At 63.6% G+C, this 56266-nt stretch carries 54 protein-coding genes (2 of these 54 running past the window's edge); 33 read left to right on the top strand and 21 right to left on the bottom strand.

Annotated features, from left to right (window positions below; translation table 11 throughout):
- The 9 genes from dxs to yghX form a co-directional block, all read left to right on the top strand.
- Positions 1-177: the 3' portion of a 1-deoxy-D-xylulose-5-phosphate synthase gene (gene dxs, locus ASC48_RS07890; RefSeq protein WP_072242556.1), read on the top strand. It extends 1743 nt beyond the left edge of the window; only the last 177 of its 1920 coding nucleotides appear in the window; its start codon lies off the left edge, out of view; the stop codon is at positions 175-177.
- A 77-nt stretch (positions 178-254) separates the two neighbouring features.
- A complete protein-coding gene (locus tag ASC48_RS07885; RefSeq protein WP_055455181.1) occupies positions 255-1616 on the top strand; it encodes an MFS transporter in 1362 nt (453 codons plus the stop codon).
- 60 nt (positions 1617-1676) lie between these two features.
- Positions 1677-2096 carry a hypothetical protein gene (locus tag ASC48_RS07880; RefSeq protein WP_055455180.1) on the top strand — a complete coding sequence of 140 codons (420 nt, stop codon included), beginning with the start codon at positions 1677-1679 and terminating at the stop codon, positions 2094-2096.
- A gap of 72 nt (positions 2097-2168) precedes the next feature.
- On the top strand, positions 2169-2669 hold the full coding sequence (locus tag ASC48_RS07875; protein WP_055455179.1) for a copper chaperone PCu(A)C: 501 nt from the start codon (positions 2169-2171) through the stop codon (positions 2667-2669).
- Between the two features lie 8 nt (positions 2670-2677).
- Positions 2678-3295 (top strand): SCO family protein, encoded by a 618-nt coding sequence (locus ASC48_RS07870; RefSeq protein WP_055455178.1) that lies wholly within the window; start codon positions 2678-2680, stop codon positions 3293-3295.
- A 49-nt stretch (positions 3296-3344) separates the two neighbouring features.
- On the top strand, positions 3345-3488 hold the full coding sequence (locus ASC48_RS19500) for a hypothetical protein (RefSeq protein ID WP_156367084.1): 144 nt from the start codon (positions 3345-3347) through the stop codon (positions 3486-3488).
- 33 nt (positions 3489-3521) lie between these two features.
- Positions 3522-4265, top strand: a complete 744-nt coding sequence (locus ASC48_RS07865) for a TlyA family RNA methyltransferase (RefSeq protein ID WP_055455177.1) — start codon at positions 3522-3524, stop codon at positions 4263-4265.
- A gap of 120 nt (positions 4266-4385) precedes the next feature.
- Positions 4386-5624, top strand: coding sequence for a class I SAM-dependent RNA methyltransferase (locus ASC48_RS07860; RefSeq protein ID WP_055455176.1), 1239 nt, complete (start codon positions 4386-4388; stop codon positions 5622-5624).
- A gap of 189 nt (positions 5625-5813) precedes the next feature.
- Positions 5814-6701: a YghX family hydrolase gene (yghX, locus tag ASC48_RS07855; RefSeq protein ID WP_055455315.1), complete on the top strand. Its 888-nt coding sequence runs from the start codon at positions 5814-5816 to the stop codon at positions 6699-6701.
- Positions 6702-6755: 54 nt separating this feature from the next.
- Here the strand turns inward: yghX and ASC48_RS07850 are convergent, their stop codons facing one another.
- From ASC48_RS07850 to ASC48_RS07840, 3 genes are all read right to left on the bottom strand, one after another.
- Positions 6756-7601, bottom strand: coding sequence for a methyltransferase (locus tag ASC48_RS07850; protein WP_055455175.1), 846 nt, complete (start codon positions 7599-7601; stop codon positions 6756-6758).
- A gap of 92 nt (positions 7602-7693) precedes the next feature.
- Positions 7694-8827, bottom strand: a complete 1134-nt coding sequence (locus ASC48_RS07845) for a hypothetical protein (RefSeq protein WP_055455174.1) — start codon at positions 8825-8827, stop codon at positions 7694-7696.
- Positions 8828-8914: 87 nt separating this feature from the next.
- Positions 8915-9682, bottom strand: coding sequence for an SOS response-associated peptidase (locus tag ASC48_RS07840; RefSeq protein ID WP_055455173.1), 768 nt, complete (start codon positions 9680-9682; stop codon positions 8915-8917).
- 86 nt (positions 9683-9768) lie between these two features.
- Between ASC48_RS07840 and ASC48_RS07835 the strand changes: the two genes are divergently transcribed.
- The 4 genes from ASC48_RS07835 (at position 9769) to ASC48_RS07820 (ending at position 11661) form a co-directional block, all read left to right on the top strand.
- Positions 9769-10284, top strand: coding sequence for a hypothetical protein (locus ASC48_RS07835; protein ID WP_055455172.1), 516 nt, complete (start codon positions 9769-9771; stop codon positions 10282-10284).
- A gap of 18 nt (positions 10285-10302) precedes the next feature.
- Entirely contained in the window at positions 10303-10728 is a 426-nt protein-coding gene (locus tag ASC48_RS07830; protein ID WP_055455171.1) for an NUDIX hydrolase, read from the top strand.
- A 68-nt stretch (positions 10729-10796) separates the two neighbouring features.
- Entirely contained in the window at positions 10797-11219 is a 423-nt protein-coding gene (locus tag ASC48_RS07825; protein ID WP_055455170.1) for a TIGR02301 family protein, read from the top strand.
- Between the two features lie 169 nt (positions 11220-11388).
- Entirely contained in the window at positions 11389-11661 is a 273-nt protein-coding gene (locus tag ASC48_RS07820) for a hypothetical protein (RefSeq protein WP_050471916.1), read from the top strand.
- 91 nt (positions 11662-11752) lie between these two features.
- Here the strand turns inward: ASC48_RS07820 and ASC48_RS07815 are convergent, their stop codons facing one another.
- Positions 11753-12340, bottom strand: coding sequence for a LysE family translocator (locus ASC48_RS07815; RefSeq protein WP_208975593.1), 588 nt, complete (start codon positions 12338-12340; stop codon positions 11753-11755).
- 260 nt (positions 12341-12600) lie between these two features.
- On the opposite strand from ASC48_RS07815, the gene ASC48_RS07810 reads away from it, so the two are divergent.
- Positions 12601-13275 carry a hypothetical protein gene (locus tag ASC48_RS07810; protein WP_244270019.1) on the top strand — a complete coding sequence of 225 codons (675 nt, stop codon included), beginning with the start codon at positions 12601-12603 and terminating at the stop codon, positions 13273-13275.
- A gap of 55 nt (positions 13276-13330) precedes the next feature.
- Here ASC48_RS07810 and ASC48_RS07805 read toward each other — a convergent pair whose 3' ends face one another.
- The 4 genes from ASC48_RS07805 to ASC48_RS07790 form a co-directional block, all read right to left on the bottom strand.
- A complete protein-coding gene (locus tag ASC48_RS07805; RefSeq protein ID WP_082440031.1) occupies positions 13331-13996 on the bottom strand; it encodes a class I SAM-dependent methyltransferase in 666 nt (221 codons plus the stop codon).
- Positions 13989-15254 carry a BtaA family protein gene (locus ASC48_RS07800; RefSeq protein ID WP_055455166.1) on the bottom strand — a complete coding sequence of 422 codons (1266 nt, stop codon included), beginning with the start codon at positions 15252-15254 and terminating at the stop codon, positions 13989-13991. The genes ASC48_RS07805 and ASC48_RS07800 overlap by 8 nt, the downstream gene beginning before the upstream one ends.
- A gap of 164 nt (positions 15255-15418) precedes the next feature.
- On the bottom strand, positions 15419-16681 hold the full coding sequence (locus tag ASC48_RS07795) for a L,D-transpeptidase (RefSeq protein WP_244270025.1): 1263 nt from the start codon (positions 16679-16681) through the stop codon (positions 15419-15421).
- Positions 16682-16979: 298 nt separating this feature from the next.
- Positions 16980-18320 (bottom strand): dihydroorotase, encoded by a 1341-nt coding sequence (locus ASC48_RS07790; RefSeq protein WP_055455164.1) that lies wholly within the window; start codon positions 18318-18320, stop codon positions 16980-16982.
- 193 nt (positions 18321-18513) lie between these two features.
- Here ASC48_RS07790 and ygfZ point away from each other — a divergent pair, with 193 nt between their 5' ends.
- The 4 genes from ygfZ to ASC48_RS07770 all read left to right on the top strand — a co-directional run bounded on the left by ygfZ (position 18514) and on the right by ASC48_RS07770 (position 21700).
- Positions 18514-19422 (top strand): CAF17-like 4Fe-4S cluster assembly/insertion protein YgfZ, encoded by a 909-nt coding sequence (gene ygfZ / locus ASC48_RS07785; RefSeq protein ID WP_055455163.1) that lies wholly within the window; start codon positions 18514-18516, stop codon positions 19420-19422.
- A gap of 64 nt (positions 19423-19486) precedes the next feature.
- Positions 19487-20143: a YfbR-like 5'-deoxynucleotidase gene (locus ASC48_RS07780; RefSeq protein ID WP_055455162.1), complete on the top strand. Its 657-nt coding sequence runs from the start codon at positions 19487-19489 to the stop codon at positions 20141-20143.
- Between the two features lie 55 nt (positions 20144-20198).
- The gene (locus ASC48_RS07775; protein WP_055455161.1) at positions 20199-20705 is read left to right on the top strand and encodes a tyrosine phosphatase family protein; all 507 of its coding nucleotides are present in this window, start codon (positions 20199-20201) and stop codon (positions 20703-20705) included.
- 14 nt (positions 20706-20719) lie between these two features.
- Positions 20720-21700: an NUDIX hydrolase gene (locus ASC48_RS07770; RefSeq protein ID WP_055455160.1), complete on the top strand. Its 981-nt coding sequence runs from the start codon at positions 20720-20722 to the stop codon at positions 21698-21700.
- A 92-nt stretch (positions 21701-21792) separates the two neighbouring features.
- Here ASC48_RS07770 and ASC48_RS07765 read toward each other — a convergent pair whose 3' ends face one another.
- Positions 21793-23016, bottom strand: coding sequence for an MFS transporter (locus ASC48_RS07765; RefSeq protein ID WP_055455159.1), 1224 nt, complete (start codon positions 23014-23016; stop codon positions 21793-21795).
- A gap of 394 nt (positions 23017-23410) precedes the next feature.
- On the opposite strand from ASC48_RS07765, the gene nadA reads away from it, so the two are divergent.
- The 3 genes from nadA (at position 23411) to nadC (ending at position 27148) form a co-directional block, all read left to right on the top strand.
- Positions 23411-24496 carry a quinolinate synthase NadA gene (gene nadA, locus ASC48_RS07760; protein ID WP_141658900.1) on the top strand — a complete coding sequence of 362 codons (1086 nt, stop codon included), beginning with the start codon at positions 23411-23413 and terminating at the stop codon, positions 24494-24496.
- 142 nt (positions 24497-24638) lie between these two features.
- On the top strand, positions 24639-26291 hold the full coding sequence (locus ASC48_RS07755) for an L-aspartate oxidase (RefSeq protein ID WP_055455158.1): 1653 nt from the start codon (positions 24639-24641) through the stop codon (positions 26289-26291).
- On the top strand, positions 26288-27148 hold the full coding sequence (gene nadC / locus ASC48_RS07750; RefSeq protein WP_055455157.1) for a carboxylating nicotinate-nucleotide diphosphorylase: 861 nt from the start codon (positions 26288-26290) through the stop codon (positions 27146-27148). Before ASC48_RS07755 ends, nadC begins: the two co-directional genes overlap by 4 nt.
- A gap of 114 nt (positions 27149-27262) precedes the next feature.
- Here nadC and ASC48_RS07745 read toward each other — a convergent pair whose 3' ends face one another.
- Positions 27263-28495, bottom strand: a complete 1233-nt coding sequence (locus tag ASC48_RS07745) for a cell wall hydrolase (RefSeq protein ID WP_055455156.1) — start codon at positions 28493-28495, stop codon at positions 27263-27265.
- A 343-nt stretch (positions 28496-28838) separates the two neighbouring features.
- Positions 28839-30515, bottom strand: a complete 1677-nt coding sequence (locus ASC48_RS07740) for an electron transfer flavoprotein-ubiquinone oxidoreductase (RefSeq protein WP_055455155.1) — start codon at positions 30513-30515, stop codon at positions 28839-28841.
- Between the two features lie 269 nt (positions 30516-30784).
- On the opposite strand from ASC48_RS07740, the gene ASC48_RS07735 reads away from it, so the two are divergent.
- The 5 genes from ASC48_RS07735 (at position 30785) to ASC48_RS07715 (ending at position 35162) form a co-directional block, all read left to right on the top strand.
- Entirely contained in the window at positions 30785-31741 is a 957-nt protein-coding gene (locus ASC48_RS07735) for a uracil-DNA glycosylase (RefSeq protein ID WP_055455154.1), read from the top strand.
- Between the two features lie 78 nt (positions 31742-31819).
- A complete protein-coding gene (locus tag ASC48_RS07730) occupies positions 31820-32530 on the top strand; it encodes a PilZ domain-containing protein (protein WP_167345120.1) in 711 nt (236 codons plus the stop codon).
- Positions 32531-32581: 51 nt separating this feature from the next.
- Positions 32582-33445: a S49 family peptidase gene (locus ASC48_RS07725; RefSeq protein ID WP_055455152.1), complete on the top strand. Its 864-nt coding sequence runs from the start codon at positions 32582-32584 to the stop codon at positions 33443-33445.
- 96 nt (positions 33446-33541) lie between these two features.
- Positions 33542-33724: a hypothetical protein gene (locus tag ASC48_RS07720; RefSeq protein WP_141658899.1), complete on the top strand. Its 183-nt coding sequence runs from the start codon at positions 33542-33544 to the stop codon at positions 33722-33724.
- Between the two features lie 481 nt (positions 33725-34205).
- Positions 34206-35162 (top strand): glycine--tRNA ligase subunit alpha, encoded by a 957-nt coding sequence (locus ASC48_RS07715; protein WP_055455150.1) that lies wholly within the window; start codon positions 34206-34208, stop codon positions 35160-35162.
- Between the two features lie 140 nt (positions 35163-35302).
- On the opposite strand, the gene ASC48_RS07710 is transcribed toward ASC48_RS07715, so the two are convergent.
- Positions 35303-36760 (bottom strand): putative bifunctional diguanylate cyclase/phosphodiesterase, encoded by a 1458-nt coding sequence (locus ASC48_RS07710; protein ID WP_208975591.1) that lies wholly within the window; start codon positions 36758-36760, stop codon positions 35303-35305.
- Positions 36761-37193: 433 nt separating this feature from the next.
- Between ASC48_RS07710 and glyS the strand changes: the two genes are divergently transcribed.
- Positions 37194-39272 carry a glycine--tRNA ligase subunit beta gene (gene glyS / locus ASC48_RS07705; protein ID WP_055455149.1) on the top strand — a complete coding sequence of 693 codons (2079 nt, stop codon included), beginning with the start codon at positions 37194-37196 and terminating at the stop codon, positions 39270-39272.
- A 467-nt stretch (positions 39273-39739) separates the two neighbouring features.
- Here the strand turns inward: glyS and ASC48_RS07700 are convergent, their stop codons facing one another.
- From ASC48_RS07700 to ASC48_RS07680, 5 genes are all read right to left on the bottom strand, one after another.
- A complete protein-coding gene (locus ASC48_RS07700; RefSeq protein ID WP_055455313.1) occupies positions 39740-41167 on the bottom strand; it encodes a DEAD/DEAH box helicase in 1428 nt (475 codons plus the stop codon).
- A 370-nt stretch (positions 41168-41537) separates the two neighbouring features.
- Entirely contained in the window at positions 41538-41864 is a 327-nt protein-coding gene (locus tag ASC48_RS07695; RefSeq protein ID WP_055455148.1) for a chorismate mutase, read from the bottom strand.
- A 94-nt stretch (positions 41865-41958) separates the two neighbouring features.
- Positions 41959-44253: an NADP-dependent malic enzyme gene (locus ASC48_RS07690; protein WP_055455147.1), complete on the bottom strand. Its 2295-nt coding sequence runs from the start codon at positions 44251-44253 to the stop codon at positions 41959-41961.
- A gap of 78 nt (positions 44254-44331) precedes the next feature.
- Positions 44332-44988, bottom strand: coding sequence for a ceramidase domain-containing protein (locus tag ASC48_RS07685; protein ID WP_055455146.1), 657 nt, complete (start codon positions 44986-44988; stop codon positions 44332-44334).
- A 122-nt stretch (positions 44989-45110) separates the two neighbouring features.
- Positions 45111-46571: an AMP nucleosidase gene (locus tag ASC48_RS07680; protein ID WP_055455312.1), complete on the bottom strand. Its 1461-nt coding sequence runs from the start codon at positions 46569-46571 to the stop codon at positions 45111-45113.
- Positions 46572-47053: 482 nt separating this feature from the next.
- Here ASC48_RS07680 and ASC48_RS07675 point away from each other — a divergent pair, with 482 nt between their 5' ends.
- From ASC48_RS07675 to ASC48_RS07650, 6 genes are all read left to right on the top strand, one after another.
- Positions 47054-48193: a site-specific DNA-methyltransferase gene (locus tag ASC48_RS07675; protein ID WP_055455145.1), complete on the top strand. Its 1140-nt coding sequence runs from the start codon at positions 47054-47056 to the stop codon at positions 48191-48193.
- 141 nt (positions 48194-48334) lie between these two features.
- Positions 48335-48718: an ArsR/SmtB family transcription factor gene (locus ASC48_RS07670; RefSeq protein ID WP_055455144.1), complete on the top strand. Its 384-nt coding sequence runs from the start codon at positions 48335-48337 to the stop codon at positions 48716-48718.
- Positions 48719-48728: 10 nt separating this feature from the next.
- Positions 48729-49256 (top strand): arsenate reductase ArsC, encoded by a 528-nt coding sequence (locus ASC48_RS07665; protein ID WP_055455143.1) that lies wholly within the window; start codon positions 48729-48731, stop codon positions 49254-49256.
- 3 nt (positions 49257-49259) lie between these two features.
- Positions 49260-50318 (top strand): ACR3 family arsenite efflux transporter, encoded by a 1059-nt coding sequence (gene arsB / locus ASC48_RS07660; protein WP_055455142.1) that lies wholly within the window; start codon positions 49260-49262, stop codon positions 50316-50318.
- A 3-nt stretch (positions 50319-50321) separates the two neighbouring features.
- A complete protein-coding gene (arsC, locus tag ASC48_RS07655) occupies positions 50322-50744 on the top strand; it encodes an arsenate reductase (glutaredoxin) (protein ID WP_055455141.1) in 423 nt (140 codons plus the stop codon).
- A 118-nt stretch (positions 50745-50862) separates the two neighbouring features.
- Complete coding sequence (locus tag ASC48_RS07650; RefSeq protein WP_141658898.1) at positions 50863-51834, top strand: hypothetical protein; 972 nt, start codon at positions 50863-50865, stop codon at positions 51832-51834.
- 151 nt (positions 51835-51985) lie between these two features.
- Here ASC48_RS07650 and tyrS read toward each other — a convergent pair whose 3' ends face one another.
- The 4 genes from tyrS to gcvPA all read right to left on the bottom strand — a co-directional run.
- Positions 51986-53251 carry a tyrosine--tRNA ligase gene (gene tyrS, locus ASC48_RS07645; RefSeq protein ID WP_050471948.1) on the bottom strand — a complete coding sequence of 422 codons (1266 nt, stop codon included), beginning with the start codon at positions 53249-53251 and terminating at the stop codon, positions 51986-51988.
- Positions 53252-53546: 295 nt separating this feature from the next.
- The gene (locus ASC48_RS07640; protein ID WP_082440029.1) at positions 53547-54002 is read right to left on the bottom strand and encodes a cupin domain-containing protein; all 456 of its coding nucleotides are present in this window, start codon (positions 54000-54002) and stop codon (positions 53547-53549) included.
- 144 nt (positions 54003-54146) lie between these two features.
- Complete coding sequence (gcvPB, locus tag ASC48_RS07635; RefSeq protein WP_055455138.1) at positions 54147-55739, bottom strand: aminomethyl-transferring glycine dehydrogenase subunit GcvPB; 1593 nt, start codon at positions 55737-55739, stop codon at positions 54147-54149.
- Positions 55736-56266 carry the final stretch of an aminomethyl-transferring glycine dehydrogenase subunit GcvPA gene (gcvPA, locus tag ASC48_RS07630; RefSeq protein WP_055455137.1) on the bottom strand. 816 nt of this gene lie beyond the right edge of the window, so the window shows 531 of its 1347 coding nt (coding positions 817-1347); its start codon lies beyond the right edge, outside the window — the gene reads right to left on this strand; it ends in the stop codon at positions 55736-55738. Before gcvPA ends, gcvPB begins: the two co-directional genes overlap by 4 nt.

The raw sequence follows: 56266 nt of genomic DNA, 5'->3' as shown, positions 1-56266 counted from the left end.
CTTGGCGCGCTGGACAAAGGCCTCAAGGTGCGCACCATGACCCTGCCCGACCGCTATCAGGACCACGACAAGCCGGACGTGATGTACCGCGACGCAGGCCTCAACGCCGAAGGCATCATGCGCAAGGTCTTCGAGGTGCTGGGCAAGGACGCCGCCGGTTTTGCCCTGCGCGCCTGAGTGCACCGGCACAGCAGAACGAAAATTTTCACAACCACCGGGTAGACTGCTGCCGCGCGTGCGTTGAGGATGACATCATGATCAAGGCTCTGGCCTCCATCTCCGCCCTGCTTGCCTCGGTGGCGCTGCTGCTTGTCGGCCACGGCCTGCAGGGCACGCTGCTGCCGCTCGCCGCCCAGCAGGCGTCCTTTTCCGATCTCGAAATCGGCTTCATGTCGTCCTTCTACTTTGTCGGCATGGTGCTCGGCTGCCTTGGCTCGCCCTACGTGATCATGCGCGCCGGTCATATCCGGGCCTTCGCGGCGCTGGTTTCGCTGATGTCGGCTGCCGTCATCCTGCACCCGGTGCTGATGGACCCGATCTCGTGGAGCCTCATCCGCGCCGTCTCGGGCTTCTGTCTCGCCGGCTTCTACATGATCGTCGAAAGCTGGCTGAACGAGGCCGCCGACAACCGCAATCGCGGCACCATCATGTCGGTCTACATCGTCGTGCTCTATGCAGCGATGATGGTTGGCCAGGTGTCAATTTCCGCAACCGGCATCACCAGCTTTCTGCCCTTTGCCGTGGCCTCCGTCATGGTCAGCCTCGCAGTCATCCCCGTGTCGCTGACCAACGCCAACCAGCCCGCGCCGATCACGCTGGTGCGCTTCCGCCCGGTGAAACTCTACATCACCTCGCCCGCCGCCCTTGTCGGCTGTTTCCTTGTCGGTGTCGCCAGCAGCGCCATGTGGACGCTGACGCCGCTCTATGGCTCGCAGATCGGCCTCAGCAACGAACAGGCGGCGTTCTATGCCGCAGCCTTCATCGGCGGCGGCGTGCTTGCCCAGTGGCCCTTTGGCCGCCTTTCGGACCGCATCGACCGGCGTATCGTGCTCGTCGGCCTCGCCCTCGCCACCCTGACGATGGCCTGCCTCATCGTCGTGTTCGAACCATCAAGCCCCCTCATCGCCACCTTGATGACCATGAGCGTCGGTGCCTTCCTGCAGCCTGCCTATTCCGTCGCCGTCGCCCATGCCTATGACCATGCGGATCCGGCGGAATATGTGGAGACCTCTTCCGGCCTGCTGCTCGCCTATGGCATCGGCTCGATCCTCGGCCCCATGTCAGCCTCGCTGATGATGTATGTCATGGGTTCGGAAGGGCTTTATGCGCAGGTTGCCCTGGTGCAGGTGGTGACGATCCTCTTCGTCTCCGGCCGTCTGCTGGCCCGCAAAACCCCCTCGCGCGCCGACAAGACCGGCTTCGAATATGCCGCGACCGCGCAGGTCGGCTCGGTCATCGCCCCTGATCCGCTGGACACGGCTGACCCGCTCGTCATTCCGCCGGAAGAATTCCCGGCCTATGACACACAGGCCTTCGATCCGGCCGAGCCCGGTGTCACGGAGGAAAATGTCCCCGGCGCCGGACAGGACACGGAAAAGACGGATGGCACCGCGTGAGGGGCAAGGTGCGGCAAATTTGCGCTCGCACACTGCACAGGAAATAGTCATAGTGCGCCCATGAAGACGCCTTCGAGCCTGTTTGCAATCCTGCGCACGGAACGCACGCCATTCGCACTGATGGCGGTGATTGCCCTTGTCTTCAGGCTCTTCCTGCTGGCTTCGCCTGCCCATGCGGCGGCGCTGGCCGGGGAGGTGGACTTCGGCAGCATCTGTCTCGGCATGAGCCAGAGTGTCGAAGCCACCCTGCCCGGCGATACACCTGCTGAAGCACCCAGGGCACCGCACGATCCGGCAGCCTGCGTTTGTGCCACGGGCTGTCACATTGCCATCACCGGCCCGCTGTTTGCCGCGCCCTTGAGCGATTCAAGCCTGCGCATTCCGGAAGCGGCGGTCCTGCCGCTGCTGCAAAACCAGTCTCTTCCCGTCACAGAAGCCTTGCTGACCGGCAAGGCCATCAGGGCACCGCCTGCGATCTGACATCCCGCACGCATTCACCCCTGATGATCTGCGGCATGCCTGATGCTGCCGCCCTACATGACTGGAAGACACATGAGCATTCTGAAGACCCTTGCCGGCGCTGCCGCTGCCCTTGCCCTGTTTGCCTCCTCCGCCATGGCGCATGAGTACAAGCTCGGCGATCTCGTCATCAACCACCCCTGGACCCGTGCCACACCGCCGAATGCTCCGGCAGCCGGCGGCTTCCTCACGGTGCACAATGGCGGTGGAGCCGATGACAAGCTGATTTCCGCAACGTCCCCGGCTGCAGGCCGCGTCGAGCTGCATGAAATGGCGGTTGTCGACGGCATCATGAAGATGCGGGAAGTCGAAGGCGGCATCGCGCTGCCGGCCGGTCAGGACACCGAGCTGAAGCCGGGCGGCCTGCACATCATGCTCATGGAGCTGAAGCAGCCCTTCACCGAAGGCGAAAGCATCCCGCTGACCCTGACCTTTGAAAAGGCAGGCCCCATCGACGTGACGCTGAAAGTCGAAAAGATGGGCGCCAAGGGCAATGACCACGGCAGCCACAACGGGGCAGCCCACAGCCACTGAGAGGGAACATGTCTTCTCTGAAATTCATCCGCTACGGCGCTTGGGCGGCAGTTGCCGCCCTCGCCATTGGTGCAGGATATGTCACCGTCTCGCAGATGCAGACCGGCGGCGGCGGGGCGCAGGTTGCCTCCGTTGCCAGCATCGGCGGCCCCTTCACGCTCGTGCGCGGCGACGGCACCACGGTGACCGACAAGGATTTTGCCGGCAAGCCGCTGGCCATCTTCTTCGGCTTCACCTTCTGTCCGGATGTCTGCCCCACCACCCTGTCGGACCTGCAGGGCTGGATAGAGCAGCTCGGGCCGGATGCGGACAAGATGAACTATGCCTTCGTGTCGGTTGATCCGGAGCGCGACACCCCGCAGGTGATCGGCGACTATGTGGCGGCCTTCGACCCGCGCATCACGCCGCTGACCGGCTCGCGCGAGCAGATCGACGAGGTGATCAAGGCGTACCGCGTCTATGCCAAGAAAGTTCCGCTGGACGGCGGCGGCTATACGATGGATCATTCGGCGATGATCTACCTCATGGATGGCAGCAACCGCTTCGTCGGCACCATCGCCTATGAGGAAGATCAGGCAACTGCCCTGCAGAAGCTGAAGAACCTGATCGCCCGCAACGGCGCCTGACGGCAGGACACCGCCAAGGCAGGCCAAGAGGGCCAGGACAACGGGAGACTTGGACGTGGTACCGGTGCGCTGGATTGCGGCAGGCGGGCTGACGGGCGGAGCGTTGATTGCGCTGGCCGGTTTCGGCTGGCTGCGCTATGGCGAACAGCTCTATTTCGATGTTCTGGTTGCTGGCCTCGCCGGCTGCCTCTGAACACCGGCATCACCTCTCCGGAACCCCGCCCGCATGTCCAGCCGCCAGCGCCTTGACCAGTGCCTTGCCGACCTCGGCCTTGCCCCCAGCCGCGCCCGTGCCCGCGATGCCATTCTGCGCGGCACGGTCAGTGTCGATGACGTGGTCATCACCAAGCCAGGACAGCTGGTTTCCCCTGCCCAGAAGATCACGCTGACCGATCCGGCACAGAACTACGTCTCCCGCGCCGCGCTGAAGCTGCTGGCAGCGCTGGAGGCATTTCCCGTTGACCCAGCCGGCAAGACCTGTCTGGATGTCGGCGCCTCCACCGGCGGCTTCACGCAGGTGCTGCTGGAGCGCGGTGCGGCCCGTGTCCATGCCATCGATGTGGGCCACGGCCAGTTGCACGAGCGCATCGCCTCCAATGCGAAGGTCAACCGCCGCGACGGGCTCAACGCCCGCGACCTGACGCTGGCAGACCTTGAGGGCGAGGCGCCGCAGCTGATCGTCTCTGACGTCAGCTTCATTTCCCTGAAACTCGCCCTGCCTCCGGCGCTGGAGCTTGCAGCCCCCGGCGCCGAAGCCATTCTTCTGGTCAAACCGCAGTTCGAGGTAGGCCGTCAGGGCATCAGCAAGGGCGGTCTGGTGCAGCCGGATCTGGTGGAGCCTTGCGCCGAAGACCTGCGCCTCTGGCTCAATGCCCTGCCCGGCTGGAAGTCTCACGGCCTCATCCCCTCCCCCGTCACCGGCGGCGACGGCAACCGCGAGTTCCTGCTCTACGGCCGCAAGAACGGCTGAGCAATTTCAAGGCGTGATGCGGCAGCATCTCGAAGCATTGGCATAAGGAAGGCGAGCCTATTGCATAAACCCCGCAATTCCGCGCTTGCGGTTGAGGGCGGGGCGGGGTATCGCACGGCGATGACGGACGCGACAATCGACATCACCATCACCGCCCTCGGCCACCTGGGCGACGGGCTGGCTTATGGCCCGAGAGGCCCTCTTTTCGTTCCCGGCGGACTGCCGGGCGACGTGCTGCGCGTGAAGGCGCAAGGGGACCGGGCCACCATCCTCGAAATCCTCACCCGCAGCCCAGCTCGCGTGGAGCCCACCTGCCGCCATTTCGAGGCCTGCGGCGGCTGCTCGCTGCAGCACATGACCGAACCCGAATACCTCGCCTTCAAGCGGGATCAGGTGGTGCGCGCGCTAGCAGACCGGGGCATCGAGGTGCCGGTGGATGACGTCATCCCCAGTGCGCCGGGCTCCCGCCGCCGCGCGGTGCTGACAGCCGTGCGCGCCGGGCACAAGCTGCTGCTCGGCTATCACGAGCGCGCCAGCAACCGGCTGGTGGACATCACCGAATGCCCCGTTCTTGATCCGAAGATCGTGGCTGCCGTGCCAGGCCTCAAACGCCTTGCCGAACTGCTGATGCCGCGCAAGGGCGAGCTGCGGCTTACCGTTCTGGCAACACAGGCGGGACTTGATGTGGCGCTGGCCAATGTGGCGCCCGGCTTCGAGAAGAAGCTCGTGCAGCTCTCCGGCTTGACGGCGGATCTCGGTCTTGCGCGCCTTTCCGTCGATGGCGAGATCATTCTGGAAGCACGTGCCCCGGCCCTGCCGATGGGCAAGGTGGCAGCCATTCCGGCGCCGGGCGGGTTCACGCAGGCGACTGCCGAGGCCGAAGCTCATCTGGTGACTCTGGTTCTGGCTGCCCTTGGCAAGTCGAAGAAGGCGGCTGACCTTTTCGCGGGCATCGGCACCTTCACCTTCCGCATGGCCGAAACCATGTCCGTGCATGCGGTGGAGGGAGAAGCGGCAGCCGTTGCCGCACTGGACCGGGCGTCGCGCCAGCCCGCCGGCCTCAGGCAGATCACCTTCGAGCGGCGCGACCTCTTCCGCCGCCCGCTGATGGCAGCAGAGCTTGCAGGCTTTGATGCCGTCACCTTTGATCCGCCGCGCACGGGCGCGCAGGCACAGGCCGGGCAGCTGGCCCTTTCCAAGGTGAAGCGCATTGCTGCCGTCTCCTGCAATCCGGCCACACTCGCCCGCGATCTGCGCATCCTGACCGACGGCGGCTTCAAGGTCACCCGCGTGACGCCGGTGGATCAGTTCCTCTACTCTCCGCATGTGGAAGTGGTGGCGGCGCTGGAGCGGGCGTAACTGAAAAACAGCGCCGCAGCGGCTTGCATCCAGCCGCGGCGTTTGATCACGGGCGTTCACGTTTCCGTGCAGGGCTGCAACAGTCCTCGAACTTGCACCGGCGTGCATTAGTGTACCAGCTGGCGAATGACACTGCCCGGGAGCGGGCCATCATCCGGCAAGGAGCACACGATGAATGACATGACGCCCATGCAGCGCAAGACGGCGCGGGATTTCCCTCAGGAACTGCTCGACCTTTACGACTTCTATGCCCACGGCAAGATCACCAAGCGTGACTTCCTCGAAAAGGCGGCCAAGTTTACGGTCGCGGGCGTTACGGCCGCCATGCTGCTGGATCAGCTGGCCCCCAACTACGCCCTCGCCCAGCAGGTGGCGCCTGATGATGCCGGGATCGTGGTGGAACGCACCAGCTATGCCTCCCCCAACGGCAATGGCGAGGTGAATGGCTATCTGGTGAAGCCCGCCGGAGCCGCCGCAAAGCTGCCGGCCGTGCTGGTGATCCACGAGAACCGGGGTCTCAACCCCTATATCGAGGATGTGGCGCGGCGGCTTGCCAAGGCCGGTTTCATGGCACTGGCGCCGGATGGTCTCACCTCCGTTGGCGGCTATCCAGGCAATGACGACAAGGGCCGCGAGCTGCAGCAGACGGTTGATCCGGAAAAGCTGATGAATGACTTCTTCGCCGGTTTCGAGCATCTGCTGGCCCGCGAGGACGGCACCGGCAAGGTGGGCGCGGTCGGCTTCTGCTATGGCGGCGGCGTGGTCAATGCCATTGCCGTTGCCTATCCGGAGCTTGCGGCGGGCGTGCCCTTCTACGGCCGTCAGGCGCCGCTGGACGGCGTTCCGGCCATTCAGGCACCGCTGCTGCTGCAATATGCGGAGCTGGATGAGCGCATCAACGCGGGCTGGCCCGCTTACGAGGAAGCGCTGAAGGCCAATGGCAAGACCTACACGGCCTATATCTATCCCGGCGTGAACCACGGCTTCCACAACGACACCACGCCGCGCTACGACGAGGCCGCCGCAAAGCTTGCCGAAGAGCGCACCATCGCCTTCTTCAAAGAGCATCTTGGCTGACGGGTCGATGCCCGAGGCGTGGTGCCTGCCTTCAAGGCTGGCACCACGCCGGTCTTATCCCCGGCGGGCAAGCACCAGATGACCAGGCACCGGCTCGCCTTCCTCCAGGCGCACGGTGATCGGGTCCATGGCCAGAATGGTGAAGCCGTGCGCTTCGAGCACACGGGTCAGATATCCCTGGGAATGGGCATAGCGCCGCTTCGGACCGACGAGATAGTCCTTCCCGCCCAGCGCTTCGTCCGGCAGGGTCTCGGTCGAGAAGCCGAAAACGCCGCCCGGGTTCAGCCGGTCTGCGGCCGCTGCCACGATCCGCTCGATCTTGCCGAGATAGGGAAAGACGTCCGTTGCCGCGATCAGGTCATAGACCGGGCGCTGGCCGCCGTCATCCTCGAACTCCTCCAGAAAGGCGACCGCCTCGCCGACGTAAAGGTCGGTATAGACCTCCCGGTCGAAGGCGATCTCGACAATCTTTTCGGACAGATCGACTCCGGTCATCGCCTTGCAGATATCGCCCAGCGCCTCACCGGTGAGCCCCGTGCCGCAACCCAGATCCAGCCCGGTGTTGTAGGGCCCCGGCGCGTGGATGCGCAGCTGCTCGCGCAGCAGGAGCGGCACGCAGTAGCCGAGCTGATCGACGAGAATGGCCTCGAACACATCTGCATGCTGATCGAACAGCGTCGCCACATAGGCTTCCGGCATGGCATCGGGCGCCGTGTCCCGGCCCATGGCGGCCAGGCGCACGCTGGCGCCGCAATGGTCCGCCGGATCGATGGTCAGGGCTTCCCGGTAGGCGGCTTCCGCACCATCCAGATCCCCGGCCTTTTCGAGCTCGAGGCCCCGGTTATAGACCCCGGCCAGCGCTTCCTCGTCGAAGGATGCAGTCTCTTCTTCTTCGGCCATGGTCAGCCCTTTCCTGCGTTCGGTATTTCCGATCGCGTCTTACCGCTCTCCGCCCGAAAAGGACAGGCGCAATCACCGCGCTGGGGAGCGGATCAAAGATCCGTCAACAGCCGGCTCCAGCTTTCAGAGGCAAAGCCGCCCGCATAAAGATCCCCGCGGCGCGCGGCGTCATCGACACTCGAAAAGCGGCTGCCGATGCAAAAAAAGCCGCGTGGAGAAAAGGTGAGCCAGCGCTGCGAGAGAAGAGCCCGCATCAGAAATGGCTGGGCCATGCCTTCGGCCATCACAAGGCCTTCAGCATCGAACGCAGCCAGCATGGCCGTAACCGCGTCAAGCTCCCTGCCCTCGTCTGTCAGCAGATGCAAGACTGTTGCCTTGCGCCCGTCAGAATACCAGGCCAGAGCCGCAAAGCTGCCCTTGCCATCTTTGGCCAGGGCAAAGCGCAAGGTGCCGAGCGCAAGGTTCCGGGCGGCAAGGCTTGTCAGCCAGGCAAACTCTTCATCCGGCCACAGGGGATGAACCGCGAAGCGGGCAAGCAGCGGTCTTGCGGCCTGCAGGAAAGCGGCAGCATCCGTTTCTTCCACACCGAGCCCGGTCCGCTCTTCCGGGATAAGTGCAGGTTTCAGCCGCCGGGCAAGAGCATCAACCGCACCACAAGGCAGCACCCCCAGCAGGGGACGCAGACGCGGCAGGCTCTGACCCGCAATCAACCGGGCTGCAGAGGCGGGCCGCATCACCCGCCGCCATGCCAGGCTCTGCGTCGTCAGCACCTGACCGCCACCGGCGATCCAGTGGCTGGCGCTGAGCGGCGAGGCACTGTCGGACAGAAGGAGATCCTGTGTGCTGGCCCTCAAGCAGCGCGCAATCCGCGCCGCGCCCGACTGCCCCTCCCGCCCTTCCGACATGAAGGAGCACAAAAGCCGCGCCGTGACAGGCCGCCCCTCAACACTGAAAGCCATGGGAATGGCAAGCACCGCCGCCTTGATGCCGGAACAGGGATGGTCATGCACGAGGCTGCCGGATGCCTCGCTGTAGGAGGGGCTGCCGAACAGCAATTCGCCGAGATAGGCTTCGAGCGCGGCCGCATCCCTGACCCCGGAAGGCCGGAACACGCGGCCAAAGAGCCCTGCGACCACCGGCAGATCATCCCGGCGCATCGGGCGCACCAGGCGGGCAGCCATGGGCTCCGGCACTTCAGCGAGGTGATCATTCAACGCGGCCCGCATCTGACTCCCTTCCATATCTGGTAGAGCAAAGCTAACGCAAAGGCATTTACATTTCCGTTCAGACAGCCGCAGAAAACGGCAATCCTCCTAGAGAAGATCAAGCTGACCGGAATTGCCACCGTCTTCTTGCGCCTTTCTGCGGGCGGAAAGGGTTATCGGGACTTTCGCAGAGACGGCATCGGGCGCCGCCCCGGCGGCCCGCTCGATCAGCCCCGGATCATCCTGCGCGGCACTGTTGACGCGGGACGATACGGGGATGAACTCCAGATAGTCATCCGCCACCGGCCGCAGCAGGCGGCGCGCTTCCTCCGCCCTCACCTGCCCCGTATCCAGCCAGGCATTGAAATCCTGTTCGAAAAGGATGGCCGGCATGCGGTCGTGCACGGCCTGCATGGCACGGTTGGCAGGCACGGTCAGCAGGGCGCCGGTGTCGATCTCACCGCCCGACGGATCGGACCATGTGTCCCACAGCCCGGCCACCGCCATCAACCCGCCGCCCGCAGGCCGGATGAAGAAGGGCTGCTTCTGCCCGCCTGTCCGCCGCCATTCGTAAAAGCCGTCCATCGGCACGAGGCAGCGGTGATGGCGCATGGCCGCACGGAACGAAGGCTTTTCCGCTGCCGTCTCCGCCCTTGCATTGACCAGGAGGGTAAAACTGGCCGGATCTTTCACCCAGCCGGGAATCAATCCCCAGCGCACCAGCGCGAACCGCCGCTGGCCATGCTCATGCCGGACGGTGGCAACCGGCTGGGTGGGGGCGATATTGTAGCGCGGCGGAAAGTCCGGCCGGTCCCGGTAACCGAAGAGTTGCGCAGCCGCCTCGGGAGGCGACGTCAGGGTGAACCGTCCGCACATGAAAATCCTTGCAGTGATCTGATTAGTTCTTTGGCAACAAAGGCAGGTTAGGTTCGGAAGAAGTAGAGTTCAACCGGGGGGATGGCATGACGCAGGAGGATCCAGTGCTGGGCACCGGCGATCTGTCCGCCGAGCGGCTTGTCAAAGCCAATATCAACCCGGCGACTGGCCTTGCAACCGACTATCTGAACCACTTCAACGAAGTGGTGATGCTGCTCGAAATGCTCCCGGCCATGCCGGAATGCGCCGAGGACGTGCTCGCCTGGAGCCCGGCGGACTACGAGACCCATTTCGAGAACTCCAGTTTCTCCGAACGCCAGCTGGCCATTGAGGCCTATCATGCCGCCCCCGTGCGTCTGCGCGCGCATCTGGAAACGCTCGTTTCCGGAATCAATTCGGCGGTGCTGAAATCGCAGGACATGATTCGCAGCGCTGTGTCACCGTCGGAGGTCGCCTTTGAGCTGGCGGAGAAGGCGACAAACGAGATCAAGCCGCTGATCGCCATGGCCAGCGGCGTCATCCACGGCCATATCAGCGCGCAGGATGTCCCCGCCCACGAAGGCTCGGAAGCTCAGGCGGAAATCGACGCCCTGTTTGCCTGAAGCCGGTTTGCCTGAAACATGTCCGGGACGCTCCCTCCTCCTTCACTTGTTCCTGGCGTCAGCATCCTCTGCCACAGGAATGGGGACGTTCTGATCATCCGGCGGGGCAAGGCGCCCTATGCAGGCTACTGGAGCCTGCCGGGCGGCAAGCTGGAAGCTGGTGAGACTCCTCTGCAGGCGGCACAGCGCGAACTTCTGGAGGAAACCGGCGTCACCGCAGAGCTGGGAGAGCCGGCCGGAACGTTCACCATCGAAAGCCGGGACGAAAGCGGGGCGATTCGGGCCCGGTTTCATCTGACCATCTTCATGGGCGCACATGTCTCAGGCGAACCCATCGCGGGCGATGATGCGGCAGAGGCCTGCTTCAAGCCGCTCTCCGCGCTCGGCAGCCTTGAAATGACGCCAGGCACTGCCGAACGCATCCGGAAACTGATGGCCTGTTGACGGGGCAACCGCAGCCTTGCACCGCCGGTCCTTGCAGCCCATTATCCTGCCGGACAGGCAGGGACCCAATGGACTCCAGCACAAACACCAGCGCCCGGCGCCGCATGACCATAAGAGCCCTTGCCGGCCTTGCAGCGGCTGTCCTGATGCTCGCGGCTTTGCCGGTTCGCGCGCAGGATCCTCAGTCAGAAGCCCCTTATGAACGCCAGTTGCTCCGCCTGTCGGAAATCCTCGGCGCTCTGCATTTCCTGCGCCCCCTGTGCGGACGCGATGATGCGCCAAGCTGGCGGGAGCGGATGGAGGACCTGCTGGCAGCCGAAATGCAGGGGGAAGTGCGCAAGCGGCGCCACATCGAGCGCTTCAACCTCGGCTATCGCGGATTTTCTTCGGTGTATCAAAGCTGTACGCCCGCTGCACGGGCTGCCATGAACGCCTATGTCCAGGAAGGCGAGAAACTGAGCCGCGATGTTGCGGCCCGTTATGCGCGTTAGCCGCGCTCCGTTACCAAAGGCTTAACCCTCCACGTATAATTTGTGGGTGGACGTTAAGAAGGCCTTCACACTCGCTTCCCGCGTAGTCTTCCCATGGTAAGGTCTTCGCAGATTCGGGGAACAGCACCGACTCATCCAAAGCGAAAGCGGCAAAGACCTAAGGGACAGCATGACCAACGACGAATTCAGCGAGATGTCTGCGGACGTCCAATACCTTGAAGACGACGATATTCGCCGTGCTGCGCTTGGTTTCATTCAGGATGCATGGTCCGAGGCGATTGCCTGCGGTGTTGATACGGATGCTGTTGCCCACGCAGCCATGTTTACTGCGCTTGCCGATCTTGTTTCCACTTACGGCGAAGATGCCGTTGCCAAGCTGGCAGAAGGCCTGCCGGAGCGTATTCTGCGCGGTGACTATTCGGTCAATCGCGTCCTTCAGTGAAACTGGCGAACGGCGGAGCGCGAGACACGGCCCCTGCGCTCCCCCAATGATCTTTTTTGATCCTCTGATCAGCCTTTTCAGCCCTTCACGCTCAGAAAACGCCCAGCAGGCTGACAAGGATTCCGGCCGCAAAGAGAATCAGCACGGCACCAGCGGCCTGGTTCATCATTTCAAGCCAGCGGTCTGTAAAGCGGTCACGCAGCGCGCTTGCCCCTCCGGCCACGACGGCCCACCACAGGCAAGCCCCCGCCGCCACACCGCAGATCATGCTCAGTGCATCCAGATGCCCGCCCGGCTGCGGAGCCCAGTCGCCAAGACTGCCGAAGATCGCCAGAAACCCCAGCATCGCACCCGGATTGGTGATTGTCATGACAAAGGCAGCCAGCGCATCACGCAGCAGGGTGTGATCGAATTTGCCCTTTTGCGTATCCATGTGCGGATGGCTGCGCAGCACCGCAATGCCAAATACGACCAGAACGCTCGCCCCCACCAGCTTGATGGCCGTCTCGTGCAGTTCGACGAACTCGGCCACAACCGAAATGCCGAAAAGAGCGGCGGCGGCGAACAGCGTGTCTGCCGCAACGGCACCAAGACCGACGAGAAAACCAGACCGGAAGCCCCGGTGAAGGGCCCTTCGCAGCGCCATGATGTTCACCGGTCCAACGGGAGCACTGGTCATCACCCCAATTGCCAGTCCAAGCAATGCATATGAAAGCGATGGCGTCATGCAGGAAAACTCTGGCAAAAATGGCACATGTGCCTGCGGTTTAACGAAAGGAGGACAAGATGCCAAGCGCGCTGGCTCTTTTGAATGGCCTTTCCGCTGCGGCTGCGTATAGTCGTTGAAAATCTTCCCGGCTGAGTCTGACCATGCTGCGCAACTGCATTGCCACCCTCTGTTTTGCACTCCTGCTGCTTCCGGCTGCGGAAGCTGCGACCGTGAGAACCGAAACGATCCTGGTCACCCCGCCGGAGCAGAATGCCTCCGGCAGCCCGGCCATTCCTCCGGAAGATCTCTTGCCCCCAATCCCCGATGAGGCCGGCGCGGATGATGCGGGCGGCGCAATGGAAGAGGCTGATCCGGCCGAGGGCATCGAGAACCCGGAAGAAGGCCAGTCTTCTGAAGTCTCTCCGCAGAACCTGCTCCCTGTCCCTGAGGTGCATTACGGACCGGAGGGCCTGCCGGCGCCTGTCGCCCGGATGCGGGACCAGTTGATGGAAGCGGCCCGCAGCGGCGACGTTGAGCGCATGCGCATGGTGCTCGAAGGCAACGAGATGATGCCGACACTGTCGCTCGCGGAAATCGGTGACCCGGTCGAGTTCCTGAAGCACAGTTCCGGCGATGGGCAGGGCCAGGAAATCCTTGCGATCCTTCTGGACGTAATGGAAGCGGGCTGGGTGCATGTGGACGCCGGAACCCCGCAGGAAATGTACATCTGGCCCTATTTCGCCCGCTACCCCTTCGACAAGCTGACACCGGAGCAGAAGGTGGAGATGTACCGTATTGTCACCGCCGCCGATTTCGCGGAAATGGACGCTTACGGCGCCTGGCTGTTCTACCGTGTCGGCATTGGTCCGGACGGCACGCTGCATTATTTCGTCGCAGGCGAATGAAACCAGCTCCCGGTGAGTTCCAAATATCGGGAGCTGGACAAGCCACGGCGGCCGTTCAAACGCGGGTGACTTCCGCCCAGACCGAATAGCCGCGATAGAGCGAACCGGCCTCAAAGCGCGCCTTGTGCTGCCCGGCAAGAGCCTCCACGGCGCCGGACAGATCCGCCCGTGGCGTAACGTGAAATTTCGCCAGCCAGGCATGCAGCAGGCGGCGGAAAAGACCCGGCAGATGCTCCTGCTGGCCGAAATCCACCACCGACAGCTGCCCGCCCGGTGCCACTGCCGCAAGGCCGGCTGCCATCGCCTCGCGCCAGGGCGGGATCATCGACAGGGTGTAGGACATGAACACCCGGTCGAAACTGTCCCGGCCAAACAGGGCTTCTGCGTCAAAAGCCGAAGCATCGCCGCAGGCGAGCCGGATACGGTCCTCCAGCCCGGCACGGCGGATATTCGCTTCTGCCGTTGCCAGCATCTCGCGCGAAATGTCGAGGCCATAGAACCGGGCACCGGGATAGAGCCGCGCCGCCTCGATCAGGTTGCGGCCCGTGCCGCAGCCCAGCTCCAGCACGCAGCCACCTGCAGGCGGCACCAGCCGGGCGATCAGCCGGTCGCGGCCCAGAAGGTAATATTTGCGCGTCAGGTCATAGATGTGCCGCTGATTGCGGTACACGCTGTCCATCAGCGCAGCGGAGGCGCCGCTCTGGTTGCGGGGTTCATCCATTGAAGACATAGAGATGGAACCCGCCATAGATGGAGGAACGGTCGCGGCGGCCCAGCTCAAGGCTCTTCTCCGCCTCGTAGGTCCAGCGGTCCAAGATGGAATCATGGACGCGGCCCGGCAGCAGCGTCGGCTCTGCGGCGGTGCGGAAGATGACGCGGGCGCCGGGGCGGGCGGTGCGGGTGATCTGGGTCCACAGAGCGTTGAGCTGCTCGTCGGTCATCCAGTCCTGCGCATCCAGCAGGACATAGGCGTCGAGTGTGGCCGGAACTTCGCCTTCCAGATGTTCGGTTAAGCTACGGTTGACCACTTCGACACGGGACGCCCGCTCGCGGATGGCATCGAAATGCTCGCGTTTCAGATAGGGTGGCAGCGGGCCGGAGGCACCCGTGCTCTCATCCCCACCCTGCGGCGCGTAGCCCCGGTTGAAGGCCTGCCATGCGAAATAGTTGTCCGAGAGCGAGAAATCGCACGCGAGTTTCTGCAGCCGCTGCTTCAGCACGTCAGACATGTCACCCGTGGGGCTGGCGGAAGCCAGCGCTTCATACTGGGCGGGCGGAATGCCGAGGCCGTAGAGCGACATCTTCTTTGAGGTTGCCCAGCGCACCAGCCGCTTGTCGAACAGGGGCGCCAGCGCCGTCTCGAAATAGCTGCGCTGCTCATCCAGCGTGCGGGAGCGGACGAAATGCTTCGGGTCGACGCCATAGAGGCGGGCGACGAAATGGCCCACGCCGATGAAATAGCCCAACAGACCGTGGTGATAGAGATCCCGCGAGAACAGGGTGATGCGGCGCCGGCCAAGCCCGCTGATGCCACGGCCTTCCCAGTAGCTGCGGGTTTCCGCATCCAGCTTGTCACGCAGGAAACGCTCGTAGGCGGCGATGTTCGCCTTCTCGTCCGCTTCGCCGAAGAAGCGGTAGAAGCTGTCATGGTTCGGCAGGTGCTGGGCGGCAGCGAGCTTCAGGCGGCCCAGCGCCACATGGGCGCGGTTGAGATCCACCGCCGTGACCGCCGCCGGATCAGCCGTCAGATAGGACATGACGTTGCAGCCGCCAGAGGCGATGGTGACCATGCGCGAATGCGGCTTGAGCTGCAGCGCCTCCAGATCCACATCCGGGTCTTCCCAGATCTGCGGATAGACCAGCCCCTTGAAGGCGAAGGTGAACATGCGCTCCAGAAAGCCCTCGCGGGAGGTGGCGCTGGACCGGTGGACGGCCTTCTTCAGTCTGGCTTTCGATGCTTCAAGCGTGCTCACCGGCATTGTTCGCTCCCTCAGGGACTGCCCGCCGGCGATTCTTCCGCCGGATAAGAACCTGAGGGGGAGCGATACTGCAGACACGCGACAGAGACATGACGGCCGGGACAGGACGGCCGGGACAGGACGGCCGGAACAGGACGGAAGGGCCAGCCGGCCGCCCCGGCAGATCAGTTCGTTGTCGTCACCACGAAGTCGGTGCCAAGGCCGGTGTTGCGCAGGAACGGCCGGTCGGTGACGATGAGCGATGAGCCCGGCGTCAGCATGGCGCCAACCTCCTTGCGCACAGTGGCGGGCATGTCGATCCGGTCCAGGATGCGCGCCGGCGTCATGCCTTCGGCCTCTTCCGCCACCACGGCCATCCAGCCGGTTTCGCTGTCTCCGGGCTTGAAGCCCAGCGCGGTGAAGATGACGGTGCCGATGGGCGCCTTCGGATCCTTCAGGGTGACGCCTGCCTGATAGATGTCCTTGAACTTCGCCCGGATGCGCAGTTCCGCGTTCAGCGGCAGATCCTCCCCCGCCTCGCGGTAGACCCGCTTCAACAGGCTGAGGCTGTAATTGCCGGTGACGGGCAGCTCGTAGCCTTGCTGGAACAGACGGATTGCGTCCCGCGTCTTGCGGCCCATGACGCCATCGACGGGGCCCGCCTCGAAGCCGAGCCGGTTCAGCATGGCCTGCAGGTCGTGGATTTCCCGGCCCGAGGGGCGGGGCTGGATGATCATGCGCAGCGGCGTACCGAAATCGGCTGCGGCTTGTGTTTCCGTCTGCGGTGCAATGGATGCGGTCGAAGCGGTGTCCGTGATAATGGAGCCGCGCAGGCCGCCGCTGGCAGGCAAAATGCTTTCGTCAAGGCTCGCTACCGTTGTGCCCGGCGCATAGGGCTGCGGCAGCACGGCGTGGGTGATGGCCACGGGCGCGGTTTCGCCATTGGTGATCACCACATGCATGCCGTGCCGGGTCATGGTGAAGAGGTCCTGCGCAAAGCGCATGGGCATACGCACACAGCCGTGCGAGGCCGGATAGCCGGGCAGCTTGCCTTCATGCAGGGCGATGCCGGACCAGGTCAGCCGCTGCATATAGGGCATCGGCGCGTTGTCATAGAGATTGGAAAAGTGCTTGCGGCGCTTTTCGAGAATGGAGAACACGCCCGTCGGCGTGCTGTACCCGGTCTTGCCGGAGGAGACCGGCGTGGAGGTGACAAGCTCCAGCCCGCGGTAGACCTTGAGATTTTGCTCGCGCAAGGACACGACGATCTGCATCGGATGCTCGGGATCGCTGATCTCAACGGCCCCTTGCAGCGTTTCCGCGGCACTGGCGGTCATGCTGGCTTCGGCAGGCTTCGCCAGCCCCGCGATCTGCTTCAGCCCGGCCGGGCCTTCGGCTCTCGCCTGCGAAACTGCGAATTGCATCATGGCAAGAGCACAGCCCGTCATCAGCGCCACGCGCCAGACACTCCCACGCTCAACTCCGCGATTAAACCCAGTTGCCGTGTCCATCACCATGCGAGCCTCATCTACGCCATACCCGTCAGCCCGCACTCACCTTACCCACGCTCCGTGTACTTAGGGTTAGGGAACAGGGTTACCGAAGTGTGCGAATTTGACCGGTTCCGGTCATAGAAGCTTAACCCTGAAACCGCTGTAGCGCCCGTCACATTTTCGCCAGATTTGAAGGAAGGCGGTGCGTACATGACGCTTCCCCCTCCCCTGCCCTTTTCAGTTAGAAGCCCCCTTAGCCCTGCGGCTGGAGGGCGTCCAGGAAGTGGACGGTTTCGCCCTGCGAGGGGGTGGTCAGTTCGCCTTGCCACATCACCTTGTGGCCGCGCACGAAGGTGCCAACGGGCCAGCCGGTGACTTCCACGCCGTCATAGGGCGTCCAGCCCACGCGGGAGGCGATCCACTCGTTGCGGATGGTTTCCTTGCGCTTCATGTCGACGATGGTGAAATCGGCGTCATAGCCAACGGCAATGCGGCCCTTGCGTGCCATGTTGAACAGGCGGGCGGGGCCGGCGCTGGTCATGTCGACGAAACGCTCGAGCGTCAGGCGCCCGGCATTGACGTGATCGAGCATGGTCGGCACCAGCGTCTGAACGCCGGTCATGCCGGAATGAGAGCCCGGATAGGCGTGATCTTTTTCCTCGCGGGTGTGCGGGGCATGGTCGGAGCCGAGAATATCGGCGACACCCTGATTGACGCCCCACCACAGACGCTTCTGATGCGACAGATCACGCACCGGCGGGTTCATCTGGGCGTAGGTGCCAAGCCGCTCGTAGCAGTCCGGGGCAAACAGGGTCAGGTGATGCGGCGTCACTTCCGTGCTGGCCACATCGCGGTGGTCCGCCAGATATTCCATCTCATCGCCGGTAGAAATATGCAGCACATGCACCCGTTTGCCGAGGCGGCGGGCCAGCGTGACAAGCCGCTGGGTGGCAAGCAGTGCTGCCGTTTCGTCGCGCCAGACCGGATGCGAGCGTGGATCCCCCGGCACGCGCAGGTTCATCCGGTCGCGCAGGCGCATTTCGTCCTCACAGTGGAACGAGGCGCGGCGGGTGATCTTCTTCAGGATCTTCGCCAGGTTCTCGTCATCCTCCACCAGCAGGTTGCCGGTGGACGAGCCGATGAAGACCTTGATGCCCGCTGCCCCCGGCAGCTTTTCCAGGATCGGAATTTCTTCGATGTTTTCCGCCGTGCCGCCAACGAAGAAGGCAAAGTCACAGTGCATGCGGTGATGACCGGCCGAGACCTTTGCCGCCAGCGTTTCGGCCGTGGTGGTGTTGGGATTGGTGTTCGGCATCTCGAACACCGCCGTCACACCGCCCATGACGGCGGCGCGGGAGCCGGTTTCAAGGTCTTCCTTGTGGGTGAGGCCCGGCTCGCGGAAATGCACCTGCGTGTCGATGACGCCCGGCAGAATGGTCAGGCCCTTGCAGCCGATGACCTCTGCCGCCTTTACGCCCCGCAGATCGCCAATAGCGGAAATGCGCCCGCTGCGCACGGCCACATCGCGGATCGCGGTGCCGTCCTGATTGACGACTGTAGCGCCGGTGAGAATGAGATCATGGGCAGCAGACATTGATGACTCCTCTTCCATCTTCGGCTCGGGCCTTGGCGCACGGCTTTTTTCTGGCGCGCTTATACGATTGGCAGGACGCACGGGTCCACAGGCTTTTCGGGAAAGAGCCTGCCCGGCAACACCGCGCCTTGCCGCCGGGCAGGCGCGGGGCTATCTCAACGGAGAGATATACGCAGTTTCACTGGAGGCCTTTATGTCCGCTGCCCGTTTTGCCCTTCTGCCTGACCGTGGCCTGGTGCGGGTGAGCGGGCCGGAAGCCACGCATTTCCTGCAGAACCTGCTGACCCGGGATGTGGAAGGCCTGACCACGGGCGAAGCCGCCTTTGCCGCCCTCCTGACACCGCAGGGCAAGATCCTGTTCGATTTTCTGGTGCTGAAGGATGCTGACGGCTTCCTGCTCGACACGCCGGCCACGCAGGTGGCAGCGCTTTTGAAGCGGCTCGGCTTCTACCGGCTGCGCGCCAAGGTGACGCTGGAGGATTGCACCGCCCCCCATGAGGTGGCGGTGATCTTTGGCGATGCCCTGCCCGCTATGCCACTGGCGCCTGACGTACTGGCCGCGAGCGACCCGCGCCTTGGAGAACTGGGGCTGCGTGTAGCAGGGCCGAAAGGGCTGGCAGGCATTCTGGAAGGCCTCGGCCTGCAGGCGGCAGAGCCCGCAGACTGGCATGCCCACCGCATCAGCCTTGGCGTGCCGGAGGCGGAAAGCGACTTTGCCTATGGCGAGATCTTCCCCCATGACGCGGACATGGACCAGCTGAACGGCGTCTCCTTTCGCAAGGGCTGCTACGTGGGGCAGGAGATCGTCTCGCGCATGGAGCACCGCTCCACCGCACGCAAGCGCTTCGTCAGGGTGGAAGCGGCAAAGGCCCTGCCCGCCATGGGCAGCCCGGTTCTTGCCGGGGAACAGGAGGTGGGCACGCTTGGCTCATCCTCAGGCGGCCGGGGACTGGCGCTGCTGCGGCTTGACAAGGTGAAGGCGGCCCTCGACAAAGGCGTCCAGCTGACCGCTGCCGGAACGGCGCTTGATGTCACGCTGCCCGGCTGGGCGCGTTTCACCTGGCCCGAAAGCGGCAGCCTCGCAGGCACGGACAGCGCCTGACCAGCCCTTCAACCCTTTCGCCGCACTGGCCCGAGACCGACGGCCCAAGACTGACGGAGCATCCATGGCTGCCGACCGCCCCGAACTTCCGCCCCGCGCCTGGCAGCGCATGCTTTCCGGCCGTAGGCTCGACCTGCTGGACCCTTCGCCGCTGGATGTGGAGCTGTCAGACATTGCTCACGGCCTTGCCCGTGTCGCCCGCTGGAACGGCCAGACGCACGGCGATCATGCCTTTTCCGTCGCCCAGCACAGCCTCGTGGTGGAAGACATCGCCCTGCAGCTGAAGCCGGACCTGACGCCGCAGTGGCGGCTGGCCGTGCTTTTGCACGATGCGCCGGAATATGTGATCGGCGACATGATCTCCCCCTTCAAGTCGGTGATGGGCGGCGACTACAAACTGGTGGAAGGCCGTCTGCAGGAAGCCATCCACAGGCGTTTCGGCCTGCCGGGCAAGCTGCCGGAGGCTGTCAAGAAACTGGCGAAGAAGGCCGATATCATCTGCGCCTATTTCGAAGCGGTGGAACTGGCAGGATTCGGCGATGAGGAGGCAGGCAAGATCTTCGGACGGCCCAAGGGTTTCGGCACCGGCCCGGCCAATGCTCCGCGCCTTGGCCTTGAACCGATGCCCGCAGCTGCCGCACAGATTGCCTTCACCGAACGCTTCGAGGCCATAGCCGCCCTTGCCGTAAACACGCCGCAGAAGCCCGCGCGCGGGCGGTGACGCAGGGGTGTAAAAAGGTTAGTCTCCAAAGACACAGGTTCAGGATGACCGATTGATGCTTTACGTGTCTTCTCTTTCCCGCCTCAAGGAAACGGTGGAGCGGACGGGCGCCACCCGCATGGTCAGCCTGATCAATGCCGGCACGCCGGTGGAACGGCCCCGGTCCATTGCGGCAGACAATCACCTGTTCCTTGGCTTCAACGACATTGTGGACCCGGTGGAAGGCCTCGTGCCGCCCGGCGAAGCGCATGTGAGCTCGCTTCTGGACTTCGTGCAGAACTGGGACCAATCCGCCCCGCTGGTCATCCATTGCTGGGCGGGAATCAGCCGGTCCACGGCGGGCGCCTTCATCACCGCCTGTGCGCTGACGCCGGATGCCGATGAGGCGGAGCTTGCCTCGGTTCTGCGTGCCCGCGCCCCTTCCGCCACGCCCAATGCCAGGCTGGTGGCGATTGCCGACCGCATGCTTGCCCGCGACGGGCGCATGATCGAGGCGATCCGGGCCATCGGCCGCGGGGCAGATGCCTTCGAGGGCACGCCCTTCGAAATGCCCTTGGCCTGAAGGAGCAGGGGCGGATGAACCAGACCACGGCAACCATTGAGATCGGCCTGAATGCCGTGATCGTGGCCGTGCGCGAGGGCGTGCCGCAGGTCGTCACCTTCGCCGGTGGCGGAGAGGACGAGGCAGAGGGCTTACCCTTCGGCCCTTTCGATCCGCTGCATCACCGCACCTTTGAAAGCGGGTTGCGCACCTGGGTGGAGGAACAGACCGCCCTTACAATCGGCTATGTGGAGCAGCTTTACACCTTCGGCGACCGGGGCCGCCACATGACCAGCGGCGACAGTGGCCCGCATGTGGTGTCCGTCGGCTATCTCGCCCTCACGCGCAAGAGCGCGGACAGCGAGGATGTGCTGTCGCAGCATCATTCGTCCTGGCGGTCCTGGTATGACTATTTCCCCTGGGAAGACTGGCGTGACGGCCGGCCGGCGATGCTCGACCGCGATCTTCTGCCCGCTCTGCACGCTGCCTCCGGCCGCATGCCGCCGGAGCCGCCGCACAGCGGCCTTGGCCGGGCCGAGCGCATCCGCCTTGCCTTTGGCGAGGATGAAGGCAGCTGGGACGAGGAGCGGGCGCTTGACCGCTATGAGCTGATCTATGGCGCCGGGCTTGTGCAGGAGGCCCTGCGCGACGGGCGGCCCGAGGCGCTGGCCTGCCCGGATCTGCCGAAATTCGGCCGCCCCATGCGTTTCGATCACCGCCGGGTGCTGGCCACCGCCCTCTCGCGCCTGCGCGGCAAGCTGAAATACCGCCCGGTGATCTTCGAGCTGATGCCCGACACTTTCACCCTCACCGAATTGCAGCAGACGGTGGAAGCGATCTTCGGGCGGCACCTGCACAAGCAGAACTTCCGCCGCCTTGTGGAAAACGCCGAACTGGTGGAACCGACCGGCGCCACCTCCACCGCCACCGGCGGCCGCCCCGCCGCCCTCTTCCGCTTCCGCCGCGAGATCCTGAAAGAACGTCCCGCCCCGGGGCTCAGGGTTGGCGGGCGGTGAGGGAAGAGAGACAAAGGCACATCCTCTCCATCGTCATACTGGATCGCGCAGGCGCGTGCGGATGACGATGGAGAGGTAGAGGTGCAGATCACTCACTCCGCCACAGCGAGGCGGACGACGGGTTGTTCGCGGATCGGCCAATGGACGATGGCCGCGAGAAGGCCGAGGGCGATGCCGAGCCACCAGACCGCATCATAGGAACCCAGTTCGTCATAAAGCTTGCCGCCCAGCCAGACACCGAGGAAAGACCCGATCTGATGCGACAGGAAGACGAAACCGAAAAGCGTTGCCATGTAACGCGGGCCGAACATGACAGCGACAAGGCCGGACGTGGGCGGCACGGTGGACAGCCACAGAAAGCCCATGGCCGCCGAGAAGATCAGCACCGAGGCCGGTGAGGCCGGGACCATGAGGAACAGGGTGATGGCAACCGCACGGGCAAAGTAGATCAGTGACAGGAAATGCGGCTTGGAATGGCGCGTGCCGATATAGCCCGATGCCAGAGACCCCACGATGTTGCACAGGCCGATGAGGGCGATGGCATAGCCGCCCCAGCGCGCCTCAAGTCCGAGGTCGGAGATGTAAGGCGGCAAATGTACGGTGATGAAAGCCACATGGAAGCCGCAGACGAAGAAGCCCAGCGTCAGCAGCAGATAGCCGCGCGTCTTGAACGCCTCGGTGATGGCTTGCTTAAGGTTCTGGTCAGCGCTGGTGCCGGCATAGGCGGCTGCATCCGGCTTGCCGCGCAGGGCGATGGCGAGCAGCGGGAGAAGCGCCATCAGGCCGGAAAAGGCCAGCAGCGTGTTGTGCCAGCCGATCCCGGCAATCAGCCCCGCACCCAGCGGCGCAAACAGGAACTGGCCCAGCGAACCGGAAGCCGTGCCGACACCAAAGGCGAGCGAGCGCTTTTCCGGCGTCACCGTGCGGGCAAAGGCGGCGAGCACCATGGAGAAACTGGAGAAGGCAATGCCAAGGCCGATCAGTACGCCGCCGGTCATGTGCAGCGCCACCGGCGAGGTGGCGTCCGCCATCAGCCACAGGCCCGAGCCATAGAACACCGCGCCCAGCGCAATCGTCTTCCAGGTGCCGAACCGGTCGGCAAACATGCCCGCCACCGGCTGGCCGATGCCCCACATCAGGTTCTGGATGGCGATGGCCAGCGAGAAGATCTCCCGCGACCAGTCGCGCGCTTCCGTCATCGGCTGAAAGAACATGCCCATGGTCGAGCGCGGCCCGAAGGACAGAAGCGCAATGGCACAGCCGCAGATGATGATCAGCGGAATATTGGCCCTTGCGGGCGCAGATGCGGCGGACATGACCCGGTTTCTCCAATTCACACACTCCGGGCCGTGTGATGAGCCCCTCGCCCGCTACTATGCCCCTCGAGTAGTTTTGCTCAAGTGAATGTTTGTGATGCAGGGATGAGAGCTTCTTATGGGCCGTTTGAACGGGGGGCTTTGTTTTGGAACGGCCTCACCTCCAATCCGCACCCCATTGCCAGCACATAAACAAGCCTCTGGAAAATATCATCTTTTCAAAAATATGGCACTTTTCTGCAGAAAGTGTGGATTTGGTCTGCGGGCAGGACTATATAAGCTCAGCAAGAGCAAAAGACGGTGGCAGGCAAGGGGCGTAAGTCCCGTTTTCTTTTACCGGCCATATGCTCAAAATGAGCATAATAGATCTGAGCTCCAAAGGGAGTACGGCCCTATGGCTACCACGCTGATTTCCTCACGTTCCGCCTGCGAGGTCAGGCCCGCAGCGGAGCTGGCGATTGACCGTCATGGTGCGGTGAACCGTCCGGACCTGGCCTATACGGAAGAGGTGGCGCGCGAGACGGCGCCCATCTACGAGAAGGTCAAGCACATCATCCCCGCCATCGAGTGGCCCGCTCTTGCGCCGACGATCCATGCGATCAACAAGCTCAAGAAGGAGCGCAACGCGGTCATTCTGGCGCATAATTACATGACGCCGGACATCTATCACGGCGTGGCGGATGTGGTGGGCGACAGCCTGCAGCTGGCCATCGAGGCAACACGCACCAGCGCGGACGTGATCGTCCAGTGCGGCGTGCATTTCATGGCCGAGACCTCCAAGATCCTCAATCCGTCCAAAACGGTGCTGATCCCTGACAGCCGCGCTGGCTGCTCGCTGGCCGAGTCCATCACTGCCGAAGATGTGCGTGCCCTGCGCGAGCGCAATCCCGGCGTGCCGATCATCACCTATGTGAACACCTCTGCTGCCGTGAAGGCAGAGTGCGACATCTGCTGCACCTCGTCCAATGCCGTGGAAGTGGTGGAGAGCCTTGGTGTGGACCGGGTGTTTCTGATCCCGGACAAGTATCTGGCCGCCAACGTCGCCCGCAAGACCAACGTGGAAGTACTTGTCTGGGACGGGGCCTGCGAGGTGCATGAGCGCTTCACCGCGCAGGAACTGCGCGACTACCGCAAGATCGATCCGGACGTGAAGATCATTGCCCATCCGGAATGCCCGCCGGAAGTGGTGGACGAAGCCGACTTTGCCGGCTCGACCAAGCACATGATCGACTGGGTGAAGGAAAAGAAGCCCGCCAAGGTGATGATGATCACCGAATGCTCCATGGCGGACAATGTGGCGAGCGAGACGCCGGGCGTGGACTACATCCGCCCCTGCAATCTGTGCCCGCACATGAAGCGCATCACCCTGTCCAAGATCCTCGATGCCCTGATCGAGATGAAGGAAGAAGTCACGGTTGATCCCGCTGTTGCCGGCCTTGCGCGCCGTGCGGTGGAACGTATGATCAACCTGAAGAGCTGACCGGCAAGCCGGCGCATAACCCTGGCGTACCGGCCTGTCCTGTTTCCTGACCCGCCCGGACCTTCCCTCCCCCATCTGTCCGGGTGCGGCCTTGCGGCCGGAGGCGGAGCTGCCTTCCGGCGCCGTTTGGAAAGCCCCTGCGATGGCAATACGTAGCGAAATCCTGGCCCCCTCCCTGTCTGCGCGTGGCGTGGACGATGTGGTGATCCTCGGAGGTGGTCTTGCGGGCCTGTTCTGCGCGCTGAAACTCAGCCCGCGCCCCGTCACCATCATCAGCAATGCGCCGATCGGTGAAGGGGCTTCCTCGGCCTGGGCGCAGGGCGGCATTGCCGCTGCCGTTTCCGACGGGGACACATCCGAAAGCCATCTGGCCGATACGCTGGCCGTGGGCGGCGGCATCTGCCAGGACAAGATCGTTGCCATGATGACGGCGGAAGCGCCGCGCCGGGTGCATGACCTCCTGAGCTATGGCGTGCCCTTCGACAAGGATCTGGAAGGCCGCCTGCAGGTCTCCCGCGAGGCCGCCCATTCCCAGAGCCGCGTGGTGCGGGTGCGCGGCGACATGGCCGGACGCGCCATCATGGATGCACTGGTGACGGCGGTGCGCAACACGCCGTCCATCCGCGTCATCGAAGGCTATCTCGGCGAGAGCCTGATCACCGAAGGGCGCTATGTCACGGGCGTGATGGCGCGCCGCCGCGGCGGGCTGGAGCGGCTCGCCTTCCAGGCACCTGCCGTTGTTCTTGCCTCCGGCGGCATCGGCCATCTCTATTCAGTCACCACCAATCCGGGCGAAGCCAATGGCCACGGCCTCGGCATGGCAGCCCGAGCCGGAGCCGTGCTGGCGGATGCGGAATTTGTGCAGTTCCACCCCACCGCTCTGGATCTTGGCCGCGATCCGGCACCGCTGGCCACCGAAGCCCTGCGGGGCGAAGGCGCAATCCTCGTGAACGCCGCCGGTGAACGCTTCATGCAGAGGGTGCATCCGCTGGCCGAACTGGCCCCGCGTGACATCGTCGCCCGCGCCGTCTTCCGCGAGCGGGCCGCCGGGCGCGGCGTGTTCCTTGATTGCCGCGAGGCAATCGGCGCAGGCTTTGCCGGGCACTTCCCCACCGTTTACGCCGCCTGCATGGCCGCGGGCATCGACCCGGTGACGCAGCCGATCCCGATTGCCCCGGCAGAGCACTATCACATGGGCGGCGTGCTGACGGACGCGAACGGGCGCACCTCGCTGGACGGACTGTGGGCGGCGGGCGAAGTCGCCTCCACCGGTGCCCATGGCGCAAACCGGCTGGCCTCCAACTCGCTGCTGGAAGCCGTGGTCTTTGCTGCGCGGATTGCCGAGGACATTCAGGGCCTGATGCCGACCCCGCGCACCGCCTATTGGGAAGAACTGGACGACGAGCCGGGCCTGCCCAGCCAGCGCAACCACGATGAGCGCACCGCCATCTCCATCCTGCGCCAGACCATGAATGATCTGGTGGGTGTGGAGCGGGATGCGGAGGGCCTTCAGACCGCCCTCGCCCGCATTGCGGCGGCTGAGGCGCAGGTACAGCGCACCTCCATCCGCAACATGATGATTGCGGGCAAGATCGTTGCCGCAGCCGCTTTCCTGCGCAAGGAAAGCCGGGGCGCACATTACCGCTCCGACTTCCCGCAGGCCGATCCGGCACAGGCCAAGCGCAGCTTCCTGACGCTGGATCAGGTCGACGCGGCCGCAGCAGGCGCCAGCGAGGCGGTGAAGGACCCGCTGTCTGCCTTTGACCTCGCCAACATGGCCGGAGAAGGCGCATGACCGCCTTCCTGCCCGAACTGCCGCATCTGATGGTGGAAGACGCCGTGCGCGCTGCCCTGCTGGAAGACTGGGGCCGCGCCGGGGATATCACCTCACAGGCCACCATCGGCCCGGATGTATCGGCAAGCGCCGTCATCGCCGCGCGCAAGAACGGCGTGCTGGCAGGCATCGACCTTGCCATCACCGCCTTTGCCCTCACCTCGCCAAAGCTCAAGGTGGACGTTCTGGCCGGCGACGGTGCAAGGCTGACGCCGGGCGCCATCGTTGCCCGCATCGATGGCCCGGCACGGGCGTTGCTGGCGGCGGAACGCGTGGCGCTTAACTATCTGGGCCGCCTCTCCGGCATTGCCACCGCGACCGCCCGCTTTGCCGATGCAATCGCACATACAAAAGCGAAGATCGTCTGCACCCGCAAGACGACACCGGGCCTGCGCGCCTTTGAAAAATATGCTGTACGCTGCGGCGGCGGCTCCAACCACCGCTTCGGCCTCGATGATGCGATCCTGATCAAGGACAATCACATCGCCGTTGCGGGGGGCGTCGCCAAAGCCATCCACTCGGCCAAGGCCTTTGCCGGCCATCTGGTGAAGATCGAGGTGGAGGTGGACACGCTGGACCAGCTGCGCGAGGCGCTGGAGGCAAAGCCCGACGTCATCATGCTGGACAACATGGGCCCGGACCGCCTGCGCGAGGCCGTCGCCATCGCCGGCGGCAAGGTGCTGCTGGAAGCTTCGGGCGGCATCGACGAGACCACCGTGCGCGCCGTGGCCGAGGCTGGCGTTGACCTCATCTCCTCCGGCTGGATCACCCACTCCGCCCCGGTTCTCGACCTGGGACTGGATATCGGCATCGGTTGATTGGGCAGAACCAGTGCCTTGACTTCTCCATCGTCATCCCGGATCTCCGCTTCGCTGCGTCCGGGACGACGACGGAGGGGCAGTTCTCCCGCCCCTTACATTTCCTGATCAGCCTCAGTTCCAGCCGCCGGCCTTGGTCTTGTAGAAGATGTGCAGGCCGATCTGGCCGCGCTTGTTCATTTCACCGGCCCAGCGCGGCTTCACATAGGTGGCGTGATAGTGCGTGGAGGCATCCACCATCTTCAGATATTGCTGGCCCGAAACCACTTCCTTGGCAAGGCGCTGCGCCGTGGCCCAGGCGTCCGGTGAGGTGATCCGGTCCGGAATGCCGTCACAGGCGAAGGAGAACTGGCACTGGTTGCGCCTGTTCTGGTTCTGATAGACCACTTCGCAGATGGAGTTCGGATAGGCCGGGTTCTTCACCCGGTTCAGCACCACCTGAGCCACCGCGACCTGCCCCTCCTCGGATTCACCCCGCGCCTCGAAGTAGATCGCCTCGGCCATGCAGCGCTGCTCCTTGGGTTCCAAAACAGACAGCGGCAACGGCTTCTGCGCCCACCAATGCGGGTTCTGCGGATCTTCCGGCGGCGGCAGGTCCACTTCATACTGCGGACCGAACAAAGCCGTAAACGGATCGCGGGACGTATCGGCCGCTTCCGGCGCATAGGCTGACACCAGCGAGAAGCCGGCAGCTGCCGCGTTGCGCGCCATCATCATGCGCTGCAGATCCATCGGCTCGCCCGCTTCCTCCGTGCCCTTGCTGCGGCCGCCCTTCGGCTGCTTTGCGGCGCTGGCGAACTGATTGCGCTGATCGGCCGTCAGCGGCTCGGGCTTGACGAAGGCAACGCGCGGCATGTCGGCCTGACCGCCGTTTCCAATGAGGCTGGCCATGGCATAGACCGAGCCGGAAGCCTGCTCCAGCATTTCCCGGTCCGGCGCCATCGACATGAAACGGTCGCCCTTGCCGGTGCGGTTGATCCGGATCTCATCCGGCACTTCCGTCGGCAGCGTCTCACGCACCAGAGGCTCAAGCCCCTTGATCACGGTGTTCTGCATGCCCTGCGGTGCCGATACAGTAACGCCTTCCAGCGTCAGCTCCGGCGCCGGCAGGGGCGTTGCCTGTGCCAATGTCAAAGTGGGAGGCAGCTGCGAGCTGAAATCGACGGTCTCCAGCGCCTGCATCCAGGACGGCATGCCGCCTGCTGACATCAGTGCACTGATATCCTGCTGGCCGATGGAGCCGGTGAGACCGATGAACGCGAGGGGGGCGGCGGCCAGCGCGTGACGGAGCTTGAAGCGCCGGCGCGGACGGATGGGCTTGCCGCAGAGATAAACGGGGCCGAACATACGCAACGCAACTCCAACCTTCCGCGCCTTTACAGGGCCGCGAACGCAACAGGGGACATCCCATCAAGACTTGACCTTGAGTTTGTCCTGTTAACCTTGAGAAGGAGTTAATGCCGCGAAATTTCCAGCCTGCCCCTGCGTTATTTTTTCTTGGGGACGCGGGACATGGTTAAGGCTACCTCCGGCAGGCAAGTGCGCACTGCCCGACCCTGATCATCAATGCCACTGAGGAAAAAGCCAGGCACCGCGCCGACCCGGCCTTGTGCCGGGACGGCGCGGGAGTGTTCCTGTTTGCCCAAAACCAGCCCCCGGAGAGCTGGGCTCGCCGGGGGGCGAAGAAGGATCACATGTTCGGGTAGTTCGGACCGCCGGAGCCTTCGGGCACCGTCCAGGTGATGTTGCCGTTCGGGTCCTTGATGTCGCAGGTCTTGCAGTGGACGCAGTTCTGCGCGTTGATCTGGAAGCGGGGCGCGCCCTCACCTTCCTCGACCCATTCATAGACACCGGCCGGGCAATAGCGGTTGGACGGGCCGCCATAGACGTCGTGCTCGGAAGCCTTCTGCAGCGCCATGTCCTTCACCTTCAGGTGGACCGGCTGATCCTCCTCATGGTTGGTGTTGGACAGGAACACCGAGGACAGCTTGTCGAAGGTGACGACCCCATCGGGCTTGGGATAGGCGATCGGCTTGCACTCGGCGGCCGGCTTCAGGCTCTGCGCGTCGGTCTTGCCGTGCTTCATGGTGCCGAAGAAGGAGAAGCCGAACAGTTCGTTCGTCCACATGTCGAGGCCGCCCAGCATGACGCCCATGACCGCACCGAAGCGCGACCATAGCGGCTTGACGTTGCGGACCTTCTTCAGGTCCTTGCCGATGTCGCTTTCGCGCCAGGCGGTGTCAAAGGCCGTCAGTTCGGCATTCGCCTCACCCCGGCCCAGCGCCTCCATCACATGCTCGGCAGCGATCATGCCGGAGAGCATGGCGTTGTGCGAGCCCTTGATGCGCGGCACGTTGACGAAGCCGGCGGAGCAGCCAATCAGCAGGCCACCGGGGAAAGACAGCTTCGGCACCGACTGGTAGCCGCCCTCGGTGATGGCGCGTGCACCATAGGCAAGGCGCTTGCCACCCTCGAAGGTGTCACGGACGGCCGGATGGGTCTTGAAGCGCTGAAACTCGTCGAAGGGCGACAGGTACGGGTTCTGGTAGTTGAGATGCACCACGAAGCCGACGGCGACCTGATTGTCCTCCAGATGATAGAGGAAGGAGCCGCCGCCCGTGCGGTTGTCCAGCGGCCAGCCGAAGGAATGCTGCACCAGCCCCAACTGATGCTTTGCCGGATCGATCTGCCACAGTTCCTTGATGCCGATGCCAAATTTCGGCACATCCGCATCCTTGTCCAGCTCGAAGCGGGAAATGAGCTGCTTGGCCAGCGAACCGCGCACGCCTTCGGCGATCAGCACATATTTACCGCGCAGTTCCATGCCGCGGGTGTAGTTTTGGTTGGGCTTGCCGTCACGGCCAATGCCCATGTCGCCGGTGGCGACACCTACAACCTTGCCCTCTCCGTCATAGAGCACTTCGGCGGCGGCAAAGCCGGGGTAGATCTCCACGCCCAGCTCTTCGGCCTTGGTGGCCAGCCAGCGGCAGACATTGCCCAGCGAAACGATGTAATTGCCATGGTTGTTCATCAGCTTCGGCATCAGAACATTCGGCAGGCGCATGGAACCGGCGGGTCCCAGCACGAGGAAATGGTCAGCCGTCACCGCCGTCTTGATGGGCGTGTCCTCGCTGCGCCAGTCCGGCAGCAGGCGGTCCAGGGCGATCGGGTCAATGACCGCGCCCGACAGGATGTGAGCGCCCACTTCCGAGCCCTTTTCCAGGACCACGACGGACAGCTCTTCGCCCTTCTCGTTCGCAATCTGCTTGAGGCGAATGGCGGCGGAAAGGCCTGCGGGGCCAGCACCGACAATCACCACATCAAAATCCATGCTTTCGCGCTCGGGCAGCTCAAGCTCTTCCGTCATCGCACTCTCCCTCTCAAGCACGCCAGACTGCGAACAGACTGGCGCAATTGCAGCAGGCGGCCCCACCCTGCCCGCTTGACTGTCTAAGCGTCGCGTCCTCTTTAGAGCAGCTCAAGTGGACCTGCAATTCCTCCGTTTCGGCTGGCAAGGACTTTACGTTAACGTAAACGTTAGTCAACCCATCAGCTTGCCGCAGGAATGGAACCGATATCACGGGAGAGCGGAGCAAGGCATGTTGTGTTTGCGCCATCTCCCGTTACATTGGCGGCATGATCACGTCTTTCTCAGCATCTGGCCTGACGGCCCGGCACATCGAGGCGCTTCTGGACTTTCTTCAAGGCGCCGGTGTGGATGGCTGGGTGGAAGATGACGTCATCGACCGTTTTGCCCAGTCGGCGCTGGAGGCAGAGCAGGCTGCGATGGCGCGCCAGTCGCGCGGCGGCGGTTTCAGCCCGCAGGATTACGGTCAGGGTCCGGTTCAGTCACGCATTGCCGGTCAAGCTGCCCCGCCGCCCCTCAATCTGCCGTCACTCAACCGCAACGTAACGCTCAAACCGCAGGCGCAGGCACCTGTTTCTGCCTCCACGGATCCGGCGGTCATCCCCGGCGAACAGGCGGTGAAGTCTGCCCGCGAGGCGGCAAAGTCAGCCGCAACGCTGGAAGACCTGAAGGCCTGCCTTGCCGCCTTCAATGGCTGCAATCTGCGCCTCACCGCCAAGTCGCTGGTCTTTGCTGATGGTAATCCGTCTGCCCGGGTGATGCTGGTGGGCGAAGCGCCGGGCCGGGACGAGGATCTGTCCGGTGTGCCCTTCATCGGCCGCTCCGGACAGTTGCTGGACCGGATGCTGGCGGCCATCGGGCTCGACAGATCTTCTGTCTATATCGCCAATGTCGTGCCCTGGCGCCCGCCGGGCAACCGCACGCCGACACCGCAGGAAACGGAAATCTGCCGTCCTTTCATCGCCCGGCAGATCGAACTGGCCAACCCGGATTTTCTGGTCTTCCTGGGCGCTGCATCCGCCAAGGCGCTGACAGGCAACACGGATGGCATCCGCCGCATGCGCGGGCGCTGGATGGATTATGATGCGGGCGGGCGGAAGATCCGCGCCATCGCGACCTATCATCCGGCCTATCTCCTGCGCAGCCCGCTGGAAAAACGGCTGGCCTGGCGGGACTTCCTTGCATTGAAACAAGCACTTTCCAACGCAAGTGACGCAATTGGATGACCGGGCGAACCCTTAAGTATACGCATTGTTAAAGTTGTATCAGCTAGCTCTAATATGTTGGGCGGGGCATCGCGGGCGATGACAGATACGGCATTCTCGACAAGGCGGCAACGGCCGGACCAGACAGCGGAAAAGGCGCCGGAAAAACCATCCGGGCCGGACGGTGGAATTGTGGCCGTGGTCAAGCCTGCAGCAGCCGGGATCCCATCCGGTTTCGCAGCCCCCCGCACGGCCAAGCCTGCACCTGATACGCAAGCGGCTCAGACTGTTCTGGCCATCGATATCGAGCGCCTGACCTGCATTCCGGCGTCCATCAGCAACCTCACACAGTGGGGGGGCCTTCTCTCCTCTCCCGATATCAAGCTGCTGCAGAAGAACATCGCCCTGCGCTTCAGCGACGAAAAAAGCCTCCGCGCAGCGACGGTGACGTCGATCAACGGCAATGATGCAACGATTGTCTTTGCTGGGGTGGCAGGCGGCGCCGAAAGCCAGCGCAAGGAAGTGCGCCGCGCCGTCTCGATCCAGGTGGTGCTGACGGACCCTGAACGCACACGCCGCGTCACGGGACGCATCGTCGATGCCGCCCGTTCCGGATGCCGCGTACAGGCGGCCGGCGTCAAGCATCTGGGCAAAACCATCCATCTGCGCGTGCTGGGCATGCCCCGCGCCATCGTCGCGGAAGTCATGTGGTGCGACGATGAGGGGGCGGGCCTGCGCCTCAACTGGCAAGCTGTCAGTCAGCTGGCGGCCAAGACAAAGGCTGATTTTCTCGCGCGCGGCACTATCTAATGCTCACTGGCAGGCATTACCGCCTGCCCTGGCAAGCCGGAACGGGATTTCATGCTGACAGCATTCAAGAACAGATTTCAGAAACTCCTCGGGCGTGGCGGCGCTGCCATTCCTGTGGTCCGCCTGCAGGGCGTCATTGGCAGTACCGGCCCTTTGCGCAGCGGCCTCACGCTCGCGTCCGTGGCCAAACCGCTCGAACGGGCCTTCTCGATGAAGAAGGCGCCTGCCGTGGCGCTGATCGTCAACTCGCCCGGCGGCTCACCCGTGCAGTCCCGCCTCATCTATACGCGCATCCGTGCCCTTGCCGAAGAACACGGCAAGCAGGTGCTTGTGTTCGTGGAGGATGTAGCGGCATCCGGCGGCTATATGATCGCCATCGCAGGCGATGAAATCATCGTCGATCCGTCCTCCGTGGTCGGCTCCATCGGCGTCGTCTCCGCTGGCTTTGGCTTTACCGAACTCATCAGCAAGATCGGCGTGGAACGGCGCGTCTATACCGCAGGCAGCCGCAAGGTGTCGCTGGATGCCTTCAGCCCGGAGAACCCGGAAGACGTGGCGCATCTGAAGTCGCTGCAGGCCGAAATCCATGACGTGTTCATCACCATGGTCAAGGAGCGGCGCGGGGAACTGCTCTCGCAGGATCCGGATCTGTTCAGCGGCCTGTTCTGGACCGGACGCACCGCCTGCAGTCTCGGCCTTGCCGACAAGGAAGGAGATCTTGTCTCCGTGCTGAAGGAACGGTTCGGCGAGAAGGCGCAGCCGGTGCTGATCAGCCAGCCGCGCGGACTGTTCGGCCGCAGATCCTCAGGCGGCGTTGGCGGCGGCATCGGGGCCACGCTGGGCGCAGGTGCTCTGACTGAGGAGGTGCTGGGCGCCCTCGAAAGCCGCAGCTTGTGGGCCCGTTACGGTCTGTGACATTTTTTGACCGGGACGCCACACCTTGAGGCCCGTTTTGCCTTGCCTCCGCCACGATCGGACGGGAGGATTGCACATCATATGGAGATATTCCGCATGCATCCTCTCGCCATCCTCGCCCTTGCCGGAACCGCCGGCCTCCTTCTTGCCCGCGTCATGCGCCGTGAGATGGCCAAGGTGGACCGGCGCCTGTCGAAGGTTCGTGCCGCGCCGGGCACGTCCATTCCGGTAACGCTGAAGCTCGACCCCAGCACCGGCCGTTACCGGCCGGAAGACTGATTGGGCCGTTACCGGCCGCAAGACTGACTGGGCTGTTACCGGCCGCAAGACTGACTGGGCCGTTGCCGTCCGCAAGACTGATCGGGCCGTTACATGCCGCAGGACTGATCCTCCGGCGGCTGTCAGCATCCGTTCCGGACTGTCAGCCAGGCACCAGTTCCTCTCCTGCCCTTAAGAAGAGATGCCCCCGGCAGTGGGCAGAGGGGGTAACTGACTGTCCGTTCGTAAGAGAGCTCCTGCGTTTGCGAAGCGCTGCCCCGCCCTCTGTCTGCTGGCGCAGACATCTCCCCCTCAAGGGGGGGAGGGGCGTTGCGGCCATAGGCAGGGCTTTGCCCCCGGCAGGCTGACAGGCACCCAATTCACGCGCCTGCGTGCGGGTGCGGCTTGACCTTGTCCCGCCTCCGTGGCACCTCTCCGGCCAATCAGGGCGGCGGCCAGCTGCGCCGTGCCCTCTCCGTCTCGAACGACCGGGAAATGCCAGATGCCGAATGAAACCCTTCCGGACCACATGCGCCCTGAAAATTCCTTTCAGGCGCTGATCCTGACCCTGCAGCGCTACTGGGCGGATCAGGGCTGCGTCGTGCTGCAGCCCTATGACATGGAAGTGGGAGCAGGAACATTCCATCCGGCGACGACGCTGCGCTCGCTCGGGCCGCGCCCGTGGAGGGCAGCCTATGTGCAGCCCTCGCGCCGCCCCTCGGACGGCCGTTATGGCGAGAATCCGAACCGCCTGCAGCACTATTACCAGTTTCAGGTGATCCTGAAGCCCTCGCCCGAGAACCTGCAGGAACTCTACCTCGACAGCCTCTACGCCATCGGCCTCGACCCGTCGGTGCATGATGTGCGCTTCGTGGAAGATGACTGGGAGAGCCCCACCCTCGGAGCATGGGGTCTTGGCTGGGAATGCTGGTGTGACGGCATGGAAGTGTCGCAGTTCACCTATTTCCAGCAGGTGGCCGGTTTCGAGTGCTCACCCGTCTCCGGGGAACTGACCTACGGGCTGGAGCGCCTGGCCATGTATATTCAGGGCGTCGATAACGTCTATGACCTGAATTACAACGGCCGCGAAGGCGCGGACAAGATCACCTATGGCGATGTGTTCCTGCAGGCCGAGCAGGAGTACTCGCGGCACAATTTCGAGCATGCGGATACCGAGATGCTGTTCCGCCACTTCCGCGATGCGGAAGAAGAATGCCGCCGCCTGCTCGCCGCTGGCGAAGCGGCTAAGGAAGCGGCCGGCGCCGATGTGCATCAGATGGTGCTTCCCGCCTATGACCAGTGCATCAAGGCCAGCCACGCCTTCAATCTGCTGGATGCACGCGGCGTGATTTCCGTGACCGAACGCCAGAGCTACATCCTGCGGGTGCGCGAACTGGCCAAGGCCTGTGGCGGCGCCTTCCTGCAGACGGCAGCGGGCGGCGTCGGCTATTCGGGCTGAGACCGCCTTTCACCATCAAAACCCGGCAGACATGACAGAGGGGCATCCGCACAGCGGGTGCCCCTTTCCGCGCCTCATACCAGGGCTTTCGATGTTGATAGCAAGGCTTTCGATGCTGACGCATCACACCTTGAAAATGTTCAAGCGCCGCACAGGCTTGACGCCTTGAACTTGGTCAAGCAGGAGACGAGGCGTCCAGGATCTGCTGGCGTGCAATGTTGGCGCAGAGCAGGGCATAAGCCTCTTCCGCGCTGACCGCATGGGAAAACAGGAAACCCTGCCCGTAGTTGCAGCCTTCGTGGCGCAGCTGCTCCCGCTGCTCCTGCAATTCGATCCCCTCGGCAATGGCCTCGATACCAAGGCCCGCCGCAAGCCCAAGAATGGCGCGGACGATGGCGGCGTTCTCCCCCCCCCTCTCCCATGCCCGCGATAAAGGACCGGTCGACCTTTATGCGGTCGACACGGAAGTCCCTGAGATACCTGAGACTGGAGTGTCCGGTGCCGAAGTCATCCAGCGCAATGCGCATACCCGCTTCGGAGAGCTGGCCGAGGATCTCCCGCGCCGTCTTGGGGTCCTTGATCAGGGCATTTTCCGTGATTTCGATTTCCAGCCGCTCCGGCGGAAAGCCGGTGTTGCCCAGAATGGTCAGGATGCGCAGCGGCAGCATCCGGTCATGCAGTTGCACCGGCGACAGGTTGAAAGACAGATAGATGTCGGCGGGCCAGCGCAGTGCCGCCTCGCAGGATTTCATCAAAAGGTGGTCGGTCAGCTCCGGCATCAGGCCGCAGTCTTCCGCGATGGGAATGAAATGCGAAGGGGGCACCTTGCCAAAGTCCCGGTCGGTCCAGCGGGCCAGAGCCTCGAAGCCGGCAATCTTCTCGCTGCGCAGGTTCCAGACCGGCTGGAAGTGTGGGCTGATCTGGTTGCCGGCAATCGCCCCGCGCAGCCGCTGCTCCAGCAGCGTCCGGTGCAGGATCGCCGCATCCATTTCCGTCTCGAAGAAGCGGAACGTGGAACGGCCGGACGTCTTCGCCCGGTACAGTGCCACATCGGCCCGGCGCAGCAGCTCGACGATGGAATAGCCATTGTCCGGAAAAACGGCGATGCCGATGCCGGAGCCCACCGTGACCTGCCGGGCGCCGATGAGGAAGGGCTCCTGCACCCGGTTCAGCACCCGCCGCGCAACGCCCGCAGCCGCATCCTTGTTGGCCAGAACCCCGGTGACGATGGCAAACTCATCCCCGCCCAGCCGGGCGACAAGCCCTCCCTCGCCCACGGCCTCGATCAGGCGGCCGGCGAACTCCTTGAGCAGAAGATCGCCGAAGCTGTGGCCATAGACGTCGTTGACCGGTTTGAAGCCGTCGATGTCCATCATGATGACAGCGCGGAACTCGTCCGGCTCCATCATGTGCACCATGGATGGAAACACCATTTCGATATGACGCCGGTTCGGCAGGCCGGTCAGCGGATCATGCAGGGCTTGCGCCTGCGCCTGCGTCAGCGCGGCCTCTGCTTCTTCCAGGGCATCGGACAGTTCATGCGTCTTGCGGACAGAGCCAACCCACGCACCGGCAGCCGCGCTGGACAGAAAGGACAAAAAGATCACAATGGCATATGGCCAATCACCCTGTTCAGTGGCTAAAGCAGAAGCCGCAACCAGAAATATAACAAACAGAACAGCAGCCACAATTGCAGGTAAGCAGAACTTGCTGCTTGATATCAAAGGCATTATTTCAGACAGGCTTCTTGTTACTGATATTTTTGCCAAGTTAGGGCGAACTCCAAACTGCTCTCGTTAGATTATCTCTTGAAGCCCATTGAGAAAGCATGAAACGAACCTCTTAAATCTGCACACGTCCCCGAAACATGCCCTGACGGAATTTGCACTGACGGCGGAAAGGCTTCATTTCGCGGCGCTGCCGCAAGGTTGGGGGTGACATTTTGGGCCGGGCTTGCTAGGCACACGCGCTGCGGTGTGCGAGTGCTTGCCCGCGCCCTGCCCTGATGTTTTCAATCGAAGGTTCAGACCCATGCCCGATCTCCTGCTTGAACTGTTCAGCGAGGAAATCCCTGCCCGCATGCAGCGCCGTGCTGCCGATGACCTGAAGTCACTGGTCACCAATGCGCTGGTGGAAGCCGGTCTGACCTATGAGGGCGCAAAGGCCTTTGCCACGCCCCGCCGCCTTGCCCTGCATATCGCCGGCCTGCCCGTTGCCTCGAAGGCCACCCGCGAGGAGCGCAAGGGCCCGCGTGTCGGCTCCCCGGCGCAGGCGCTGGAAGGCTTCCTGCGCGGTGCGGGCCTTTCCTCCATCGAGGAAGCCACGATCCAGAGCGACCCGAAAAAGGGCGAGTTCTACATCGCCGTCATCGAGAAGCCGGGCCGCCCGGCGGAACAGATCATCGCGGAGGTGATGCCTGGCATCATCCGCAACTTCCCCTGGCCCAAATCCATGCGCTGGGGCTCCGGCACCCTGCGCTGGGTGCGCCCGCTGAAGTCCATCGTCGCCACCTTCGGCCCGGAAACGGAAGAGCCGGAAGTGATCGCCTTCGACATCGACGGCATCACCGCGGGCAACACGACGCGCGGCCACCGCTTCCACGGCAACGAGACATTCACCGTCCGCCGCTTCGACGACTACATGACCAAGCTGGAAAAGCAGAAGGTCATTCTGGATGCCGACCGGCGCAAGGACGTGATCGTGCATGATGCGCGCGATCAGGCCATGGCCCTGGGGCTGGAACTGGTGGAAGACGAAGGCCTGCTGGAGGAAGTCGCCGGACTGGTGGAATGGCCGGTGGTGCTGACGGGCTCCTTCGACGAGGCGTTCCTGTCGATCCCGGACGAGTGCATCCGCCTGACGATCCGCGCCAATCAGAAGTGCTTCGTGCTGCGCAACCCGGCAACGGGGCGCCTTGCCAACCGCTTCGTGCTGACCTCGAACCTGATTGCAGCCGACGGCGGCAAGACGATCATCGCGGGTAACGAGAAGGTGATCCGCGCCCGCCTGTCCGATGCGCGTTTCTTCTGGGAAACCGATCTCAAGACCCGGCTGGAAGACAATCTGCCGAAGCTGGACAGCATCGTCTTCCACGAGAAGCTCGGCTCGCAGGGCGAACGCGTGAAGCGCCTTGAGGCGCTGGCCGCCGAGCTTGCCTCTTCATGCGGTGCTGATGCTGATCAAGCCCGCCGCGCTGCCCGGCTGGCCAAAGCCGATCTCGTCTCCGGCATGGTTGGCGAGTTCCCTGAGCTGCAGGGCCTGATGGGCCGCTACTACGCCACCCACCAGGGCGAAAGCGCCGACGTCGCCACGGCCATCGAGGACCATTACCGCCCGCAGGGCCCGTCCGACCGCGTGCCGTCGAACCCGGTTGCCGTCGCCGTTGCGCTCGCCGACAAGCTGGATCTTCTCACCGGGTTCTGGGCCATCGACGAAAAGCCGACCGGCTCCAAGGACCCCTTCGCCCTGCGCCGCGCCGCCCTTGGCGTCATCCGTATCATTCTGGAAAACAAGCTGCGGCTGCGGCTTGGCAGCATAGCAGCGCCGCAGATCGGCGCGCGCGGTGCCGATGCCTCCGCCACCACGGCGGACCTCCTCTCCTTCTTCGCCGACCGCCTGAAGGTGCATCTGAAGGAAGAAGGCGCGCGGCATGATCTGATCGATGCGGTCTTTGCCCTTGGCGGGCAGGATGACCTGCTGATGGTCGTGCGCCGCGTCGAGGCTCTGGGGGCATTCCTTGCCACCGAGGACGGGGCCAACCTGCTGGCGGGTTACAAGCGTGCGGTCAACATCCTCAAGGCCGAGGAGAAAAAGGACGGCGCCGCCGTTTCCGGCCGTCCGGCCGCAAGCCACTTCCGCGAGGAAGCCGAGATTGCACTCGCCAGCGCCATCGACACGGCCCGCGCTGCGGTCAGCGAAGCGCTTTCGGGCGAAGACTTCGCCGCCGCAATGGAGGCCCTCGCCGCCCTGCGCGCTCCGGTCGACCGGTTCTTTGCGGACATCCTCGTCAACGCCGATGAAGCCGCCCTGCGCGCCAACCGCCTGAAGCTCCTCGCCGAAATCCGCGACATCGCCGGTCTCGTCGCCGACTTCTCCAAGGTCGCCGGCTGAGTTCAGCCATCTGAAACAGAAAGCCCGCAACGGAACGCCACCGCTGCGGGCTTTTTTTTGTTTGAAGAATATGCAGCTTCGAGATCATCTTCCCGGACGCAGCGTAGCGGAGATCCGGGACCGGTGAGTCAAGGTCCATCGGCTGAGACCAAGTCCATACGGCGCTTGAGCATGTTCAAGGAGTGATACGCCAGCATCGAAAGCCTTGGTATGAGGCATTCAGGACAAACAACTTGCACCTCGGCTCTCCGGTCCCGGATCGCGCAAGCGCGTCCGGGAAGACGATGGAGAAGGCTTTCAATCAACAGGGCCCGGCGGTTTCCCGCCGGGCCCTGAAATTTTCACACCGGAAGCAGCCTCACCCTTATATCAAGGCTTTCGATGCTGACGCATCACGCCTTGAAATTGCTCAAGCGCCGCACAGGCTTAACCAACTCTCGATGAGTCAAGCTCATCGAGAGGTGGTATTATGGGCGGGCGTCGCGGCGGTCGCTGCGGGACTGGACCTGCGCGGCAATCTGGGCCGGACCGCCGTTCTGCGGACGGCGCTGGCCGCTGCCGGGCTTGCGGCCCTGGCTGCCTTGCGGCTTGCCATGGCCATTGCCGGAACCGCCCTTGCCGCCTTCACCACGGCCACGTCCACCTTCAGAACGGGCATTGTGCTGGCGGCCCTGATCACCACGACCCTGATCGCGTCCATGGCCTTGACCACGGCCCTGCTGGCCGCCGCCGCGTGCCGGACGCTTGGCAGCAGCACGGCCTTCAGGCGGAGCTTCGCCGCTGGCCACGGGGATGCGGATGCCTGTCAGACGCTCGATGTCACGCAGCAGGCCGATTTCGTCCGGCGCGCAGAAGGCGATGGCATCGCCATCGGCCCCTGCACGGGCGGTACGGCCAATTCGGTGGACGTAGCTTTCCGGCACATCCGGCAGGTCGAGGTTGTAGACGTGGCTGACGCCCGGAATGTCGATGCCGCGTGCGGCCACATCCGTGGCCACCAGAATGCGGGTCTCGCCGGACTTCAGTTCCTTGATGGCGCGGTCGCGCTGGTTCTGGCTCTTGTTGCCATGGATGGCATTGGCCTTGAACCCGGCGGCTTCCAGACGGCGCACCACCTTGTCCGCGCCATGCTTGGTGCGGGCAAAGACCAGCGACAGATCGTCGGGGCGCTCGGACAGGCAGTTGATCAGCAGGCTGATCTTGTCGCCGTTCGAGACGAAGTGAACGCACTGGGTCACCTTGTCTGCCGTGCGGCCGGCCGGAGCCACTTCCACGCGGACCGGATCGGTCAGGTAGGAGCGGGAAAGTTCCTCGATCTGCTTCGGCATGGTGGCCGAGAACAGCAGGGTCTGACGCTTCTTCGGCACCAGATTGGCGATCTTGCGCAGGGCATGGATGAAACCGAGGTCCAGCATCTGGTCGGCTTCGTCCAGAACCAGATATTCCACCTGGTCAAGACGCAGGGCGTTGCGGTCGATCAGATCGAGCAGACGGCCCGGCGTGGCGACGAGAATGTCGCAGCCACGGGACATGCGCTTGATCTGCGGGCCGATGGAAACACCTCCCATGATGGTGGCAACCTGCAGCGGCGTCGACTTGATGAAACCGATGATGTTCTGCGCGATCTGGTTCACCAGTTCGCGGGTCGGCGCCAGGATCAGGGCGCGGGTGGCGCGGGCTGGAGCCGGCTTGGGGTTGGCGAGCATGCGTTCGACCAGCGGCAGGCCGAAAGCGGCGGTCTTTCCAGTGCCGGTCTGGGCAAGGCCCATCAGGTCATTGCCGGCGAGAATGAGCGGGATGGCTTCGCGCTGGATCGGGGTCGGCTGGTCGTAGCCGATCGCGGCGATGGCCTTGAGGATCGACTGGGAAAGCCCGAGAGCTTCAAACTGAGTCAAATGAAAACCTTCAACTGTCGCGCCTGCCGCATCGAAGGGCACGCGCACAAGGTGGACCGGCCCTTGATGGACCAGCCTTTCGTGGCGGTTACGGCACGGGCCAAATGGCAATCCGGACCGTCAGAACCCCGCGTGAAATGGGAACCTGGGAAAAGGCATCGCAGCCTCTGGCGCGACGCGGAACGGCTCACGCATCCTGTCAGTCTCCGTCGCGGATCACCTTTCGGGAAGGGCCGGATCTGCCAGACCGCAGCATCTGCGGGTGCCCCGCAACAACATGTGAGGGGCAGGCGCGTGGAGAGGACGCAGGCCGCTCACGCGGCGGCCAAACCGTATCTTGGCGCCTGTATCGGCGCATGAAGCCTGAAAGTCAAGATAAAACGGTACCCTGCGGCGCGAGCCCCAGCCGGGCGGCAATGGTGCGGCGCTCATAATCGACATTCCAGTCGATCAGCACACGCCAGACGGCTTCGGCCTGAGCGGCTTCCAGTCCGAGGTCTTCCGCCCGCCCGCGCAGCCGCTCGATCATGGTCTCGATCCGCTCCGCATCAAAGGCTTCGTCCGGGTGCTGCTTGATCTGCGCCATCCGGCGCACATAGGTCTGCCGCTCGGCGAAAAGCCTCAGAAGAAGCTCGTCGATCCGGTCGATCTCGGACCGGATGTCCCCCTTGGTGACGCAGTCCTTCGCAGGTTTCATTCCAAAAGGCCCTTTGCCTGTCCAAGCCGGAGAGGATGAACGCCGTTGCGCCTGCCGGTGCCGCTGGCTCCGGCAGGCGCAAGCAATAGATAGCTCAGGCTTCCGCCTTCTTCTGTGCCTCGACGCAGGCCAGAGCCGACATGTTGACCACGCCGCGCGAGGTCACCGAGCCGGTGAGGATATGCGCGGGCTTGGCTGTGCCGAGCAGGATCGGGCCGACATGCAGGGCCTCCGTCGCCACTTTCAGCAGGTTCAGCGCGATGTTGGCCGCGTCCAGATTTGGGAAGAGCAGCAGATTCGCTTCGCCCTTCAGGCGGCTGTCCGGCATGACGCGCTGGCGCAGCAGTTCGGACAGGGCCGAATCGCCGTGCATGTCGCCGTCCACTTCCATCTCCGGACATTCCTTCCAGAGGATGTCCAGCGCCTTGCGCATCTTATCGGCAGAGGCCAGTTCGCGTGAGCCGAAGTTGGAGGCCGACAGCAGCGCCACCTTGGGCTCGATGCCGAAGCGGCGGATTTCCTCAGCAGCAAGCCTTGCCATCTCGGCCAGCTCTTCCGCGTCCGGATCCTCGGAGACAAAGGTGTCGGTGAGGAAGATCGCGCCACGGTCGTTGATCAGCAGCGACAGGGCCGAGAGGTCGCGCACACCGGCCTTGAGGCCGATGATCTGGCGGATATCGCGCAGATGGCGGATGAAACGGCCTTCAAGACCGCAGATCACCGCATCGGCTTCCCCGCGCCGCACGGCCAGCGCCGAAATGACGGTGGAGTTGGTGCGCACGATGGTTCGCGCCGCATCATGCGGCACGCCCTTGCGGCCGACGCAGGAGAAATACTCCTCCACATAATCGCGGTAGCGCGGATCGTCCTGCGGGTTGACGAATTCAAAGTCCACACCCGGGCGGATCTTCAGGCCGAAACGCTCGCAGCGGGCCTTCAGCACGTCCGGACGGCCAACGAGGACCGGCACGGCCACCTTGTCCTCGATCAGCACCTGGGCCGCGCGCAGAACACGCTCGTCCTCGCCTTCCGCATAGATGATGCGCTTTGGCTCGCGGGTCGCTGCCTGGATGATCGGCTTCATCACGAGGCCGGAGCGGAAGACGAAGCGGTTCAGCGTGTCGAGATAGGCGTCAAAGTCCTCGATCGGGCGCGTGGCGACACCGGTTTCCATGGCCGCACGGGCCACCGCCGGTGCAATGCGCAGGATCAGGCGCTGATCGAAGGGCGACGGGATCAGGTATTTCGGCCCGAAGGTCTCGGTCACGCCGCCATAGGCACGGGCCGCGACGTCGGATGGTTCTTCCTTGGCAAGATCCGCGATGGCCTTCACCGCCGCATGCTTCATTTCTTCGTTGATCGCCGTCGCGCCCACATCCAGCGCGCCGCGGAAGATGTAGGGGAAGCACAGGACGTTGTTCACCTGGTTCGGGAAATCCGAACGGCCGGTGCACATCATCACGTCGTCGCGCACGGCCAGTGCGGCTTCCGGCATGATTTCCGGATTGGGGTTGGCGAGCGCCAGGATCAGCGGGTTCGGCGCCATCTTGGCGACCATCTCCGGCTTCAGCACGCCGGCGGCAGACAGGCCGAGGAACACGTCGGCGCCCTCGATGATCTCGCCCAGCGTGCGCTTGTCCGTCTTCTGGGCGAAGATGCCCTTCCACGGGTCCATCAGGGCTTCGCGGCCTTCATAGACCACACCCTCGATGTCCGAGACCCAGATGTTTTCGCGCTTTGCGCCGAGAGAGACGATGAGATTGAGGCAGGCGAGCGCGGCGGCACCGGCGCCGGAGGCGACGATCTTCACCTGATCGATCGGCTTGCCGGCCAGTTCCAGCGCATTCTTGACAGCTGCACCGACGATAATCGCCGTGCCGTGCTGATCGTCGTGGAACACCGGGATGTTCATCCGCTCGCGCAGCTTGGCTTCAACCTGGAAGCACTCCGGCGCCTTGATATCCTCAAGGTTGATGCCGCCGAAGGTCGGCTCCAGAACGGCAACTGCATCGACGAACCGGTCGACGTCGAGTTCGTCCACCTCGATGTCGAAGACATCGATCCCGGCGAATTTCTTGAACAGGACGGCCTTGCCTTCCATCACCGGCTTGGAGGCGAGCGGGCCGATGTTGCCGAGGCCCAGCACGGCGGTGCCGTTGGAAATCACGGCCACAAGATTGGCGCGGGAGGTGAAGAGCGCGGCCGTGGACGGGTCACGGGCGATTTCCAGGCAGGGAGCGGCGACGCCGGGAGAATAGGCCAGAGCCAGATCGCGCTGGTTGCCGAGCGGCTTGGTGGCCTTGATCTCAAGCTTTCCCGGGCGCGGGTGGCTGTGGAAGAACAGTGCTGATTCGGTCAGGTCGCTTCCAGCCGGTTTCTTGTCGCTCATGTCGCCTCTCGTCTCAACAGCGGTCTCAGCCGCCTTTCCCTCAAGGAGGCATGGCCCATCCGCGCGTGCGGTTCAACCTTATTTCGCACCTGCTCCACCGGTTGCAGGCAAAAGCAGCCGCAAAAGCAGGAAGAGAACCAGTCCGTTGAGGATATGCCACATGAAATGGGTGCCCAGTGCGAGGCTGTCGCACACCGGCATGTCGAGCGTGCGGAAGGTGAGCGAGGCAGCAAACACCACACCTGCCGCCGCAAGCCCCTTCGCCAGCCGGGCATTGGAGCGCCAGACCAGAGCCGCAACGACGAAGATGGCGGCAAGTGCTGGCAGATAGCCGGCGGAAGAGCCCACCAGCGGGGCAAAAAGCCGCCCGGCGAAAGGCGAGGCCACAAAAAAGAGGCCGGTTATGCCCGCCGCCCAGTACCAGCGCAGTCCCAGAAACCGGTTCAGCGCCGCAAAGAGATAGACATGGATGAAAAGGGCAATCGGGATCACATCCGCCAGCAGCGACCAGCGGTTGGCGAAGGTGTGGAACAGGAAGGAGCCGATACCCGTCGCCAGTGTGATCAGGATGAGCGCCAGAGCCAGCCAGTCGTCCGGCGCCCGCTTGCGCCACATCAGGAAGGCCACCAGCGCCGCCAGAATGAAGGAGGCATTAGTGATGGCATTGACCGGCTCGGACCAGAAACTGGCGTCCAGCCGCTCGCAGTAATTGTTCAGCGGTTCCGTCCAGTTCATGCCTTCGCCTCCGCGCCTGCCCTCAGGTCAAATGTGCCCCCGGACGGACAGTGGCAAGAGTGCCTGTCCTCTTTTACAGGGCAAAGACGGCAGGCAGCGCCCACCTGCCGTCAAATCCGGACCTACTGGAAGGCCGTCTCCGCAAAGCTGCGCAGCTTGCGCGAATGCAGGCGTTCCGGCGGCATCGACCGCAACAGCTCCATGGCCCGCATGCCGATTTCCAGATGCTGTGCCACCTGCCGCTTGTAGAAATCCGTCGCCATGCCCGGCAGCTTCAACTCGCCGTGAAGCGGCTTGTCGGAGACACAGAGCAACGTGCCGTAAGGCACACGGAAGCGGAAACCGTTGGCGGCGATGGTGGCCGATTCCATGTCCAGCGCAATGGCGCGGGACTGGGAGAAGCGCTGCACGAGGCCGCGCTGGTCCCACAGTTCCCAGTTCCGGTTGTCGATGGAGGCCACCGTGCCGGTGCGCATCACCTTCTTCAACTCATAGCCGGAGAAACCGGTGATCTCGGCAACGGCGCTTTCAAGCGCCACCTGCACCTCGGCCAGAGGCGGGATCGGCACCCACAGCGGCAGGTCCTGATCCAGCACATGGTCATCGCGCACATAGCCGTGGGCGAGCACATAGTCGCCCAGCGTCTGGCTGTTGCGCAGGCCCGCACAATGGCCCAGCATCAGCCAGGCATGCGGCCGCAGCACGGCGATATGGTCGGTGATGGTCTTGGCGTTGGAAGGGCCCACACCAATGTTGACCATGGTGATGCCGGAACTGTCGGCCCGCTTCAGGTGATAGGCCGGCATCTGCGGCAGCTTGGCCGGCGCCGTGCCGGCCGACGGGGTTTTCTGCCCCGCCAGCGTCAGCAGGTTGCCGGGCTCGACGAAGGCGGTGTAGCCGCTTTCCGGATCGGCAATCGCTGCTTCCGCCATGCGGCAGAACTCGTCGATGTAGAACTGGTAGTTCGTGAAAAGCACGTAGTTCTGGAAATGCTCCGCCGCCGTCGCGGTGTAGTGCTGCAGGCGGTGCAGGGAATAGTCGATGCGCGGACCGGTGAAAGGCGCCAGCGGCATGATGCCATCCACCGGCTCATAGGTGCCGTTGGCGATGGCGTCGTCCATCAGTGTCAGGTCCGGCAGGTCGAACATGTCCGCCAGCGGCCGCTCTCCGGCCAGATCCCCTGCCCCTTCCACATGGGTGCCATCATAGAAGGCGAAGTGCAGCGGGATCGGTGTCGTGCTGTCCCCCACCAGCACCGGCACCCCGTGATTGCGGATCAGCAGGGCAATCTGCTGCGTCAGATACTGCTGGAACAGATCCGGCCGGGTAATCGTGGTGCCATGAATGCCGGGCCCCGAAACAAACCCGAACGGCAGGCGGCTGTCGAGGCGCGAATGGCTCTCCGTGATCAGACGGATCTGCGGATAATAGGCCCTCACCCGGCCCTCGGGCGCCGTCCCTGCCACGAGATCGCGGAAGGCGTCCCGGATGAAGGCGGTGTTGCGCTCGAACAGCTCCATCAGCCGGGCGACGGCGGCGGCCGCATCGGTGAAGGGTTCCAGCGGCGCAGCGGGCGCCAGCACGAACGGGCGGGGATCCGTGAGGGGATTTCGGTAGGGCCGGTTTTTCAAATGCGTTCTCCTTATTGTTCTTAACCGGGCAGGCTCTAACAGAGGCCTGCTTTCGTCAAGCCAAAGACGTCATTTTTTGAAATATTTTTCATCACGCGAATGATTTTTCAGTTTGATGGAATCGTATTGCAGGGGCATGACAGAGTCAGCATGGTGAATCCGCGCGGACACATCAGGGCCCCGGCACCGCTTTCTCTCCGCCCCCGCTGCCTGGGATCATGGTTAATGCGGACAGGCCCTTCCAGGCCCTGCCGGCCGGAAAAGCACACTATTTCCGCCAGTTTTTCCAAGGCCAAAAGTTAACTTCCCGCACGGGTTTCACAAACCTAAAGAAAGCATTGAAATCAAAAAGAAAAATTAGAGCACGCCTTAACCCGCGATTTACCAGATCCGGTAACCATGAGCTTCGAAATTGCGTGAGGTGCTGCGTCGCAATGAAAGTTCTGCGTACTGGGGTGTCCTCTGTGGCACCCCTTGAAACCCAAGACAATGCCGCCACTCCGGCCTGGCTGAACACGATCCTGAAGGGCGACTGCGTTGCCGCCCTCAGCAAGCTGCCCTCGAAGTCGGTGGATCTGGTGTTTGCCGATCCGCCCTACAATCTTCAGCTCGGCGGTGATCTTCACCGTCCCGATCAGTCGAAGGTGGATGCCTGCGACGATCACTGGGACCAGTTCGAGAGCTTCGAGGCCTATGATGCCTTCACCCGCGCATGGCTGCTGGCCGTGCGCCGTGTAATGAAGGACGATGCCTCGCTCTATGTCATCGGCTCCTACCACAACATCTTCCGCGTCGGCGCGATCCTGCAGGATCTCGGCTTCTGGATCCAGAACGACATCGTCTGGATCAAGTCCAACCCGATGCCGAATTTCCGCGGCAAGCGCTTCACCAACGCCCATGAGACGATCATCTGGGCGTCGAAGTCAAAGTCCTCCAAGCCGGTGTTCAACTACGAGGCGCTGAAGACCTTCAACGAAGACCGTCAGATGCGCTCCGACTGGCACCTGCCGCTGTGCACGGGTGCGGAACGGCTGAAGGATGAGGACGGGCAGAAGGTCCATCCAACCCAGAAGCCGGAGTCCCTGCTCTACCGCGTGCTGACGGCCTCGTCCCGTCCGGGCGATGTGGTGCTCGATCCCTTCTTCGGCACCGGCACCACCGGCGCCGTCGCCAAGCGCCTTGGCCGCAACTACATCGGCATCGAGCGCGAGCAGAGCTACATCGATGCGGCCACTGCCCGCATCAATGCCATCGTGCCGGCCGAGGGCGTGTCCCTCGACATGCAGAAGGGCAAGCGCGCGGAACCGCGCATTCCCTTCGGCTCGCTGCTGGAGGCTGGCCTGCTGGAACCGGGCACCGAACTCATCTGCCCGAAGGGCAAGCATCTGGCCATTGTGCGCGCTGACGGTTCGCTGGTCAGCGGCCAGCACTCCGGCTCCATCCACAAGGTGGGTGCGCTCGTTCAGGGCGCGGAAAGCTGCAATGGCTGGACCTTCTGGCACCTGAAGGACCGGGGCAGCTTCAACCCGGTGGATGACCTGCGCAAGGAACTCAGATCCCGCCTCTTCGCCTGATCCATAGGCGAAAGGCCGGACATTCGCGTCCCCGCGAATTCCCGGAACACCCCCGGCTCCCCGAGGCCGGGGGTGTTTTTTGTGCACCAGTCCGGCGCAGGGGGATTGACTCGCCCCTTATATATCCATAATTCTGGATATATGGATGAGCTAGAAACCATCGCTGCCCTTGCAGCCCTTGCTCAGGCGACCCGCCTTCAGGCCTTCCGCGCACTCGTGCAGGCAGAACCCGATGGCATTGCCGCCGGTGACCTCGCCCAGCGCCTCGGCGTGCCGCAGAACACGCTTTCCGCGCATCTGACGATTCTTTCGCAAGCAGGACTTGTCACAGGACTGCGGCAAGGACGCTCTATCGTCTATCACGCGAATCCCGAGCAGCTCAGGCAGATGATGCTCTACCTCCTGAAAGATTGCTGCGGCGGCAAGGCCAGCCTGTGCGAGCCGCTGATCGCCGAACTGACCGGAAGCTGCACGGATACCTGTTCTCCGGCCTGTGCCCCATTGCCTGACAGCCGGATGCCATAAGGAGCCTGCCATGACCGAGAAGACCTATAATGTGCTGTTCCTCTGCACCGGCAATTCTGCCCGCTCCATCCTCGCCGAAGGCATCCTGAACGCGACAGGCGGCGGGCGGTTCCACGCCTATTCTGCGGGCAGCCAGCCGAAGGGCGAGGTCCATCCGCTTGCCCTCAAGACGCTGGAGGCCCTTGGTTATCCGGCAGAAGGGTTCCGTTCCAAGAGCTGGGACGAATTCGCCGTGCCCGGCGCACCGCAGTTCGATTTCGTCTTCACGGTCTGCGACAACGCCGCTGGCGAAGCCTGCCCCGTGTGGCCCGGCCAGCCGGTAACAGCCCATTGGGGCATCGAGGATCCTGCCGCCTTTGAAGGCGCAGCGTTCGAGAAGGAGCAGGCTTTCGGCCAGGCTGCCCGCTATCTCAAGAACCGCATCAGCGCCTTCATCAATCTGCCCCTGGCCTCCATCGACGCCATGGCCCTGAAGAAGAAGCTTGCCGACATCGGCACCCTCGAAGGTGCCACCACCCTTGCTGAAAAGGTGAAGTGATCCATGTCCCTGTTCGAACGCTACCTGACGCTGTGGGTGGGGCTGGCGATCATCGCCGGCATCGCCCTCGGCCACCTGCTGCCGCAGGTGTTCGAGGTGATCGGCACGCTGGAAATCGCCAAGGTCAACCTGCCCGTCGCCGCGCTGATCTGGCTGATGATCATCCCCATGCTGATGAAGATCGACTTTGCCGCCATCCGGCAGGTCGGCCAGCACTGGCGCGGCATGAGCATCACGCTGTTCTCGAACTGGGCGGTGAAGCCCTTCTCCATGGCGGTGCTCGGCTGGATCTTCATCGGCTGGCTGTTTGCCCCGCTGCTGCCGCAGGACCAGATCGACAGCTACATCGCCGGGCTGATCCTCCTGGGGGCCGCGCCCTGCACGGCCATGGTCTTCGTCTGGTCGAACCTCACCCGGGGCGACCCGCCTTTCACCCTGACGCAGGTTGCCCTCAACGACGCTGTGATGGTGCTGGCTTTCGCCCCCATCGTCGCGCTGCTGCTGGGCGTTTCCTCGATCATCGTGCCTTGGGATACGCTGCTGATCTCGGTTGCCCTGTTCATCGTCGTGCCGGTGATCGCCGCGCAGATGCTGCGCAAGGCGCTTGGATCTGGCGATGGCCGCGCGCTGGCGCGCTTTCAGGAGCAGATCCAGCCGCTGTCCATCGGCGCCCTGCTGCTGACTGTCGTGCTGCTCTTCGCCTTCCAGGGCAGCCAAATCCTTGCCCAGCCGCTGGTGATCGCCCTGCTGGCCGTGCCGATCCTGCTGCAGACCGTGTTCATCTTCGGCTTTGCCTATATCCTCAACCGGGTGGCCGGCGAAGCCCATTGCATCGCAGGCCCTTCCGCCCTGATCGGCGCGTCGAACTTCTTCGAGCTGGCCGTCGCCACCGCCATCAGCCTCTTCGGCTTCAATTCCGGCGCAGCGCTCGCCACGGTCGTGGGCGTGCTCATCGAAGTGCCGGTGATGCTGGCGCTCGTTGCCGTCGTCAACCGCAGCAAGGGCTGGTACGAGGCCTCCCGCGCGGTCTCGGCCCGCAGCATCACAGAAGGACAGGCCTGAACCATGGATGCCACGATCTATCACAACCCTGCCTGCGGCACCTCGCGCAACACGCTGGAAATGATTCGCAACGCCGGGATAGAGCCCACGGTCATCGAATATCTGAAGAGCCCGCCTGCCCGCGAGGACCTGGCCGCGATGATCGCCGCCGCAGGCCTCACCGTGCGCGGCGCCCTGCGCGAGAAGGGTACGCCCTTCGAGGAGATGGGCCTTGGCAACCCGGACCTTGATGACGAGGCGCTGCTCGACGCGATGATGTGCGAGCCCATCCTCATCAACCGCCCCTTCGTCATCACCCCGCTTGGCACCCGCCTCTGCCGTCCCTCGGAAGTGGTGCTGGAAATCCTGCCCGACACCCACAAGGGCGCCTTCACCAAGGAAGACGGCGAAAAGGTTCTGGACGCGGACGGCAAGCGGATCAGCTGAGCGCGATCCTGCAAGCAGCTTTCAAGGCCCGGAGCCCTCGCTCCGGGCCTTTTTCACATGAATGAGCATCAGGCGTCCTTGCACGTGTGGGCATGTCCTGCCCGGAACGGTGACCCAGATGGACTTGATGCTGGCCGCTTTGGCCTACCGCTTTTTCAGGCAGAACCGCCAGCAGACACAGCCTCTTTCTCCTGAGGAAGAGGCCGCCAGCCTGCTGGCCTTGCTTCTGCCGGCCCTTCCTCAGGACAGCTTGCCACCTTCCCCAAGCCTTCCTGTTGAGAGGATTACTAAGATGCCTGCAAATCCCACGCCGATCCGGCCCGTCATTCCGGCCAACTTCCTGCTTGGCACCCTGCGCCTTGCCAACAATGCCGGTCAGTACAGCATCGAAGACGGCCAATTTCCGAGCCTCTATTTCATCGACAATGCCGTGAACTTCATCCGTTACCGCCCCTTGCACCGGGCTGGCTTTCTCATCTCCGAGAAGGCGGGCCGCGAAGTCTACATGTATGCAGGCCAGTGGAACGATAACCAGACGATTCAGGCAAATCTTGCAAATAACACGATCTACTCGGTCCAGCTTGGCAACAACAAAACCACGATCGGTAACAACCTGCTGGCTTCGCAAGCAAATCAGAAGAGCACGCAGCAGCTCATCGCGTTCAATGCAGCCAACAACCCGATCCCGATGGGAGAGGAAACCGTTTATATCAACGCCGGTCCCCTGCAGGGACTGTTCTTCGGCGGCAGCGCGACGGCGACGAACAACAAGTATCAACCCCTCAACATGCTTGACTTCCGACCGGGAGCGGTCAATGGCGTTCACCGGGGTCACACAGTTACCATGCCTCAGGCAATCACAGGCTTTTACGAAAGCCGTTTTCCCGGGTTGTTGACCTGCCTGATGCAGGCTGGCCAGAGCAAGCAGGAGTTGACAATTCCGCTGCCCTCCACCGGGCGCAGCCTGTCGATCCCGATCCGCAGCAATGTTGAGTATTTCCCACAAACAATGTTCGATACCAGCAACCCTGCACAGGCTGAAGTCGAACAGCAGGCCTTCCTGATGACAATGATCCGCAGCTTTTCCTGATGGATATGGCAGGCGGCGGATTGTGGCCCGCCGCCTCGCCGCCAATGCCAAGGCGCTGAGATGCTGACGCATCACGCCTTGAAATGGCTCAAGCGCCGCACGGACTTGACCAACTCCCGATAAGTCAAACTTATCGGGAGTTGGTATATCCTCACCCAAACGCCACCAGCGCCTTGCGTCGTTTGCCGGCGGCGAGGGTCAGGCGGTCGTTGGCGCCCAGATCTCCGCTGGAAATGCGGCGGCGCGGATCGTCGGCGACATTGCCGTTGAGACGCACGCCGCCGCCCTCAACCAGACGCCGGGCGTCGCTGTTGGAGGCGGCAAAGCCCGTGGCAACCAGCAGCTCCAGCAAGCCCAGATCCTGCGCCAGCATGGCGAGCGGCAGAGTGTGGGTCGGCTCGGCGCTCATCTCGTCACCGGAGAACAGCGCATCGCCCTGCTCCAGCGCGTGGCGGGCAGCATCGGCACCGTGGACGATGCCGGTGACGTGGGTCGCCAGCAGCTTCTTCACCTCGTTGAGTTCGGCGCCTTGCAGATCGGACAGGCGCTCCACCTCGCTCAGGGGCAGCTCGGTGAAAAGCCGCAGGAAGCGCGGCACGTCCGCATCTGCCGTGTTGCGCCAGAACTGCCAGAAGCCGAAAGGCGACAGATGCTCCGGATGCAGCCACACGGCACCGGCCGCCGTCTTGCCCATCTTGGCCCCGCTCGCCGTGGTCACCAGCGGCACGGTCAGCCCATGCAGCTTGCGCCCGTCGCGGCGGCCAAGCTCGACGCCGTTGATGATGTTGCCCCACTGGTCCGAACCGCCGACCTGCAAGCTGCAGCCATGGCGGCGTGAGAGTTCCAGGAAATCCACCGCCTGCAGCATCATGTAGCAGAATTCCAGCACGGTCAGCGGCATCTGCGCCTCAAGCCGCGACTTGACGCTGTCGAAGGTCATCATGCGGTTCACTGTGAAATGGCTGCCGTAATCGCGCAGGAATTCGAGGAACTTCACTTCCGTCAGCCAGTCGGCATTGTCCACCAGCAGCGCGCCTTCCGCGCCGGAGAAGTCGATCAGCGTCTCCACCGAGCGGCGGATGCCGGCGATGTTGGCGGCAATCTGCTGCTTTTCGAGGATAGGACGGGCCTCATTGCGGAAGCTGGGATCACCCACCTGGCTGGTGCCACCGCCCAGAACGATGATGGGCCGGTGGCCGAGTTTCTGCAGCCAGCGCATGGTCATCAGCGGCATCAGATGGCCGACATGCAGGCTGGCGGCCGTGGCATCAAAACCGGCATAGACTGTGACAGGCCCCTCTGCGAGGCGCGCATCCAGCGCCTCCAGTTCCGTGGTCTGGTTGACGAGCCCGCGCTCGAACAACACCTGCAGAGCTTCGGATTTGAGCGGGCTGGCCGGTTTTCCGGCCTCGATCATATGCTGGGTCACTTGCGGCTTCCTTCGGGAGTTTGCCCCTGTCAGGAGAGCCTTTGAAAACCAAAAAGCCGCCTGACGCGGCGGCTTTTTCGGGTTTGATCAAATGAGCAAGATCCTACGCAGCCGCCGGTATGGAGGTGACGTAATAAAAATACACAAAGGTGGCGGCAGTCTTGATCATCGCAGGATAGATGCCCCGGAACCATCCCGTCTGTCAAGCGGCATGGCTGCGCCATGAAGGGCTTGAGCATCTTCAAGGCGTGATGCGTCAGCATCTCAGAGCCTTGGCATGAGATCAGAAGGGAGCCGGTGAACTGTGCTTCAGCTCGTCAGGTTCCGGCAAGGCGGCCTTTTCCGGAAGGCCATCGCCATTGAGAAAGACAGTGAGAATACGGGTCAGGCTCTGGCCCGTGTTTTCGCCCTGATGTGTCACACGCATGACGTCCACCATGCACTCGCCTTGGCGGAAGAGGCGCGTCTGTCCCCCCTGATAGGTGACCGTAATCTCTCCCTCCAGCACATAGCAGAAGACCGGACAATGGTGCTGATGCCAGCCCGTTACCTCCCCGGCATCATGGAAATGACGAGCGGATGAATGGCGCAGCCCGTTCCTGGGAAGCTCAGAAACTCGCCCGCAACCGTAACCCGGCGCCCCCAGATCCCCGGCATTGCCGTAAAGCTCCGCCGCTTCCCCGGCCGGATTCTTGAACTGATGAACCATACCTGACCTGGCATCGCCTGCGCCCGCCATGTCCTCCCAGCCCCGGCAAAGCGCCCACAACGCATGGAAGCATCAATACTTTAATCCCGTGAAATTTGCGCAGAAGCGCAAGGCAGCAAGAAAAAGGCCCGGCAGTGACGCCGGGCCTTGGATCCAGTCAGGCTGACAGCTTGCTTACTCCGCCGCAGCCGGGGTGACGCTGGCCGGGGCCGGTTCGCTCCAGGTGAGAACCGGGCTGCGGGCCGCGCGGGTTTCATCAAGGCGGCGGCGCGGGGCAAGATACGGCGCACCGGTGAAGCGCTCCGTCTCACCGCGCTTGGCGGACATCACGAGATCCCGCAGCGTGGCGACGAACAGGTCGAGCGAAGCCCGGCTTTCGGACTCGGTCGGCTCGATCAGCATCGCCCCATGGACAACAAGCGGGAAATACATGGTCATCGGGTGATAGCCCTCGTCGATCATCGCCTTGGCGAAGTCGAGGGTGGTGACGCCCGTGTCCTTGAGGAAGCTGTCATCGAACAGCACTTCATGCATGCAGGGGCGCTCGCCGAAGGGCAGGCTCATCAGATCCTGCAGGCCAACGCGGACATAGTTCGCGTTCAGCACCGCATCTTCGGAGGCCTGGCGCAAACCGTCCGAGCCGTGGCTCAGCATGTAGGTCAGCGCCCGGACAAACATGCCCATCTGGCCGTGGAAGGCCGTCATGCGGCCGAACGGCTTCTCGCCATCCTTGAGGTCAGCTTCCGTTTCCACCAGCTCCAGCCCGCTGTCCGACTTGCGGACAAACGGCAGCGGCGCGAACGGAGCAAGACGGTCCGACAGAACCACCGGGCCGGAGCCCGGTCCGCCGCCACCATGCGGGGTGGAGAAGGTCTTGTGCAGGTTGATGTGCATCGCGTCGATGCCCAGATCCCCCGGCCGCGCCTTGCCGACGATGGCGTTGAAGTTGGCGCCGTCACAGTAGAAATAGGCATTGGCGGCGTGGATGGCGGCGGCAATCTCCATGATGTCCCGCTCGAACAGCCCGCAGGTGTTCGGATTGGTCAGCATGATGGCGGCGATGTTGCCGTCATTCTCCGCAATCGCCTTCTTCACCGAGGCCAGATCCACCGTGCCGTCGTCCTTGGCGTCGATGGCAACGACCTTGAAGCCGAGGAGCGCAGCGGTGGCCGGGTTGGTGCCATGGGCACTTTCCGGCACCAGCACGATCTTCGGATCACGCCCCGCAGCGATATGCGCGGCCTTGATTGCCATCATGCCGCACTGCTCGCCATGGGCGCCGGCCTTCGGGCTCATGGCCACGGCGGTGGTGCCGGTCAGTTCCATCAGCCAGTCGCCCAGCTCGGAGATGAGTTCCACAGCCCCCTTGACGGTGGACAGCGGCTGCAGCGGGTGGATGTCACCGAAGCCCGGCACGCGCGCCATCTTTTCGTTGAGGCGCGGGTTGTGCTTCATGGTGCAGGAGCCGAGCGGATAAAGCCCGCTGTCGATGGCGTAATTGTTGCGCGACAGGCGCACATAATGGCGCATCGTCTCCGGTTCGGAAAGGCCCGGCAGGCCGATCTTGGACGTGCGGGCGTGGGTGCCCAGCTCCGCCTCGAAAGCCTCCGGCTCGTCCAGATCAACGCCCGTCACATCGAGGCGGCCGATCTCGAACAGCAGCGGCTCTTCCATGTCGAGCGCACGGTTGCCGGTGAAGGTCCTGGGCCGGAATGCCGCGCCCGCATCGCCCGCAGCGGTCGGGCGTCCCTGAGTGTTCATGCTCATGCCAGCACCTCCTTGAGCGCGGTTGCGAAGGCAGCGCGGTCTTCATCGGTGTTGATTTCGGTCGAGGCGACAACGAGAAGGTTCGCAAGGTCCTTGTTGCGCGGCTCCAGCCGCGACACCGGCACACCGGCGAGGATGCCCCGTTCGGCGAGCGCCTCGACAACCTGATCCGCCACCTTGGGCAGGGTGACGGTGAACTCGTTGAAATAGGCCTTGTTCAGCACTTCGACGCCCGGGACGGCGGCCAGCAGCTTCTTCAGCTTCACCGCATTGGCGTGGTTGATCCGGGCCAGGCGCGTCAGCCCGGCTTCGCCCAGCAGCGTCATGTGGATGGTGAAGGCCAGCGCGCAAAGGCCGGAGTTGGTGCAGATGTTCGACGTCGCCTTTTCGCGGCGGATGTGCTGCTCGCGGGTGGAGAGCGTCAGCACGAAGCCGCGCTTGCCTTCCGCATCCACGGTCTCGCCGCACAGGCGCCCCGGCATCTGCCGCATGTATTTCTGCTTGGTGGCGAAGAGGCCAACGTAAGG

The organism is Pannonibacter indicus, from assembly GCF_001418225.1.
Lineage (GTDB): Bacteria > Pseudomonadota > Alphaproteobacteria > Rhizobiales > Stappiaceae > Pannonibacter > Pannonibacter indicus.
This window is presented reverse-complemented; position numbering and strand designations above follow the sequence as displayed.

What these genes read in the sequence shown, in the direction of transcription:
- ASC48_RS07745 (WP_055455156.1), bottom strand. Translation starts at nt 28,495, where the DNA reads ATGTTCGGCCCCGTTTATCTCTGCGGCAAGCCCATCCGTCCGCGCCGG.
- ASC48_RS07725 (WP_055455152.1), top strand. Translation starts at nt 32,582, where the DNA reads ATGCTGACAGCATTCAAGAACAGATTTCAGAAACTCCTCGGGCGTGGC.
- ASC48_RS07805 (WP_082440031.1), bottom strand. Translation starts at nt 13,996, where the DNA reads ATGGATGAACCCCGCAACCAGAGCGGCGCCTCCGCTGCGCTGATGGAC.
- nadA (WP_141658900.1), top strand. Translation starts at nt 23,411, where the DNA reads ATGGCTACCACGCTGATTTCCTCACGTTCCGCCTGCGAGGTCAGGCCC.
- ASC48_RS07740 (WP_055455155.1), bottom strand. Translation starts at nt 30,515, where the DNA reads ATGACGGAAGAGCTTGAGCTGCCCGAGCGCGAAAGCATGGATTTTGAT.
- ASC48_RS07795 (WP_244270025.1), bottom strand. Translation starts at nt 16,681, where the DNA reads ATGACGGGCTGTGCTCTTGCCATGATGCAATTCGCAGTTTCGCAGGCG.
- ASC48_RS07650 (WP_141658898.1), top strand. Translation starts at nt 50,863, where the DNA reads ATGGACTTGATGCTGGCCGCTTTGGCCTACCGCTTTTTCAGGCAGAAC.
- ASC48_RS07670 (WP_055455144.1), top strand. Translation starts at nt 48,335, where the DNA reads ATGGATGAGCTAGAAACCATCGCTGCCCTTGCAGCCCTTGCTCAGGCG.
- ASC48_RS07640 (WP_082440029.1), bottom strand. Translation starts at nt 54,002, where the DNA reads ATGGCGGGCGCAGGCGATGCCAGGTCAGGTATGGTTCATCAGTTCAAG.
- ASC48_RS07860 (WP_055455176.1), top strand. Translation starts at nt 4,386, where the DNA reads ATGACGGACGCGACAATCGACATCACCATCACCGCCCTCGGCCACCTG.
- ASC48_RS07780 (WP_055455162.1), top strand. Translation starts at nt 19,487, where the DNA reads ATGGCTGCCGACCGCCCCGAACTTCCGCCCCGCGCCTGGCAGCGCATG.
- glyS (WP_055455149.1), top strand. Translation starts at nt 37,194, where the DNA reads ATGCCCGATCTCCTGCTTGAACTGTTCAGCGAGGAAATCCCTGCCCGC.
- ASC48_RS07685 (WP_055455146.1), bottom strand. Translation starts at nt 44,988, where the DNA reads ATGAACTGGACGGAACCGCTGAACAATTACTGCGAGCGGCTGGACGCC.
- ASC48_RS07815 (WP_208975593.1), bottom strand. Translation starts at nt 12,340, where the DNA reads ATGACCAGTGCTCCCGTTGGACCGGTGAACATCATGGCGCTGCGAAGG.
- nadC (WP_055455157.1), top strand. Translation starts at nt 26,288, where the DNA reads ATGACCGCCTTCCTGCCCGAACTGCCGCATCTGATGGTGGAAGACGCC.
- arsC (WP_055455141.1), top strand. Translation starts at nt 50,322, where the DNA reads ATGGATGCCACGATCTATCACAACCCTGCCTGCGGCACCTCGCGCAAC.
- ASC48_RS07800 (WP_055455166.1), bottom strand. Translation starts at nt 15,254, where the DNA reads ATGCCGGTGAGCACGCTTGAAGCATCGAAAGCCAGACTGAAGAAGGCC.
- ASC48_RS07715 (WP_055455150.1), top strand. Translation starts at nt 34,206, where the DNA reads ATGCCGAATGAAACCCTTCCGGACCACATGCGCCCTGAAAATTCCTTT.
- ASC48_RS07730 (WP_167345120.1), top strand. Translation starts at nt 31,820, where the DNA reads ATGACAGATACGGCATTCTCGACAAGGCGGCAACGGCCGGACCAGACA.
- ASC48_RS07820 (WP_050471916.1), top strand. Translation starts at nt 11,389, where the DNA reads ATGACCAACGACGAATTCAGCGAGATGTCTGCGGACGTCCAATACCTT.
- ASC48_RS07775 (WP_055455161.1), top strand. Translation starts at nt 20,199, where the DNA reads ATGCTTTACGTGTCTTCTCTTTCCCGCCTCAAGGAAACGGTGGAGCGG.
- tyrS (WP_050471948.1), bottom strand. Translation starts at nt 53,251, where the DNA reads ATGATCGAGGCCGGAAAACCGGCCAGCCCGCTCAAATCCGAAGCTCTG.
- ASC48_RS07830 (WP_055455171.1), top strand. Translation starts at nt 10,303, where the DNA reads ATGTCCGGGACGCTCCCTCCTCCTTCACTTGTTCCTGGCGTCAGCATC.
- ASC48_RS07885 (WP_055455181.1), top strand. Translation starts at nt 255, where the DNA reads ATGATCAAGGCTCTGGCCTCCATCTCCGCCCTGCTTGCCTCGGTGGCG.
- ASC48_RS07695 (WP_055455148.1), bottom strand. Translation starts at nt 41,864, where the DNA reads ATGAAACCTGCGAAGGACTGCGTCACCAAGGGGGACATCCGGTCCGAG.
- ASC48_RS07790 (WP_055455164.1), bottom strand. Translation starts at nt 18,320, where the DNA reads ATGTCTGCTGCCCATGATCTCATTCTCACCGGCGCTACAGTCGTCAAT.
- ASC48_RS07825 (WP_055455170.1), top strand. Translation starts at nt 10,797, where the DNA reads ATGGACTCCAGCACAAACACCAGCGCCCGGCGCCGCATGACCATAAGA.
- ygfZ (WP_055455163.1), top strand. Translation starts at nt 18,514, where the DNA reads ATGTCCGCTGCCCGTTTTGCCCTTCTGCCTGACCGTGGCCTGGTGCGG.
- ASC48_RS07770 (WP_055455160.1), top strand. Translation starts at nt 20,720, where the DNA reads ATGAACCAGACCACGGCAACCATTGAGATCGGCCTGAATGCCGTGATC.
- ASC48_RS07840 (WP_055455173.1), bottom strand. Translation starts at nt 9,682, where the DNA reads ATGTGCGGACGGTTCACCCTGACGTCGCCTCCCGAGGCGGCTGCGCAA.
- yghX (WP_055455315.1), top strand. Translation starts at nt 5,814, where the DNA reads ATGCAGCGCAAGACGGCGCGGGATTTCCCTCAGGAACTGCTCGACCTT.
- gcvPB (WP_055455138.1), bottom strand. Translation starts at nt 55,739, where the DNA reads ATGAGCATGAACACTCAGGGACGCCCGACCGCTGCGGGCGATGCGGGC.
- ASC48_RS07675 (WP_055455145.1), top strand. Translation starts at nt 47,054, where the DNA reads ATGAAAGTTCTGCGTACTGGGGTGTCCTCTGTGGCACCCCTTGAAACC.
- ASC48_RS07720 (WP_141658899.1), top strand. Translation starts at nt 33,542, where the DNA reads ATGCATCCTCTCGCCATCCTCGCCCTTGCCGGAACCGCCGGCCTCCTT.
- arsB (WP_055455142.1), top strand. Translation starts at nt 49,260, where the DNA reads ATGTCCCTGTTCGAACGCTACCTGACGCTGTGGGTGGGGCTGGCGATC.
- ASC48_RS07870 (WP_055455178.1), top strand. Translation starts at nt 2,678, where the DNA reads ATGTCTTCTCTGAAATTCATCCGCTACGGCGCTTGGGCGGCAGTTGCC.
- ASC48_RS07665 (WP_055455143.1), top strand. Translation starts at nt 48,729, where the DNA reads ATGACCGAGAAGACCTATAATGTGCTGTTCCTCTGCACCGGCAATTCT.
- ASC48_RS07845 (WP_055455174.1), bottom strand. Translation starts at nt 8,827, where the DNA reads ATGCGGGCCGCGTTGAATGATCACCTCGCTGAAGTGCCGGAGCCCATG.
- ASC48_RS07865 (WP_055455177.1), top strand. Translation starts at nt 3,522, where the DNA reads ATGTCCAGCCGCCAGCGCCTTGACCAGTGCCTTGCCGACCTCGGCCTT.
- ASC48_RS07690 (WP_055455147.1), bottom strand. Translation starts at nt 44,253, where the DNA reads ATGAGCGACAAGAAACCGGCTGGAAGCGACCTGACCGAATCAGCACTG.
- ASC48_RS07835 (WP_055455172.1), top strand. Translation starts at nt 9,769, where the DNA reads ATGACGCAGGAGGATCCAGTGCTGGGCACCGGCGATCTGTCCGCCGAG.
- ASC48_RS07850 (WP_055455175.1), bottom strand. Translation starts at nt 7,601, where the DNA reads ATGGCCGAAGAAGAAGAGACTGCATCCTTCGACGAGGAAGCGCTGGCC.
- ASC48_RS07875 (WP_055455179.1), top strand. Translation starts at nt 2,169, where the DNA reads ATGAGCATTCTGAAGACCCTTGCCGGCGCTGCCGCTGCCCTTGCCCTG.
- ASC48_RS07880 (WP_055455180.1), top strand. Translation starts at nt 1,677, where the DNA reads ATGAAGACGCCTTCGAGCCTGTTTGCAATCCTGCGCACGGAACGCACG.
- ASC48_RS07735 (WP_055455154.1), top strand. Translation starts at nt 30,785, where the DNA reads ATGATCACGTCTTTCTCAGCATCTGGCCTGACGGCCCGGCACATCGAG.
- ASC48_RS07755 (WP_055455158.1), top strand. Translation starts at nt 24,639, where the DNA reads ATGGCAATACGTAGCGAAATCCTGGCCCCCTCCCTGTCTGCGCGTGGC.
- ASC48_RS07765 (WP_055455159.1), bottom strand. Translation starts at nt 23,016, where the DNA reads ATGTCCGCCGCATCTGCGCCCGCAAGGGCCAATATTCCGCTGATCATC.